The following is a 57,010-nucleotide window of genomic DNA, read 5'->3' on the forward strand; positions in this document are numbered from 1 at the left end:
TGAGACGCGTACAATGCCCGATGCCAGCAAAAGGGCTGCAACCACCATGAGGACATGTTTTTGTTTGCGTCCGGCTATCATCACTCCACCTCTGCCGTCTGGCGCGGCTGACGCACGAAAAACGGATCCAGCTGTGGTTCAGCTGCTGGTTCGGAGGGCATTGCATGAGATGTGTCAGGCAAGTCGTGCAACGATGCCATCAAAAGCTCCAACCTTTTGGCCGCGGCTTCGGCATTCTGCGACTGTGCAGCAAGACCGTTCGCCGACGCGGTAGATGCAGCTTCAGCCCGCTCAAGAGCCTTTGACAATTCATCCACCTGAACGGCCAGAATCGCGACCGCGCCGCCCACGCCTTTCTCGAGGTCTGTAAATTGCCGCAGCCTTTTGGAAAGCACGTAGCAATATAGGGTTGCTGCAAGTGCACCCGACATAAGTAGAATATCAGCGATCATCGCCATAGCTGTCCCTTTCTAGTTCAGCACAAATTCTTTGATCAAAACGTCCTTGATCCGTCCTTCACCCGCCACCACCTGAACCCGACGCAACATTTGTGCCCGCAATCGGATCAAGGCAGTCGGATCTTCGAGTTCGGACAGACGGACTGCGCGCAGGTACCCATTCAAAACATCGACAATCCTGGGCATGATGGCCTGGACATCCGCCCCATGGGCGGGATCCACCTCCAGTTCCGCTGTAAACAGAAGATGCTTTGCGTCAGAGCCGTCCGGAAGATTGATGACAAGCGTCTCCATTGGGATGAACGTCGGCGTATCCAACGGCTCAACCTCATCGACCTCAACCATCTCTTCAGTGTCCGAGCCGCCTGACAAGAGACCCGACTGCACGGCAAAAAACGCCCCACCGCCCCCTGCGAGGGCCAGAACAAAGCCCAGAATCAGCGGCAGTTTGGATCCTTTTTTCTCACCAGATCCGTCTGTTTCTTCAGCATTTATCGGGTCTTCAGCCATAACAGCCCCTTTCTTTGACAATCCTTACTTAACGCCAAAGGCACTAACCGATTGTTAAGGCTCCTCAGGATAATGAGGGGTCATCGGTAGAATCCGACAGATGAGGGAGAACCCGCGTGAGCAATTTGAATACCGTCTGGTCCAATTTGGACCTCGGCCGCAAAATCATGGTGATTGGCGCGACGATCGCGATGTTCGCGGCCGTCCTGTTCTTGGCGCGCAGCACGCCGCGGACGGATATGGCCCTGCTCTATGCGGGCCTAGACAGTGGTACAGCAGGCGATGTCGTAACCTCGCTGGATCAAAGTGGTGTTCCCTATGATATTCGAGGGGGGTCCATTTTTGTTCCCACCGCCGAACGGGATCGCTTGCGTATGACGCTCGCAAGCGAAGGCCTGCCTGCAAACAGCTCTCAGGGATATGAACTCCTCGACACGTTGTCCGGCTTTGGGACCACCTCTCAGATGTTCGATGCAGCCTACTGGCGCGCAAAGGAGGGGGAACTGGCCCGAACGATGTTGGCCAGCCCGCACATCCGGGCGGCGCGCGTACATATTTCCGCCAATTCCGCGCAACCTTTTCGGCGCGAACAAAAGCCAACTGCAGCCGTAAATGTCACGACGGTGAATGGCGGCTTGGATTTGGCACAAGCAGACGCGCTTAGATTCCTGGTGGCCTCAGCAGTACCGGGTCTGGCCCCAGGCGATGTTGCCGTGATTGACGGTGTCGCTGGCCTAATCTCGGGTGCAGACACGGGTGCCGGTTCCACCGATGCAACTGAGAGAACAAGTGAAATCCGGTCGCGAGTCGAGCGGCTCCTGGCCGCCCGCGTTGGACAGGGGAACGCGGTTGTCGAAGTCAGTGTCGAAACTGTCACGGAAACCGAGTCGATCATCGAAAGACGATTCGATCCGGAGACGCGCGTCGCCATCAGTACCGAAGTTCAAGAAAGCACTGCATCCGCGCAAGGAAGCGCGAACGGTGACGTAACCGTTGCATCAAATTTGCCCGACGGCGACGCCGCCGCCGGTGCCGGCACTCAAGCGAACGAAAACTCGGAAAGCCGTACAATCACAAATTTCGAAGTCTCTGAAGTACAAAGAGAAGTCATGCGGACCCCGGGTGCGATCAAGCGCGTCAGCGTCGCGGTTTTGGTAAATGACGTGCCGACAACAGCAGATGACGGGTCCATCACAATGGTGCCACGGTCTGATGCTGAATTGGAAGATCTTCGTGTTCTCGTCGCATCGGCGGTGGGTTTTGATGAGACCAGGGGGGACGAAATCACTATCCGTTCCATGGCATTTGAAGCGCTGCCCGAATTGGGAACTGAAGTTACAGACTCGACCCCTCCTTCGCAACCGTGGGACATGATGGCGCTCATTCAATCAGGCGTTCTCGCTTTGGTTGCGCTGATCCTTGGCCTCTTCGTGGTGCGCCCGATTTTGATGTCATCCAAACCGGCGCCTTTAATGCTCGACAGCAGCGGACAGGCGGTTACGCCGACACAAAACGGATTAGACGGTTCAATTATCGAAGGTGTCTCCCAACCAACTGAGGCGATTTCGACCAATGGACTTCAAAATGCTGTGCCAGGGGCGCCAGAGGATCCAGTCGGTCGCCTACGCGATCTGATCGACGGACGCCGAGATGAGGCAATCCAGGTCCTGCAAAGTTGGATTGATGATCCGAAGTCGGAGGGCGCGAAATGAACGCGCTCGTCCTAGAATGCTTCGACGGAAAAACCGCTGAGGCGGAAAAACCGAGCGCTGACTACCTTCGCGGATACGCGGATGCGCAGTCGTCTCTTCAAACGAAGCACGCTGAGCAGTCAGCTGAAGCCATCGAAAAAATCGCAGCCATCTTGGGCGATTTATCATTCGGCTACGAAGAAGCACGCCAGGCGATGCTCAACCGAATTTCACCAATCCTAAAGCAAGTGTCCGATTTGGCGCTGCCAGAGATTTTAAAGTTGACGTTCTCGGCTCATTTGCAGGAGTTCCTGGCCAAAAATCTATCTGACGCGCTGAGTGGACCGGTGTTCCTCCACGTGAACCCAACTGACCATGACGTCCTGAGATCAGCTTTGACTTTAAGTAGCCCCTTCGAGCTTCAGTCAGATGCTTCGCTGGAACAGGGCCAAGCCGTCCTGATCGCGGACGCGTCTACAACGATGTTCGACATCGTCGCGTTGTTGGACGGTATGCAAGATGCGCTTAGCGCGATCGAACCCAATCCACGGAGAGAAGACATTGGATGACTTTGCCCACACAAAAACGACCCACCCGCTTCAAAACATTCCAGTTGAGGTAACTGTATCAGTTGGACGTGCCCGGCCCCTCGTTAGGGAGCTATTAGAACTCGGAGAAAACGCTATCCTGCCATTGGACAAACGCATCGATGATCCGGTCGACTTGTTTGTTGGCGGCCGTCTGATTGCTCGAGGCCAGCTAGAGCAAATCGAAGGAAGCGAAGCCGGCCAACTGGCTGTTCGCTTAACCCATGTCGTGACACAAGAGACCGACGATGGGTAAAAAAATAAGGGTTTCGGGCCTGGTCCCAATAATTGCCTTAGTTGCTACGCCGACTTTTGCCCAAGACTTTTCTTTCGATTTTGGGGATGATGGCTCCCTTGCGACGCGGTCAGTACAGCTTTTCATCTTGGTCACTTTGCTTTCGATCGTGCCCGGCCTTGCAATCATGATCACATGCTTCCCGTTTATGGTGACGGTTCTATCCATTCTGCGCCAAGGCATCGGGCTGCAACAATCTCCGCCGAATATGCTCATAGTAAGTCTTGCACTGTTTTTGACTTATTTTGTCATGGAGCCGGTCTTTGTCGAGGCATGGGATAGAGGCGTAGCCCCTCTTCTAAACAACGGTATGCCTCTCGAAACAGCGTTTCAGCAGACTATGGGGCCTTTCAGGGTTTTTATGTCAGACCGTATCTCCGCTGACACTTTCGAAGAGCTCGCGCGCCTTCGGCCGGACCTTGCACCAAATCTAGCGGCTGCCGATTCACCTCTGTCAGTCCTTGTTCCGTCTTTTTTGCTAAGTGAAATTGAACGCGCTTTTCAAATTGGCTTCCTCATATTTCTCCCATTCCTCATCATTGACCTCGTTGTCGCTGCCATTCTTATGTCAATGGGTATGATGATGGTGCCTCCAGCGATTGTATCTTTGCCCTTCAAACTGGCTTTCTTTGTGGTCGCCGATGGATGGAGCCTTATCGCTGGAAGCCTTGTGCGGAGCTACTTCTAATTCCTATCTGACGACAAACTCCGCATGCAAAGCACCAGCTGCTTTGATGCTTTTCAAAATGTCGATCATATCTCGCGGCGAAACACCAAGCGCATTCAGACCTGCGACCACTTCCGAAAGTGATGTACCTTCGGGGATCTCCGCCAAACCAATCCCTGGCTCTTCTTCAATCGCGGCATTCGTGTTCGGAACCACAATCGTCTGACCACCGGCGAAAGGATTGGGTTGAACAACCAATGGGGCCTCTTCAACCCGCAGTGTTAGGTTTCCCTGGCTCACGGCAACACGCGAAATACGGACATCATCACCCATCACTATTGTGCCTGATCTTTGATCCACAACCACACGCGCGCGCCGCTCCGGTTCTACCAAAATGTTTTCAACCTGAACCAACGCATGCGCAGGGGAGATAGCGCGAGTGGCGGAAATATCTAACCGAACCGTTCCCGAGTCCAACATAACAGCAACCCCTCGGCCAAAGGCTCGATTGATCGCTGTCTCGATACGCGCCGCAGTTGTAAAATCAGGTGATCTGAGAGCAAGGCGAATTACCTCAAGCTCAGAAAATTCGAATGCAACTTCGCGTTCAACAGTCGCGCCAGCAGGAATGACCCCAGAGGTCGGAACCCCTTGAACGACCCCTCCACCATCTCCCTCAGCGGACGCACCACCGGCAATAATTGTACCTTGAGCAACCGCATAAATTTCGCCATCGGCTGCATTCAGTGGTGTCATAATCAATGTCCCACCGAGAAGACTACTTGCATCTCCTATCGCGGAAATTGTCACATCAATCGGGCTACCGGTTCTTGCAAATGGAGGCAGTTCTGCCGTTACCAAAACAGCCGCTACATTATTGGGCCTGAATTGTTCGCCTGTCACATTTACGCCGAGCCTTTCAAGAATGTTGCTCATGATTTCTTCAGTAAATGGGGAGTTTCGGAGTCCATCACCTGTACCGTTCAAGCCGACAACGAGACCATATCCGACAAGGTCATTTGTTCGAACTCCATCAAATTCAACCAGATCTTTGATCCTGATCGGAGCAGCGGAGGCTGTTGAGTGTAATAGAATTAGAATCAGTGCGAAGAAAGTTCTGATCAACGCAAATACTCCGTCAATGAAAGGCGCGAAAGTCGCGCGGTAAGGGTATAATGAGTTTCCAATTGAACTTGCAGCGCATCTAATCGCGTTGCGGTTTCAAATGGATCAGCTTGAACAAGATCGTTTCGAGCCATACCGAACGATGTTTGTTGTGCTGCAATTCTAACCGAAGCCTCTTCAACCTGACTTTCGATCTGTCCCAAACGCGCTTGAGTGTTCGCCAGGTCAGCAGAAACAGACACGAGATCAATCCCGGCGCGCTGTTGCAAATCTTGCTTTTCGGCTCGTGAAAGCGAAAGTGAAGTCTCATCCACGATGAGCCCCTTCGTCAGTGCTTTGAGAAGATCTCTCACCATTGAATCATCGGCTCTTAGTGAAATGGTAGCGTCTTCGTTCTCGTCAACGGGCTTGATCTGATTTTCAGTACCACCAAGATAGGCTATCGACTCAAAGCCACCTGCTGGATCATCAAACCATGCATCAATTCGGGCTTCGACTTCACCGACTGTCGACGCTCCCGCCACAGTAGCATTGATCGCTGCGAGGATCGTGCCTGGATCCCCTAAAGCGGGTGAGTTAACCGATGTGCCTGCAAATAACGTCTGCGCGCCGAGCCGAGTATTCAATCCCTCGATCGTCGCTTCGAAACTGAGCCGAGCGTTTTGGGCGGCTGTCGATACTTGCTGCGGAGTGCTTGAGACGTTGATCGGAAGCAGGGCGTTGCTTGCTGACAAACGTTGGTCCTCAAGAGTTGAAAGCACGCTTTGCATCGCCGTTAGGGTTTGCCCCGTTTGAGTATTCGATGCGGCAAATCGATCTAGAAGGTCCAGCTTTCTATCAAGGCCCGTGACCTGCGATTGCTGAACTCCTAAATGTTGGGTCAGGTCTTCTTTCTGACCACTTGTTAATTCTGACACCAAGGTATCCAATTGTGATTTAAGGCGAACGCTGGTCTGATTGATTTGAAAGGACTGGCGCATATCGCCCAATGTGGAAAAAGACATTTCTAAATCTCCATCAAGCGTTGCATCAGTGAATTGACAGTCTGGATGACTCGCGCATTAGCTGCATAGGCTTGTTCAATTCGGAGCAACATTTGCATTTCATAATCCGTATCAACCCCATCGGCTGCTTCTGCTTCTTTCAAACTGGACCAGCGTGCGGTTTGAAAGCCAAGCTCAGCTTCAAAGGTGAGGCGTTGGGAACCCAATCCAGCTTCAAACTCACCTGCTCTTTCGGCCGCCCCACGCGTCACTGGATCAAGGGTGCTTGCGCGAGGATCTGAGAGAGCATCAGACATTGCTCGAAGAAGGGTGCTATTGCCAGCCGGCCCAGGCGCGGTGGCGTTGACGCCGTCTCGAAGGTTCGTCACCGCGCCCCCGCGATTTGGGTCAACCGCAATGTTTAAGGAAATGCGTCCCGCCAGACCTGTTGTGTTCGCCGGCAAAAAGGCTGCGCCACGATCTGTCAAAACGCCCGCACCGCCAGGTGCAATTGTTCCATCAAGCCCGTTGTCTTGAAAACGTGAGATGAGGTCAGCTGCCAGATCATCCAACCCGGCCTGAGCAGAGACAAGTACATCATCTCGCGCCGCGAAGCTTGCGCCCAAAGAGCCGCCAGCCATTCGACCGATGCCGTCCGGTTCGAGTGCCGAACCATCCAAAGTCAGTCCCGATAGACCACCACTGGCGAGTGTCATGTCGGGCGTTATGACGACATTCTCAACAAAACCGAAGGATTTGGCCCGACCGTCAATTAACATCTGGCCTTCCGGCGTCATCAGAGCGACACGTCCGTTTTCACGTTGCAATTCCCGAACTGGGACGATTTCAGAGATCGTATCGATCACGTTTTGACGCGCGTCCAATAGCGGGGAGGGATCACCGCCCGTATTGATTGAGTAACTGATATCACCGTTTAGCTGTTCCAATTGCTCCAATGACGCATTCAAGGTTTCAACCTGAGACGCGATTGATGCATCGGCCCGTTCCCGCTCTCTTTGGATGTTTCCTGATGCTGTATTCAGACCATCTGTCAATTCAGACAGACGGTTCGCAAGGGCCGTCAAACGAACCTCGGACGAAGAATCGGAAGCCGCATCGACCAATGCGGCTTCGACAGACGTAATGCGGGACGAAATCGATCCCTCAACCCCGACCTGACCAACAATGTCTTGTAACGACGAGAGGGTTGAAACAAGCGTCGAGCTGGCCGCTAGATCTGCATCAGCCAACCTGCGATCGGCGATTATTCCCCGATCCACGTGCCGGGTGATGCCCCCGATTTCAACGCCGGCCCCGCGACCGCCAACAACAGCAGACGTGAGATCGACAGATCGCCGCCCGTACCCGTCTGTCAAAGCGTTGGCGACGTTTGACGAGACGACTTCTGCCATACGAGCCGATGCGGTCAAACCCGACAAGGCATTGGAGAGGGAATGTGTGATACTCATCTGCGGTGACCTTCGTTAACGTTTAATATTGGTGGTTTCCTGCAGCATCTCATCCACTGTCTGAATGACCTTGGCGTTGGACGAATACGCACGCTGTGTCTGGATCAGTTGGGTCAATTCGCCTGCGACGTCGGTGGCGGATTCCTCTCGGGCGAAGCTGACAATATCACCCGTCGGACCAGACCCGGCGTCCCAAAGGTAAAAATCGCCACTATCTGCAGTCACTGTGTAAGTTTGCCGATCACCAGTCTCCAAACCATTGATGTTTTGGACGTTCACCAACGGCACCTGATAGATGGTCCGCGAAAGACCGGTATCAAAGAAAGCGTGCACATACCCATTTGCATCGACTTCAATCGACGTCATGTTGCCTACGGCAGAACCGTCTTTGTTGATTGCCACGGGGGCAAACGAATCCGACAACTGGGTCAGACCGCCTGGCTCGCCGATCTGCCCAATTTCAATAGCAATATCGCCACTTCCAACAGTCACCCCGATGGTGCCTTCGGCCGGGTCATATGGTGCGCCCGTCGTATCCGTGACGTTGAGCAAACGCCCACCCAGACCGGGCGAATCGTCAAACTCCAACGTGTATTCACCAACCACGCCACCGCCTGATGCGCTGTCTTCAATCAACATCGTCCAAGTGTGGGTGGAGGCCGTAGCGGGTGGCGTTGGGACGGTGGGGGAGAAGCTGATCGACAGATCTTCTGACGTCCCCAGATTATCAAAATATTCAACAGACAAAACTTCCGGATCGCCGTTTGACCCAACAGCCGTTGCGGTCGCGGGCAGATTCACGGCCAATTCAATGCGTGTCGTCGGATCAGCAATAAACTGATTGGCATTCACCTGAATGGGTTCAAGACCCCCGATGCTTTCGCGTGGAAATGCAGGAATGCTGCCATCTGAATTTGCGGGCCAACCCAACAGCGCAAGGCCACTTTCAGTTGTCAGAAACCCATCCGCATCCGTTCTGAACGACCCTGTGGTGGTCATTTGGAATGGGAAATCCGTTCCATTGCCGATGTTCACGGCAGATGTCTGGGTCACCGGCAACATGCCCTGCCCTCGAACAGCCAAATCAGTGGGGTTGGATGTGGACACCAAGGGACCGCGTTCATCAATCAAACGGCTGGACGTGGCGCGCACGCCCCCGGCCACATACCGGCCCTGTCCACTGTCGATCACCATCGAATGAAAATCGGTGACGGCGCGTTTATATCCATATGTCGCCGAGTTGGCGATGTTGTCAGAGATCGTGGCGAGGCGGCTTGCATTGGATGCAAGACCGGCAACGCTGGCATTCAAGGAGGAAGAAATCGTCATAGGGCTTGGCCTTTCTGTCACAAGGAACGACGGTCGTTGCCCTTGCCTAATGCTGAAGCCCTTAATGGCGCCCTAATAGCTAAAATAATTTTTAGTTTTCGACCGCCTCGGTTTTCAGCAACGTGATTTCGATGCGATCGTTGCGCACGGACAAGGCATCGGCATGGGCCAGATCACGGTCGCCGTGCCCGGTCAGGCGGGCCAGACGGTCGGGGTTCAACCCATTTGTGGTCAGAAGGTCACGCACAGCAACCGAACGCCCAGTTGAGATGTCCCAAACAGGATAATTGGCAAAGACAATCGGTGCTGATCTTGTATGCCCTTCAATTGCCACGGGGTTTGTCACAAGGGCAAAAACCCGCGCAAAAACCTCCGACAACTCGATTAGCATGGGGGCAGGCGCGGTGCCGTTGTTCAGGAACAAGGGCGCACCTTCGCGGGCAAAAACCTCAATCACCAAGCCTTCATCCGTCAGCCGTGTGATCACATGACGCAAGGCTTCTTGTTGGATCAGGCTTTCACCGCCAATCCCCAGAAGCTGCGCCTCGACCTCTTCCAAAAGGGCCACCTCGGCCGCTTCGCGCAGGGCCGCGGTCGGGTCCCCTTCGAATGGCGTGCCCCCGTTCAACCCAGTGCCCTCTTGGACCTGGCTGTCGTCTTCCATGGTGTTGGTGCCACCGAACAGGCCATCCCCGCCACCCGAAATGCGGTTCACAGAAATCGTGGGGGAGAAGTAGTCCGCCAAACCCTTGCGTTGCTGTTCGGTCGTCGCATTCAACAGCCACATCAACAAAAAGAAGGCCATCATTGCCGTCACGAAGTCTGCATAGGCCACCTTCCATGCGCCGCCATGATGGCCCCCGCCTACAACCTTTTTCTTACGTTTGATAATGATCGGCGCATTTGATCGGTCGGCCATGGTCCACCCCTTCGGTTCTCGTCAGGGTGGTCAGATAGTCGGCTGAGTGCGCTGGCCTGTGATCGAAATGTGGTCAGCTTAGGGCGAACGCTTAAAATACATCTCATCTGGGCCGCAGAATTCGATCAGATCATACCCATTGTCATCCATGATCTTCTTGATCTCCGGCGTGCCAGTGTTGTTCTCAATCGCCCAGATCGCAATGTCATGATCGGCAAAGGGGAAGGTCTTCAGGCACGCCAACTCCCCCCCTTCGATATCAAGAGACAGAAAATCAGGGTTCACAATCCCAGCCTCATGCAAGATCCCGGACAAGGTTTTTGTCTGCACCTTGTGCGTCGTTTCCTTATGACGTTTGTCTTTGCGCACAGTCGTCAGCAGGTTTTTGTCATAGGTGGCGGCCAGACCTGACATCTGGGTATAGCCTTCTGTGATCTCGATAAAATCGGCCTCCCCTTCTTCGGCTGCGACGGCGACACCAAGGCTTGGCGCGCGGCGCATGACATCGGCTTTGGCCCGTTGGGACGGCACAGGTTCCACCAATGCGCCGGTCCATCCACGGTGGGTTTCCAGAAAAAACGTGTTGGAGCCCGTCACACCATCATAGGCGCCGACATCCACGAACGTGCCCTCGCGCTTGCCCTTCATGACACGGTCCACGACAAAATCCTGTCCGGCCTGTGATGTATAGGCATAGCCTGGCGCCAACATGGACCGCACCTCATGCATACGGCGCACAAGAGGCCCCCGCTTGCGCGATGTTTCTTTTTCCAGCTTGCCGCCCAGACGACGCGCCTCGGCCTGCAGGATCTTGCGGGCTTCTTTCAGTGAATCTTTCATGTTTCTATCCCATGGTCGCTGTAGGATTTTTCCTCAATCAGGGCGGAGCCCAACAGCAGGTTGATGTTCTTTTTCACCTCGGCCCGTTTGTCGTTGGTGACATAGACAGCCCGAGCGAGCCTTACGAAAGTCTGTCCGAAATCCTGGGCCTTCTCGCACTCCCGAATGTCATCTTCAATCACCCAAAGATCAGCGTTGATCCGGTACAGCTCATCCCAAAGCGCCTGCAGCTGCGGTGTATCGGGAATATGTTGGCGGGCGGTGTCCATCAGGGCCGCTTTCTCAACGCGCACGTTGGCCACCTTGTCTGCATCCGCGATCCGCTCTTCTTTCAGACGCAGGATCGTCAGCTTATCGATCAACTCTCCCGGCGAGGTCGGGACAAGGATATGGTCAGTCATGCTGTGAAACCTTTTCGGACAAAGCGGCGGTTGCGGCGGCGAATGCGGACGACCAGTCTTGTGGCCGGTCCTGACGAAACAGCCGCATCGATGGGTACCACGGTGTCGTCTCACCGGCATGTCGATACACCCAAAACGCGTCCCAATGCAGCATGACCCAGGTGGGCACGCCCAGCGATCCCGCAATATGGGCGGTGGCCGTGTCCGACGTGATGATCAGATCCATCTCGCGCATGGTTGCGGCGCAATCGGCAAAATCACGGTCTGTGCTGGCGGTGTCGATGATCAACGCTGCACTGCCGTCTTCCTGATACGCCTCAAGAAACGGGCCCTTATAGAGCGAAAACAGCTGCACGTTGGGCAGCAGGCCCAAGGGCAGAAATTCACGGTGGGTGAAGGACCGGAAGGTATTGCCCTTATAGGTCGCGGACCCTGACCACACGACGCCGACCTTGAACATGTCCTGATGTTGCGCGGTCAGCACCCGCGCCCGATCCGCGGAATCGGCAGGGATGTTCAGAACCGTCGGCGCAGGCACCTGCCCAGCCTCATCCGGGCCGAACACCAACTTGGGCAGATCCATCAGGCTGACCCACATATCAATCGGGTCCGACGGTTTGGCCGCTGTGCCGATCCATTCAACCCCTTGGATGCCGTCCAGCAACCGCAACAACGGTTTCTTCGCCACCATCCTGATCCGCGCGCCTTTCGCGGCGATCAGCGGAATAAACCGCGACATCAGAACCATATCCCCGAACCCCTGTTCGGGCAGGATCAAGAGCGTCTTGCCCTTGACCGATTGCCCCTCCGTCCACTTCGGGACAGGCACCTCAGGCGGGCGCAGTTCATCGCTGTTCCACCGCGCATCATAGGCGCGAAAGGCGGCACCATAGTGCCCCGCACCCAACTGGGCGAAGGCCAGCTGCAACTGAATCTCCGTCTCATCGGGAAACTGATCCACCTTGGGTGTCAGATACGAAATCGCATCCTCATACCGGCCCATCCCGCGATAACAGCGCCCGATCATGGCGTGATGCATCAGATGGGACGGGTCTTTGTCCAACGACCGAAGGCGCAATTCGATAGACTGTTGATACTCCCCCAAATCCGACAGGATGTTGGAATAATTGTTCAAAACACCGGTGTCATTGGGTGCCAACGCAAAGGCGCGCGACTGCGCGATGCGGGCCATCTCATGCTGGCCAGATTTACGATACAACGCCCCCAAATTGGTCCAGATGCCCGCGTCATTTGGATAACGCGCCAAAAACCGTGTGTATCCCTCAAGTGCAACCCGTGTCTGACCCGCCTGATGCGCGTTCACCGATTGCGCGCGGAGTGAGGCGCGTTGGTCCTTTGGCATCCCCTAGCCCTTGGACCGGTTTCGCGCCACCGGCTTCAGCAAGGTGGCAGGGCGACGTTCTTCAGCCGCCTCAAACAAGGAAAACGTCTGGTTTACGTAATTCACGGCACCTGAAATCATCTCCATGTAATCGGTCAGCTCAGGTGTCACCTCAGCCTCGGTGACGACAACGGGCCGATCCGGCGAAGACGTCTCAAAGCTCGCGTAGAACAGCGGCTCCCCCCGTTTAATCTTGATCGGCTTGTCCGGCTCATGCCACTCAAACGCCCACATCAGCGGACGTGGCCAGACGTTGATCGGGAACCGTCCGCCAAACAACGTCCCGGGCAGCTGTTCTTTGCGGTAATGCATGAACGGGCTCAGCTGGGTCATGTAGACCGGCTCATCCGAAATAAACACATAAGGCAACGACAACTGGATCGTCGGCACGCCCTTGGTGCGCCATTCGACCTCATTCGTCAGATGCAGCTTATCACCCAACTTGCTGGCACGGATCGACGATTGCGTCCCCGCCAGATTGCGCAGCACCCCTTTTCCATCCTTGTCACGGGCGAACCCGATATGGATGTCGAACGGGCACTTCACCATGAAATACCGGCTCTCCATGTTGATAACGGCAGGACAGCGCGACGCGGATTTCGCATGCTCGCGGTTTATCTCAACCGACCTGACACGTTCCGGCGCGTCATAAATCACGCTGGCCTTCTTTTCGTTAAGGAACCAACCCACCTGAACAGGCCCGCGCCCTTCGGGTGTCTCTGTGGTGTTTTCAAACGTCACTGACAGGCGCATTTGCGCTCTCCACTCTTACTGCTCTTTTTTGACAGGATAGAATCCCATTGGACGGCACAAGTCAAAACACCCAGGCTGAATAACCTGTCGCAGTGACATCAAAACAGCGCCCGTGGGGCAAAACCATGTCATGATCGATCACCTGTTTTCGACAAAGGATGTCGCAAAAGTTGCTAGACAGGCGATGCCCCCGCTGGTCTCGTGAGGGCCAAACTCAGCGGAAGGTTCAGCCATGAAAGACCAATATCGTGTCGTCGTGATCGGGGGCGGCGTCGTCGGCGCATCGGTTTTGTATCATTTGGCGAAATTCGGATGGACCGATGTCGCCCTTGTGGAACGCAACGTGCTGACCGCGGGGTCATCCTGGCACGCAGCCGGTGGCATCCATGCCCTTAATGCAGACCCGAACATGGCCGCATTGCAAGCCTACACCATCGATCTTCTGTCCGAGGTTGAGGCGGAATCCGGCATCGACATCGGCCTGCACATGACAGGCGGCATCACCGTGGCCTGTGATCCGAACCGGTGGGAATGGCTGCAAGGCGCGCACCGTACGTTCCAGACCATCGGCATCGACGATTGCCACCTGATGACCCCGGATGAGATCAAGGAAAAATGCCCGATCATGGACACCAAGGGCGTGATCGGCGGCCTTTGGGCGGACCGAGAGGGTTACGTGGACACCACCGGCACCGTCCACGCCTACGCCCGCGCGGCCAAGAAACGCGGCGCGGACATCATCGAGCACAACAAGGTCGAAGAACTGCATTGGAAGGGCGACCATTGGCAGGTCGTCACCGAGAAGGGCACGATCAAGGCCGAACACGTCGTCAATGCCGGTGGCCTATGGGCCAAGCAATGTGGCCGCATGGTGGGCCTCGATTTGCCTGTCTCCCCCCTGTCGCATCATTACTTTCTGACCGAGACGATCCCCGCCCTTGAACAGATCGATTTTGAGGTTCCGATGACGGTCGACCTCGAAGGGTTCACCTACATGCGGCAGGACAAGAAAGGCATCCTCGTCGGTATTTACGAGTTAAACCATCAGCACTGGATGATGGACGGCGCCCCGTGGAACTACGGGATCGAACTTCTGCAAGAAGACACCGACCGCATCGAAAACGAACTGATGATGGCGTTTGATCGCTATCCTGCCCTGAATGACGTCGGCATCAGCGATTGGGTCAACGGCGCCTTCACCTTCTCCCCCGATGGGAACCCGCTGGTTGGACCGGTCGAAAGCGTGCCGAATTACTGGCTGGCGTGCGGCGTCATGGCGGGGTTCCTGCAGGGCGGCGGCGTGGGCAAAACGCTTGCGGAATGGATGATCCATGGCGATACAGAGACGGATGCCTGGTCCATGGACATCGCCCGCTATGGCCCGCATCAATCCAACCGCGAATATATCAAACAAACCACCGGCCAATTCTATTCCCGCCGGTTCGTGATGACCTACCCCAACGAACAACTGCCTGCGGGTCGGCCCCTGCGCATGGCCCCCGCCCATGACGCCATGACAGAGGCTGGCGCACGCTGGGGCTGTTCTTGGGGCCTCGAAACCCCGCTGTATTTCGCGCCCAAGGACTTCGTCGAAACACCGTCCCTCAACCGCTCGGACGCGGCCCCGTTCGTGGAGGCAGAATGCAAGGCGGTGCGTGAGGCCGCTGGCCTGCTGGACATCACAGGTTTCAGCCGGTTCGAAGTCTACGGTCCAGGCGCCGAGGCATGGCTCGATAAGATCTTTGCGACCAAACTGCCCAAAGCAGGCCGATCCCGTTTGGCCGTGATGCTGTCCCCCGAAGGTAAACTCAAAGGCGATCTGACGCTCTTTAATTGGGGCGATGGAACGTGGTGGATCATGGGGTCCTACTACCTGCGGCAATGGCACAAACGCTGGTTTGCGGACCACGAAGGCCCAAACATGATCCTGCGCGATATATCGGATGATGTTTGCGGGTTCTCCGTCGCCGGGCCCAACGCCAAGGCCATCCTGCAGGCCATCCAGCCTGACCTGACCCTGCCCTTCATGGGCTGCGGCACGTTTGACCTTGGCCTTTTGCGGTGCAAGGTCGGGCGGCTGTCCGTGACCGGTGAACACGGCTACGAAATCCACTGCCGTGCCAACGAACACATCGCCCTGCGGCGCATGCTGCTTGAGGCGGGCGCGGACCACGGCCTGAAAGAGGTCGGCTTCAACGCGCTGCTGTCCCTACGGATTGAGAAATCCTACGGCATTTGGTCTGCAGAATTCACCCAAGACCGTACCGCCGCGATGACGGGCATGGATCGTTGGGTCGACTGGCAAAAGCCAGACTTCATCGGGCGCGACGCCGCCATGAAGGACCGCGATGCAGGGCCGTCGCAGGTGCTTGTCACGCTAGGCCTCGAAAGCCCCGATGCCGATTGCGCAGGGTATGAACCTGTTTGGTCGGAAGGGGAGCGTATCGGCTTCACCACGTCGGGCGCCTATGGCTATACCGTCGGCCAATCCATCGCGATGGCGATGGTCGATCCGAAATATGCCGAACCCGGCACGGACCTCACCGTGCACGTGGTCGGCAAAGAACGCCAAGCCAAAGTTCTCGCGCCGTCCCCCTACGACCCAGACGGGGCGGCCATGCGCGGCTAAACACGACGCCGGATCGCCTGAACGACGGTCCGGCCCTTCGTTTTCTCGGTGTCGATTGGGCCGTTGGTTCTCGCCTCGGTGAAGCCATTGTAACGAAACTGGAAATCGGAAACCGACGCCCCATATTCAGGCATGAACAGCCAAAGGGGATCACCATGACCAAATATGAGAAAAACCCCGACGTCGTCGCGACCCTGACGCCGGAACAGTATCACGTCACGCAAGAAAGCGGCACGGAACGTCCTTGGACGGGGCCGTACCTCGACAACAAAGAACCGGGTATCTACGTGGATATCGTCTCGGGGGAGCCTTTGTTCGCTTCATCCGACAAGTACGAATCCGGCTGCGGCTGGCCCAGCTTCACCAAACCCATTGAACCCGCCAACATGAACGAGTTGACAGATACGTCTCTCGGGATGATCCGCACCGAAGTGCGTTCAACCCACGGCGACAGCCATCTGGGTCACGTTTTTCCCGATGGTCCGCAAGATCGCGGTGGGCTGCGGTACTGCATCAACGGCGCGTCCTTGCGGTTCATTCACCGTGACGACATGGCCGACGAAGGCTATGGCGATTACATTGATCAAGTGGAGGACGTGTAAATGACTGAACGCGCAGTGCTGGCCGGTGGCTGTTTTTGGGGCATGCAGGACCTGATCCGCAAGATGCCTGGCGTGGTGTCCACCCGTGTGGGCTACACGGGGGGCGATGTCGCGCATGCCACCTACCGCAATCACGGCACCCACGCGGAAGGGATCGAAATCATCTTCGATCCCGCCCAAATGACATACCGTCGGCTGTTGGAATTCTTCTTTCAAATCCACGATCCGACTACCCTCAACCGCCAGGGCAATGACCGCGGCATGTCGTATCGCTCCGCGATCTACTACGTGGATGACGCACAAAAAGACGTCGCGTTGGATACGATCAAAGATGTGGACGCTTCTGGCCTGTGGCCCGGCAAAGTCGTGACCGAGGTCGAACCAGTCGGTGACTTCTGGGAGGCCGAGCCCGAACATCAGGATTATCTGGAACGGATCCCCAACGGATACACCTGCCACTTTATCCGTCCCGATTGGGTTCTGCCGCGACGCGACGCGGCGGAATAATCACTTGGCGATGCGTGGACGGCCCCGTGCCGTGATGCGCATCGTCGCTTCGATGAACATCGTCTGGGCCTCGATCGCCGCTTCGCGCAGGTCGAGGCCTTCGTTTATGCGGATATCTTCGACCCCTGCGGAACGTGCCTTGCCCTCGGCCTGTTCGGTCAAAGCATTACGCAAGGCTGTCAGCGCCGCGTCCTTGTCGGCAAATTGAACCGGTCCTTCTGGCAAATGGGCCAGAAACGCGCCCTCACCCCCGCTGGTCACGGTGCCCTCCGCATGGATGGCCACCTGCCCCACCACCGCACCAACCGCATTGGCCACACCGCCTTCTGCCGGCAGAACTGTGCGGCAGCCCAGCACCTCCCCCACCGCGCCGTAGTAGCTGCGCGCGGAGGCCCCGAGCCCGATCACAGGCATCGCCAGCCCCGCATCCAAACGCACGACATCGCTATGTTGACGCAAGCCTGCTTTCATCAACGCATGACGTGCCAGATCAGCAGGCACGTCCCAACCCTCTTCTGCAAATGCAGTCTCTAACACAGCCTCAGACGTCTGTTTTGTCAGCTGGTCAATGATCTGCTGCGCCAGACGTTCTGCACCCTCTGCAACGCGGTCCCCGCTGCCCATCCGTCGTTTTGCAAACAACGTCAGGGCCTTCCTCGCGGCCTCCCCATCCCACTCGGACAGCCGCCCCAAAACATGGCTCGCGTCTGATGGGGTCACCCCACACATCATGGCAAGGCCACGCCCGATCAGGCGTGCTAGTGCGGGAATCTCAACACGGGACTGAACCGCCGCCGCCCATGGCAATGGCCCCTCCGCCAAGCGCGCCATGACGGCGGCCTCTCGTTTATCCAATCCATCGGGCAGATCGGCTGACGTTGTGATCACAAACCGCGTCGCCTCCTCCGGCGGGGTTTCAAGCGCCATGAATTTATCGAGCGTTTGGTGCACCCTATCCCCGTAATCCTGCGCCAACAGCGACACGGGCATCACGCGGCGCGGGCCAAGGGACAGGCCGCCCGCCAGCCCGTCCAACACTGTGACGTCACTGTCGCCGCCCAGACCAAACGTGCGCATCGCCACGGCCTCAACCATGGTGCGATACGGCCCCACCTTGGCCCCCATCGGATCAATCTGGGGCAGGCCATCGCGCAACAGGCAGACGTCCGTGGTGGTCCCGCCAATATCGCTGACCAGGGCGTTCTGTTCGCCCGTCAACCACTGTGCGCCTGCAATGCTGGCCGCTGGCCCGCTCAAGATCGTCTCGATCGGTCGTTCCCGCGCCAAATCGGCAGAGATCAATGCCCCATCCCCGCGCACCACCATCAGCCGTGCGGTAATGTCCCGTGTCCGCAGATGCGTCTCTGTTGCGGCAATCAAACGGTCTATCAACCCGATCAGACGCGCGTTCAAAACGGCGGTCAGCGCCCGTTTCGGCCCGCCCAACGCCTGGCTCAGTTCATGGGAGCACGTCACGGGAACCCCAAGCCTGTCCCGCACCAGATCACGGGCACGAACCTCGTGATCCGGGTTGCGCGTTGCAAACCGACCGGCAATCGCCACACCGCTGACGCCCTGAAACGTCTCTAACACGGCGGAAAATGTTGTTTCGTCAAACGCAGCGACCTCAGCCCCGGAATGCCCATGTCCGCCCGCGACAAAAGCGACAGGATCATCGCCCAGCGCATCCCGCAGACCTGCCTTATCCAGTTCGCTGTCGTCAAACCCGATCAAGACCAAAGCAACCTTGCCGCCCTGCCCCTCAACCAACGCATTGGTGGCCAAGGTCGTAGACAAGGACACCATCGCAATGTCATCCGCCGCCACATCGCTGGCCTTCAACACGCGATCAATTGCGGCACCGATCCCAATCGACAGGTCAGGCCGCGTCGTCAGCGCCTTGGTGCTGGCCACAATCGCATCGCGCTCATCATCCAGAACGACCGCGTCGGTGTAGGTGCCACCGGTGTCTATGCCAAGCAAAAGCGCCATGTCTTGATCCCCTTTCGTTGGCCCGACGCTATCCCGTCAAACACCACAGTCTTGCCCGCAAACGACGCCTCGGCGTCGGGGAAAGGCGCTAGGTCGAAAGGGCCTCCAACTTCACCAATGCACCCCCTGCGGCGGCTGCATCCTCGGCGTCATGGGTGACCATCAAAACCGGCAATTGCTGCGATTTTGCGGTTCTGAACACCAGATCACGCACCTGCGCGCGCAGTTCAGCGTCCAGCCGCGAAAAGGCCTCATCCAGCAAAAGCGCCCGCGGCTGAGACAGCAACATCCGCGCCAAAGCCACGCGCGCCTTTTGGCCGCCCGACAACGTCGCGGGGTCCCTGTCAGCATAGCCGTCCAGATCAACGTCTTTCAGCGCATCCTCTATGGCCACACGCCGCGCGGCCCGCCCCCCGCCAGACGGCATCCCAAAGGCCAAATTGGCCCCCACCGACATATGCGGAAACAACAGATCGTCCTGAAACAGGATCCCAATTTGTCTGCGATGCGGCGGCAAACCGGTGATGTCCTCCCCATCCAGAACCACCTGCCCCATACCCTTAAACACGGACGGCAAGGTGCCCGTGATGAAGGCCAGCAATGTCGATTTGCCCACTCCAGACGGGCCCATCACTGTTAAAACATCGCCTGGCGCGATGTGGTGATCGACCTCAATCAAGGGATTGCCCGCGCGCAAAATGCACACATTGCGCAGTGTTAGACCCTTATTCATGCAATCCCCTCCGATTACGCCACAGCAATGTCGGCACGACGAGGGCCATCGTAAACGGCACCAGCGCGGCAAGTGTCTGCAACAACCCGTACACCCCAATGGCGCGCCTATCACCGCCAGACGCCAAGGCAACCGCCTCTGTGGTGAGCGTTTCCACACGGCCCCCGCCAATCAAGAGCGTGGCCAGATATTGCCCCACGGACACAGCGACCCCTACGGCCATGACCGTCAAAAGAGGTCGTGTCAGCATCGGCACCCGCACGGACCAGAACACCCGCCACGGGCTTGCACCCAGCGCCGCGGCCACCGTCGCATGCCGCGCGTCCCATGATCGCCAAGGATCCCCCAACGACAAAAAGACGTAAGGCAAAACAAAGACCAGATGTGCAAAAATCACGGGCACGCGGCCCATGTCGGCCCCCACGGTCAGCAGCATCGTCTGCAACCCGGGAAGGAACGCGGTTTGCGGCACCAGCAATGGCAAATACAGCAACAACAGTCCCTTTTGTCCGAACTGCCGATCGCCGCGATGTTCGGCCTCCAGGCAGCCCAAAACCAGCACCAGCGCGATGCCCACAGCGCAGCCCGCGATCAAAAACGTCTCACCCATGGTGGCGAAGGCCGAGGCCCCGTGCCGGTCCCATGACCGCATCGTAAACCCGTCTGGCAAAACATTTGGAAACGACCAGCGCGCGGCGAACGACCAGATCGCAAGGCTCGCCAATCCCAACAGGATCGACGCCGCAGACAAAACACCAAACGCAAGGCCAACGATCCGCCCCGGCGCATCCATCTGCCCGCGACGGCCCGACCAAATCCATCGGCGCCCGAGGGCTGCAACCACACGTTCCCCCAACCACCACGCCAACAGCACGCCCGCCACCAATGCAAATTGCAACAACGCGGCGGCGGCACCTGTCAGGCGCATGGCAAGGTCAGGGTCACTCATCCATTTGACGATTTGCACAGACAAGGTCGGCGGTGTGCTGGGGCCAAGGATCACGGCCACATCCACCACACTCATGGAATAGCCGATGACCACATAAACCGGCAGACGGATTTGCGCATAAACGCGGGGAAAGACGGTTTTCAACCACCCCGTCACCCGCCCGTAGCCCAGCGCCTGCGCGACAAGGATCGACCGGCGCGGTTGCGCCTGTCCCATCGCCGCAATCATCATCAACAGCAGAAACGGGACCTCTTTCACGACCAAACCCGCCACCATCGCAAAGCCCAAAGGGTCTTGCACGATCAGCAGATCAGGGGGGCGGTCCCACCCTGTCAGCCAAGGCGACGTCGCCCGCGCGATCCAGCCTGACGGCACAATCAGAAAGGCCAAGCCGAACGCCGCCGCCGCGTGGGGCACGGACAACAGCGGCGACAACAGGCGTTCCAAAACGCGAAACGACCGCGTCCCGGACCAGCCCGCCACGATGAACGACACAATCAGCAGCGACAGCCCCGTCGCCACGACGCCCGTCGTCACCGACAAGCGGACAGCCGCCCCCAAACCGCCCCAGTCAAACAGGTCGCGGAATGGATCAAGGCTGGGCCCGGTCAAACCAGCGGCAGGCAAATGCCCAAACGCTGGAAGCACCGTACCATAGAGGCCCGCAATCACGGGCCCCAGCATGGCAATCAAGGTTATGGCTGGCAGAAAGCGCAGCACGTGGCGTCAGTCGTTACTGACCGGTGCCGTAACGTTCGACCCAATCGTCGGTGACGCGGGTCATCCAGCTTGGGTGCGGCTCAGCTTGAACGGTGCCCAGTTCAGCAGGGGACAGGGTTGCGATGCCCAGTTCCAGCGCGTCAAAGGCGGCGCGGTCATCCTCGGACAGCGCATCCATATTCAACACAGTGCCATAGCCAAGGATGTTGGGATCCTGCGCGCGGGCCTGTGCCTCAGGCGACATCAAGAAGTTCGCCACCACCATGGACCCAGCAGCCGAGCCGGAATTGTAAGGGATCGCCACAAAGGACGCATTCCCGATCGTTCCTTTGTCCAAGACGAACGTGCGCACGGTCTCTGGCAGCTCAAAGTTCGCAATCGCGGTAGAGGCCGCCCCGGGGCTGAACGAAATAGACAAGTCCAGCTCACCGTCGTTGATCAGCGGGAACATCGCCGTGCCGGTCGCAGGGTACGCCTGACCCGACCGCCACAGATTCGGCGTCAACGCGTCAAGATAGGCCCAAAGCGGGGCAACCACTTCATCATAGGTCTCGTCTGTCGCAGGCGCCTGCAAAACAGACGGATCGTCCAGAATGTCGACCAACACCTGCTTGAGGAACGTGGAGCCTAAGAAATCCGGCGGCTGGGGGTAGCTGAACCGGCCAGGGTTGGCCTGCGCCCAGTCCAACAGCTCCTCCATGGATCCAAGCGCATCGGGCATGGTTTCAGTGTTGTGCACAAACACGACCTGCGCCATGGCCCACGGGCTTTCCATACCGTCCGTCGGCACCGTGAAATCCGTCTGAACTGTCTTGCCGTCCACATCGACAAACTGCCAATTCGGCAATTGTTCCGCATAGGGGCCAAACAACAAATCGGCGTCTTTCATGGCCGCGAAGTTCGCGCCGTTGATCCAGATCATGTCGATGGCACCATCGTCATTCTCACCGGCCTGCTTTTCGGACAGCACGCGGGTGACAGCATCCGCCGTATCCGTCAGCTTTACGTGTTCCAACGTCACGCCGTATTCTTCGGCCACGCGCTCACCCACCCAAGCGATGAAATCGTTGGTTGTCGTTGATCCGCCCCATGCGTTCCAGAACACCGTTTGTCCTTCGGCTTCGGCCAGAACGCTGTCCCAATCGCTGGGGTCCGGATTGGCCAACGCAGCGGTCGGAGCGGCCAGTGCGGCCATCAATGCAAGATACTTCATTAGTCTTCCTTCGTAGTGAACACGCGCCTTGCGGCGATAAGTCGAAGGGTCGCCGTGGCAAAACACAGCGTCCCGAATATCCAGGCCAACGTCGCAAACGACGCAGGAAACAGGCACAACAGCACAAAGAACACGATGGTCTCTGTGCCCTCCAACAGCCCGTTGGAATAGTACAACGATTTCACCCCTTGGGCGGAGGTCTCAATGCCCCGCTTTTCCGCCAGAATGGCGTAGCCCAGAAAGCTCGTCCCGTTGAAATAGAAACTTGTCAAAAGATACGCACCCGCGACGGCATTTGTTTCAGGGTCCATCACGACAAAGGCAAAGGGGATCGCACCGTAGAACAAAAAATCGCACGCAATATCCAGGTAACCGCCGAAGTCCGTTTTGCGTGTCGCACGGGCCACGGCGCCGTCCAATCCGTCCGCAATGCGCGAGGCCAGCAGCAAGACCAGTGCAGCCCACGTCCAGCCCACCATGATCAGCACAGCTGCCATCAGGCCCATGCCCAAACCGATCAACGTCACGCCATCCGCCGTCATGCCGCGCGCCGCCAAAGAGGCGCCGATGGCATTCAAAGGTGGATCAATCAGCTTACGTGCTGCGGAATCCAGCATGGAACCTCCCCGTTCGTCTGTGGCTGTTTGACCGATCAAACGCCGTGGCGCAACGGCGCTGACACGAATGTGAGGGAAGGCAGCCGTTTAACGCAACAAAAAAGGGGCCGCGCAACGCGCGACCCCTTAACATCTTGGTCCAGCAGATCAGTTGGACTCTGCTTCGCCTTCGGCCTCTTCGGCACCGAACGTCGCGAGGTAGGCATAGATGTTAATCGCTTCCTCTTCCTGACGGACGCGATACGCCATCTTGCCGCGCGCACGGTTGTTGTCGAGGGTTTCGCGCAGCCAGCCTGTTGGGTCCTGAACATAGCCGACGAAGTTTTCTTCGGTCCAGACGGTGCCCATCTCGCCCAGCTCAACGATGCTGTCGCCATAGCGGAAATCTTCGACAGACCCGAGGGTCCGGCCAGCAAGCGCATAAAGGTTCGGGCCGGTGCGCGCGTTGCGGCCTGCCAGGACATTCCCGTCGGCGTCAGCCACAATGTGGCACGCCACGCACTGGCGGTTGAATTGCTCTTCACCGGCCGCCGCATCACCGGATGCTGCATGGCCGTCTGCAAATGCGGGGCCTGCCAAAAGTGCCGCCGCGGCTGCATAAATAAACTTGGTCATCGTAGTCTCCCTAACGTCAAGTTTGGCGCGGCAGGATGCCGCATCGGATAGAAGGGTAGTCTGGCACTTCGCGCCGTCCAGCAGAAATAAAGATTCAATCACTGTTATGCGATATCACGCCACCTGATGGGCGATAGCGCATTGTTTCCAAAGGACAGTTAGTGCGGACACCAAATAGGCAATATCTTCGTCAGTATGCAGCGGGGAGGGCGTAAACCGCAGCCGTTCGGTGCCTTTGGGCACAGTCGGATAGTTGATCGGCTGCACATAGATGTTCCACTCATCCATCAGATAATCGGCCAGCATCTTGGTTTTGACCGGATCGCCGATCATCACCGGCACGATGTGGCTGTCGTTGGGCATATGCGGGATGCCTTGCGCATCCAGCATCGCCCGCAGCTTGGCAACCTGACGGCGTTGCCCCGCCCGTTCAAACTGGCTTTCCTTTAGATGCGCAATGGACACCCGCGCCGCCGCCGCAACAGCGGGCGGCAAGGCCGTGGTAAAGATAAACCCGCTGGCGAAACTGCGGATGAAATCGCACAGCGCCGCGGATCCGGTGATGTAGCCCCCAACGCAGCCAAACGCTTTGCCAAGCGTGCCTTCGATCAACGTGATCCGATGCGCCAGACCCAACTCTTCCGACACGCCGCCGCCGCGTTTGCCGTACATGCCGACTGCATGAACCTCATCGATGTAGGTCATGGCGCCATACTTTTCGGCAACGTCCAGAATGGCCTCGATCGGGGCGATGTCACCGTCCATGGAATAGACCGATTCAAACGCGACGATCTTGGGATGATCTGCCGGGATCGCCGCCAACTTTTCTTCCAAGTCCGCAACATCATTGTGCCGCCAGATCACTTTTTTCGCCTTCGAATGACGGATGCCTTCGATCATCGACGCATGGTTGCCCGCATCCGACAGGATAACGCAATTCTCCAACCGGCTGCCCAATGTCGACAAAGACGCCCAGTTCGACACATAGCCCGAGGTAAAGATCAACGCCGCCTCTTTGCCGTGCAGGTCTGCCAACTCTGCCTCCAGCAACAGGTGATCATGGTTCGTGCCGGAAATGTTGCGCGTGCCGCCCGCACCCGTGCCCGTGCGCTCCACCGCTTCTTTCATGGCGTCGATCACTTTGGGGTGTTGGCCCATGCCCAGGTAATCGTTGGAACACCACACGGTCACATCCCGCACGCCATCGTCGGCGTGGTTCGCGGCCTTCGGAAACTTGCCGCATTTACGCTCTAACTCAGCGAAATAGCGGTAATTTCCGTCCGATTTCAGCGCATCAAGCTGTTCATTGAAAAGGGCGTCAAAATCCATGTCAGTCTTCCTTGGCAGTCATTCGTGTTTGGGCAGGGGTGATGTCGGGCAACATCCACCGCCAGAGTTTCGCATCCGGCAGCGGGATCACCATGAACCAGTGTTCCAGCAGCGCCAGCGCGCAAAGAGAGGTCAAAAGGGCGTAGCCCGCCGCATCGACAGGTGTGACAGACGACATCAACAGATGGGCAAAGCAGCCCACAGCAAACGTCAAAACAGTCACTGATATTGGGAAAAACGCGGTAATCGGGCCTTGCCGCAGATGGCTGCGCAGATGCTGCAGCGGGACAGGCAGAAATTCGAAATTGATCCGTGGCACACCGAAAAACAGGTTCAGCTTCGCACTGATGCGGGCAAAGAACAGGATCGCATAGGTCCACAACGCGATCTGGTTGGCGGCATCACTGGTTGCGACAACGACAAAGGCCATGCCCGCCAAAAGCAGGATTTCATGGTGCGCCAAGGCGTCCCACGCCCGCCAAAAGCGCGCCGCACCCATCGCACCCTTAGGGCAGGTGGTGCGTTCAGGGCCTGTAATCACGCCGGACAGGAACGACAATTCGACCCAGCCCCAAATGCACAGTGCACCGAAAAAGCCCTTATAGACACCGGACATTCCGGTGTCCGGCGTTGAGACAATTACCGCCGCAACACCCAGCGCCAACACCGGCACCGACATGAACACCGCCACGTTGTAGGCATTGCCGCCTGTCCGGTCCGCCCGACGGATGACATAGAGGATCGCCCCAGTGGCAAACCACCAGGTAAAGAGCGCGATGAGAGATGCGCCCCAAACCCCCATCAGTACGCAGGCCTCAGGACGGTGCTGTCTGGCACGTCATGTTTGATCGCAGGGATCGTATACAGCGACACGAAAGCCGCCCCCGCCCGTGCGGATCCGATCATGCGTTTGACGAACCCGCCAAACCCACCGGCTTTCTTCCCTTGGGCAATCTGCACATTGGCCCGCTGCATCCGTTCCAGATTGCGCTGCCACCGTGGGTTTTCGATATCCAACATCAACGGGAAAATCTGCCCCGTCAGAACGGACGTCTTGGTAAACACCTCATGGGCATACCAATCAGGGTCCACGCCAAGTGCGGCATGGAACGCAGGCCGCTGGTGATCGCGCACATACATGGTGGAATAGACCGCCGTCAGGAAAAACTTGATCCACAGCTTGTTGGCGAAACTTTCCGTCAACTTCGGATCCGTCTTCATCAACAGGGCGAAGGCCTCACCATGGCTGAACTCATCGTTGCACCATTCCTCAAACCACTTGAAAATCGGGTGGAAACGGTGCTCCGGGTTCGCCTCAAGATGGCGGAAGATCGTGATGTAGCGGGCGTAGCCGATCTTTTCGCTGAGATAAGTAGCATAGTAGATGAACTTCGGCCGGAAGTAGGTGTATTTCTTCGACTGCGTCAGGAACCCAAGGTTCACGCGCAGACCGGCCTCACGCAGGGCATCGTTGATAAAGCCCGCATGCCGCGCCTCATCCCGTGCCATCAGCTGAAACAGCTGTGTGATGTCCTTGTTGGACCCGCGACGTTTCATCTCTTTGTACAGCACACAGCCTGAAAATTCCGCCGTGCAACTGGAAATCAGGAAGTCGATAAACTCCGCCTTCAGCTGCGGCTCCATCCCGTCCCAATCGACGTGATCCCAGTCTTCGTTTTTCTTGAAATGGCCCTTGTTCGGGTCGCTTTCCATCTGGGCGATCAACGCGTCCCAGTCCTTGCGAACAGAGGTCACGTCAATGGCGTCAAGCTCATCAAAGTCCGTGGTGTAGAACCGCGGCGTCAGCAGGGTGTTCGACATCGCCGTTTCCGTGGCGAAATCATCGTCAAACTTCGCCTGTTCTTCCTGAATGGCGAGGCCTTCTTCGACGGTCGTCGCATCAGCCGAATGCTTTGCATGCATATTCATACCGTCACCTCCTCGCTGAACGAAAACTCGCACAGCTCCATGAATTCGAAATCTCCCGTGGCCCGCGTCCACAGCCGCTCAATCCCACTGGCCCGCGTGATCGTCGCCATGCGCTCGTCCTCAACCACCTCGCCGTAGGGCGCCATGATCTCCGCGCCGTGGACCTTAACGGTGTCGCCTGGTCCCACGACGGATCCGTCGGTGAACTTGACGTGCGCCGACAGCTCCTCAAAGCGGTGCGAAATGGTGACCACGCAGGGCACCTCTTCTTTGGTTCGTGTCAAAAGGCCCATGGGGGTTCCCTCCTTTGATAGGTTTCAGTCCAGCAGCCGGGCAAAGGCCGCAACGTTGTCAGCGCCATAGCCAATCAGTTCCACCGACCAGCCGGTCACGGGATCCTCAATCGCATAGGTGCCATTGGTGCGTTCCATCAGGATGACCGGTGCCGTGTTGGGCACATCCGCCACCAGACGTTCGCGTTTCAGCGCAATGCCCATAACGCCGACAAACCCCATCAGGTCATCGGCAGAATGGGCGATCTGTTCGCCGTCTTCATTGTAAACCGTCGATACGCCCTGTCGGGACGTCTCAAACTGCAGCGTCATCTGCCGCTCAACAGGGGCCAGTTCGATCACGCCCGTGTTGGGCACACCCGCCCATTGCGCATAGGCCACCAAACCCAAAGACGCCGCCATCAGGCTGAACATGGCCACCACCAACACGCGGGGCACCATGTCTTTGTCGCGGTGCTTCATCTGTTCTGAAAGGGACATGATCACTTACTCCGCTGCGACGGCGCTGGGCGCCTGTTGTTGGACTTGCGGCACAGACACGCGGGCCTCAGCGGCGGCAGCAAAAATATCCGCCACCTTTTCGGCCTCCGCGATGGACCGGAACGCCGGTTGGGTCTTGGCAAAAACCCAGGGCCGCGCGTGGGGCCATGTCATCAGATAGGAAAACCGCACATCGCCAATCAGCTCAAACGCGAGGGTCCCGTGACCCGACCGTTTCAGATCAAGGCCCGCATTGCCGATCTGCGTGTAAGGCAGGTTCAGCGTCATCGTCAGGGCGGCACCAATCCTCATCGCCACCCGCTTGTTCGTCAGCGTGTAAACAGCCGACCGCGCTTGCATCGTCGCAAGCCCCAAAATCAGCAGGCAACACAGCGCCCCGATCACCACGAACGGGACGCCATGCGCCAAAGCCTGATCCATCGGCACAAAGGTGGAGGACACACCAACGCGCCAGACCGTCAAAAGAACGAAATAGGCAATCACCCAATTCAATTTCATCGCATCCCGCGCCAGTCGCAGCACCGAAGGACTGCCCTGCCACAAAATGTGTTCCCCTTCGGGGAGCGCCTCAGGCAACCCCCGTACAGGTTCGAATTTGAAATCGTCATGGGACATCTTTTCGTCCTTTCGTTGTCTTACAGCTGCGGTTCCAACCGCTTTTCTGAGGCATAGAGAGTCCCACCGGCGTAATACGCCATGATCTTCTCTTCCTCCAAAAGCGTGACTTCATCGCCGGATTTAGTGGTCGGGATGCCCGCAAAATTGTGGGCGTACAGGGACCGCACCACGATCCGGTCGGATTTGATGCGACACATATTGATCGGGATCAGACGCATCTGGCCCGTGCCTTCGGGGTTCATGTCCATCTGCAGGAAACGCACCAGCTGTTCCGGCACATCGACCCACATATCAGTGATGCGGCCCATGACTTCGCCGTCGCCAGACACAACAGCCTTACCGCGCGGATCACGTCCGGCGGAATGTGCAAAGTCGGGCAGGCTTGCCATGGGGCGGATCTTCACATGACCATGCCCATCCAATTCAGGCGCATCGCGGCGCGGCGCCCAAGATGCAGGGCCAACACCGTCAACCATCGGATCACCGGTGGGCACGTAAGGAGAGCCCGCAGATTGCGCCGTGCGCGCCAAGGCCAGATCACCGCGCCGATGGGCGGTCTCGTTCTCGATGCTCGGCACAGTGACGCTGCCACGCCCGTGGGGCAGATCAAACGTCTTGGGCTTTGGCACGGGAAACGGGCCTTGGTTCGGCGCGATGTTTCCGTCGTCATCCTCCAGCGGATAACCTTCGCGCATGTTCTCTGTTTGCAGGTAATAGATCAGCCCCGCAAAGAAGATGTAGAACAGCCAGATCGCTGCACTCGCCAGATCGAAATTTCCAAAAAAGTCTACGCCAACCATGGGTATGTCCTCCGTCTTAGGTTGGGAAATCCGCAAGGCCGAACTTGGCCTTGTCGGTTCCGGTCATCGCCCGAACCCGCACCAGCGGACCCAAAGCAATGAGGGTGATAAACAGCAGGCCAATCTCCGTGTGATACACGACAGAATAGCCCGTGGACGGCGTGGCGAGCGCCTCTCCAAAGGTTCCCTGAGTAGCAAGGCCACCGACAACGTCCCGCAGGCCGCCCCCGATCACCGTAGAAAGCCCGGCCGCAGTGGCCTGAGCGGCCCCCCACGCACCAAGCGCAAGACCGCGTCCCGCCAACCCGCCCGCAGGCATGGTCATGGCAGCGGTCAACGTGGCGACCGAAAACAGGCCGCCCCCTAGGCCGATGGCAAATGCACCGGCAAAGAACAAAGCACCGCTGTTCAGCGGGGCCGCAAAAATCACAGACGAAAAGGCAAAGAGACCCACAAGGATCCCCCGCGCCGCAATCCGGTACGGATCGGTCGATTTGGCCAGCCAACGTGCGGCAGCCGCAAACCCCAGCAGCGCCCCAATGGCCCAAGCCGCGGTCAGCAGCGTCGTGGCAGACACGCTCAGCCCCAGGATCTCCCCGCCATAGGGCTCCAACAACACATCCTGCATGTTGAACGCCATGGTGCCCAGGAACACGACCGCCAACAAACGGCCCGCACGGCCACCCGCCATCAAATCGGCCCAGGCATCGCCAAAGGTCGGCTTCGCCGCCGCGCGTTCCTCACGCGACATCGGTTTGACCTTTTCCTGCTTCCACAACGCGATCAGGTTCAGCACGATCGTCACAACAGCCGCGCCTTGCACAACCTGCACCAACTTCAGCTCACTGAAATCGCGCAACAACGTCCCGATGATCACCGCCGACGCCAGCATCCCCAGCAGGAACATCACATAAAGCAGTGCCACAACCCGTGGCCGCGTCTCATCATCCGCACGGTCGGCGGCCAAGGCCAGCCCCGCGGTCTGCGTCATGTGCATCCCGATGCCCGTCAGCAAAAACGCCAAACCGGCTGCAAACTGCCGCGCGCCTTCGGGGATATCCACCGCCGTATTTCCAGACAGCACCAGCAACGCCATGGGCATGATCGCCAAGCCACCAAACTGCCACAGCGTGCCAAACCACAAATACGGGATCCGCTTCCAGCCAATGGCAGACCGATAGGTATCCGACTTGAACCCCAACAACGCGCGGAAGGGTGCCACCAACACGGGGATCGCAATCATCAACGCCACGATCAACGCAGGCACGCCCAACTCAACAATCATCACGCGGTTCAACGTGCCCAGCAACATGACCCCGGCCATGCCCACAGACACCTGAAACAGCGCCAACCGCAACAACTGCCCCAACGGCAGCCCCTCAGACGCTGCATCCGAGAACGGCAACATCTTCAACGTCACTTTTTGCAGGTCGGCCGCGCGGAAAATCATGGCCGCCCCCCGAACCGCAAACACTGCGAAATATAGAAGCCGGATGTGACCCGCTCGACTTCAGCCAAGCGCGTCTGAACACCCGCGATCCGCAGCGCATTGCTCAGCGATGCCGTGTTCTGCGGCACCATCACGGGCGACCGGTCAGCGCGTGGAAACAGCTTTCCAACGCGGAACATCGCCATCAACAACGGGGTGCGCGGCGCCAACGTAAAGACAAACCGTCCCTTGATCCGCTTTTCCTGGGCGCGCAGCAGATCCACCAACGTCGCCTCGTCATAATAGATCATCGAATCCATCGCGACCGCATGATCAAACGTGCCAAGCCCCGGGTCCATCATATCGCCCGCATAAAACGTCACGCGCTTGCGCAAATGATCAGGACAGCGGGCTTGGGCAATCTTGATGATCTCCGGCGCGATATCCACGGCCACCACCTCGGCCCCGCGTTCGGCCAATTCAAACGTCTTGGCCCCCGTGCCACAGCCCGCATCCAGCACCCGCACCCCGGTCAAATCCGTCGGCAACTGCCCCAGCATCACCGCCCGCATCCGGTCGCGCCCCGCACGCACCGTCGCACGAATGCCCGACACCGGCGCATCCGATGTCAGCCGCTCCCATGTCTTGGTCGCGGTCCGGTCGAAATAATCTTCGACGCGGGATCTGGTTACTTCATAGGTCAATCAATCGAACCCCAACAATTCAAAGATGTCGCGGTCTTCCAACGGCGCAGGCGTCGTCGTTTCCGTGGAATTGTACAGCGCCTCTGCCATCCGGATGTAGCCCGCCTGACACGCCGCAATCTCGTCATCGAGCGGCATCTCAAACAGCGTCTTCTTCTTCAGACGCGACCGCCGAATGGCATCCACATCGGGCATATGTGCGATCCGGTTGAACCCGACGGTCCGGCAGTACCGGTCTACCTCATCCGTGTCGCGGCTGCGGTTCGCCACACAGCCCGCCAGCCGCACCTTGTAGTTCTTCGACTTGGCCTGGACGGCGGCAATAATCCGGTTCATCGCATAGATGCTGTCAAAATCATTGGCCGTCACGATCAACGCCTTGTCTGCATGCTGCAACGGGGCCGCAAAACCACCACACACCACGTCGCCCAAGACATCGAAAATCACCACATCCGTGTCTTCCAGCAAATGGTGCTGCTTCAACAGCTTCACCGTCTGCCCGACGACATAGCCACCACAGCCCGTGCCCGCAGGCGGCCCACCGGCCTCCACACATTTCACGCCACCATAGCCTTCGGTCACGAAATCCTCGGGCCGCAGCTCCTCGGGGTGAAAATCCACCTCTTTCAAAATGTCGATCACCGTGGGCTGCAACTGCCCCGTCAAGGTAAACGTGCTGTCATGCTTGGGGTCACACCCGATCTGCAACACCCGCTTGCCCATCTTGGCAAAGGCCGCCGACATATTCGAAGACGTGGTTGATTTCCCAATCCCGCCCTTACCGTAAATCGAAAACACCTTCGCGCCCTCAATCTTTAGCTGATCGTCCTGATGCACCTGAACGGAGCCCTCTCCGTCCTCGCCGCGCAACACCGGTATCTCGTCTCTGGGGCTCATAGCACCCTCCTCAAGGGCAGATCGCCCCGTTTCGCTGTTTCAAAAATATGCCCGCCGGAGGCGCAAAAATTCTGCGAATTTTTGCTCTCTGCCGTCCGCAGGACCTGATCGCAGATCATCATCATTCCGCCGCAATCCCTTCCAGCCGGTCTTCCAACGCGTCCGCCGCATCTTGCAAACCCGCCAATGTCTCGTCGTCCGGCGCCCAGTACTCTCTGTCGGATGCCTCCAGCAGACGCGACGCCATCCGCACGCTCGCTTGCGGGTTCAACGCCGCCAAACGGTCGCGCATCTCTTCGTCCAGCACGAAGGTTTCGCTCAGTTTCTGATAGATCCAAGGCTCCACCTGCCCCGTGGTGGCAGACCACCCCAGCGTGTTGGTGATATGCGCCTCGATCTGGCGCACCCCCTCATGGCCATGCTCCAACAGCGCCTCGAAAAACCGAGGGTTCAGCGCACGGCTTCGTGTCTCAAGGGCCACCTGATCCTTCAGCGTCCGCACCTTCGCGGCCCCCCGCGTCTGGTCGCCGATATAAACGGCGGCATCCTCACCCTTGGCCCGCTTCACAGCACGCGCAATGCCGCCCAGCGTATCGAAATAATGATCAACCGTGGTCACGCCCAACTCGACGCTTTCCAGGTTCTGATAGGCCACATCCACATCCTTCAACGCGGCCTGCAACAGGGTCGCGTTCTTCGTGGGCTTGCCATCCATCCCGTAAGCAAAGGATTTGCGCGCCTCATAGGCATCCGCCAATTCGTCCTCCCCCTCAAAGGCAGAACTGTCGACCAGTGAATTCACATTGGACCCATAGGCCCCTTCGGCATTGGAAAAGACCCGAAGCGCGGCCTCTTCCATGTCGCATCCCATTTCATTGGCATAGGCCAGCGCATGGGCGCGGATAAAGTTTTGATCCAAAGGCTCGTCCGCCATGGCCGCCTTGAAAGCAGCCTCTGCCAACATGCGCGTCTGCAGCGGCAACAAGTCTCTGAATATGCCCGAAAGCGTCATAATGACATCAACGCGGGGCCGGCCCAACTCCTCCAGCGGGATCAAATCCGCCCCGGACAGCCGCCCATAATAATCGAACCGTGGCCGCGCCCCAATCAGGCCCAGCGCCTGTGCAATCGGCACCCCGTCCGACTTGATGTTGTCCGATCCCCACAACACCAACGCGACCGTGCGCGGCAGGCTGTCGTGGGTCTTGAGCAACAATTCCGCCTGCGCCAGACCGTCCTGCATGGCAAAGGCCGTGGGCATCCGGAACGGATCAAAGGCGTGAATATTGCGCCCCGTTGGCAAGATCTCAGGGCTGCGGATCACATCCCCCCCCGGCACCGGCACCACGTATTCGCCCGCAAGTGCCGACATCAGCCCGTCCAACTCCGCATCAGACTGCATCTTTGCCTTGGCCGCCGTCCGATCCGCAGTGGTCTCAAACGTCATCAAGTCCAACAAAGCGTCTGCATCAGCGTCAGGCATCGCGCGGCCCACCACATGCAGCCCGTCCGTGATCAACGCATCCTCTGTTTCCAACAGCTTCAGCCAAAGGGTGTCCGGCGCGACCCCGTCCATATCCACGGCGGCCGCTTGGTCGGCAATCAAGGCCTCAAGCACAGCGCGATCCGCATCCTCACCGCTCATCCCGCGCCACCGCGCCAGGCTGTCTTTCAACTCAGCCAGACCTTTATACAGCCCAGCCGACTGCAACGGCGGCGTCAAATGTGTCACTGTTACGGCACCTGACCGCCGTTTGGCCAATGTGGCCTCAGACGGGTTGTTGGCGGCATAAAGATACACATTCGGCATCTCGCCCATCAGGCGGTCCGGCCAATCCCGTGCGCCAAGGCCCGCCTGCTTGCCGGGCATAAATTCCAACGCCCCATGCATTCCAAAATGCAAGACCGCGTCGGCCTCATAGGTATTGCGCAGCCACAGATAAAATTGCGTGAACGCATGCGTGGGCGCAAAGCCTTCCTCAAACAGCAACCGCATCGGGTCGCCCTCGTAGCCAAAGGTGGGCTGCACACCGACAAACACCTTGCCGAAATGCGCCCCCAAAACGAACACACCCCGCCCGTCCGATTGGACCTTACCGGGGGCAGGCCCCCAAACAGACTCTATTTCAGCCAAAGGCGGCGTATTCGCCACGATATCATCGGCACTCACATGATCCGCGACATTCGCCTCTTGCCCGAACTGCGCCGCATTGCCTTGCAACACCGCGGCCCGCAGATCATCCACCGTTTCGGGCAATTCCACGTCATATCCATCCGCCTTCATCCGGCGCAACGTGTTGTGCAGGCTCTCAAACACAGACAAATACGCCGCCGTCCCAACAGCGCCCGCATTGGGCGGAAAACCAAACAGGACAATACCGATCTTGGCCTCAGCCACGTCCCGCCGCCGCAGCTGCGCCAAACGGTCGACCTTCTCGGCCAGGCTCTCAATCCGTTCATGACACGGGGCCATCGCCTTTTCAGCCGCCACACATTTATGGGCGCAACCGGCACAGCCCTCCGGCCCATGCCGCCCCGCAAACACCGTCGGCGCGATCGCCCCGTCAATCTCAGGCAAAGCGACCAACATGGTCGTCTCCACCGGCCCAAGCCCTTGCTTGCCCGCGGCCCACTGACCCAACGTCTGAAATTCCAACGGCTGTGCGTTCACATAAGGCACGTTCAGGCGTGCCAAGGCCTCGATAGCTGCCGCGTTGTCATTATACGCAGGCCCCCCGACAAGGCTGAACCCCGTCAAGGACACCACAACATCAACACCGTCGAAATAGGCATCCATCGCAGGCCGCCCATCAAGCCCCCCGGCAAAAGCCGGCACAGGGCAAAGCCCCTTCGTCTCAAACGCGCGAATAACCGCGTCGTAATGGGCCGTATCACCGGCCAAAATATACGACCGCAACATCAAAACGCCGACTTTCGGCCCGTCCCGCAGGGGCAGGTCTGCCAAATCGGTTACAATCCCCTCAGCGGGCAAATCAGGATGATACAGACCCGTTTCAGGGTAGTCTTTCGGCGCCTCAACCGAGATGCCGCCCCATTCACGACGCGACGCATACCGGCTCAGCAGCATCCGCAACATCTGTTCGATGTTCTCGTCTGATCCGCCCAACCAGTACTGCATGCACAAAAACCAGGCCCGCAAATCCTGCGCCTTGCCGGGGATCAATCGCAGGATCTTTGGCAGCCGCCGCAGCATCTTCATCTTTTTGGCGCCCGACGCGCTGTCATGGCTTTTCGCACCACGCAGCTTTTTCAACAACGCCATCGGCCCTGAGGCGGGCTTCGTCATATCCAGATCGCCCATCTTCGTCAGGCTGACGATGGACGGGTCCGCAATGACCCCCACAAAGGCATCCAGCTCCGCGCGCCGCGCCTTCATCACAGGCACAATGGCGTTCAACTGATCCTCAAGAAACACCAGATTGCCAACGACGATATTCGCCGCACCCACCGCCTCAATCGCCGCATCCTTCGCCGCCGGGTTCGCCTCCCACTCGGCGCTGGCAAACACCTCAACCGACAGCCCCGGAAATTCGGCCGACATCTTGGGCGCAAGCCGCGCAATCGGACCAGCAGTGTGCTGGTCCAACGTCACGATCACGACGCGATAGGGGATATGATCAACACTATCGCGCAAAATGGGCCTTCGCTTCGTACAGCGTATCAATGGAGATCTCGGCCAACCCGCGCTCAGTCGCAAAACTCTCGGTATTGCGCCGCGCCTTGCCGCGCACGAAAAACGGGATCTTCCTCAACTCACGTTCCGCATCATCCAGCCAGATGACATTGTCGCCCGCCTTCATCTGACCAGAAAACTCCGGGGGAGACGCGACAGCGTCGGGGGCAGCGCCCCCCTCTACCAAACGCGGCTTGGCCTGATGCCCATGATGGCTCGCCCCCGCATCATCGTGGAATTCGAAATCCTCACGGAACATGTGCAGCAGATGTTCTTCCAGACCCATGACCAGCGGATGCACCCACGTGTCAAAAATCACATTCGCGCCCTCAAACCCCATCTGGGGGGAGTAGCGCGCGGGAAAGTCCTGAACGTGCACCGGCGCAGAAATGACAGCACAGGGAATGCCCAGCCGTTTGCCAATGTGACGTTCCATCTGCGTGCCAAGGATCATCTCAGGCTGCAGACGCTCAATCGCCTCCTCAACCTCAAGGTAATCGTCCGTGATCAACGCCTCGACGCCGTACTCTTTCGCCACTTTGCGAATATCACGCGCCATTTCACGGTTGAAACAGCCGATCCCGGCCACCTCAAACCCCATTTCATCCCGCGCGATCCGTGCTGCCGCCTTCACATGGGTCCCGTCGCCAAAGATGAACACCCGTTTTCCGGTCAGATAGGTGCTGTCGACCGACGCCGCATACCAAGGCTGACGCAACCGGCTGTCGTCTGCGTGACACGGCAGGCCGGTGATCTCAGCCACTTCAGCGATGAAATCACGTGTGGCGCCCGCGCCAATCGGCACGACCTTGGTATAAGGCTGGCCCAATTCCCGTTCCATCCAACGGGCGGCACTTTCCGCCGTTTCGGGATACATCAAAACGTTGAAATGCGCGGCCCCCATGCGGGCGATGTCGGCGGGCGTGGCCCCCATGGGCGCACAGACGTTCACGTCAATCCCGAGGTCCGACAACAGGCCTGTCAATTCCTCGATGTCATCGCGGTGCCGAAACCCAAGGCCCGTGGGCCCGATCAGGTTACACGTCACCCGCGCCGTCCGCTCCATCGGACGGGCCAGATGGCGCACAATCTGAAAGAACGTCTCATCCGCGCCAAAGTTTTCCTTGCGCTGATAGCTGGGCAATTCCAGCGGAATGACCGGAATGTCAAATCCCATCGTCTCCGCCAGACCCGCCGGATCATCCTGGATCAATTCCGCCGTACAGGACGCACCGACGATAATCGCCTCTGGCTTGAACCGGTCCACCGCATCCTGACAAGCATCCTTGAACAAATGCGCCGTATCCGCGCCCAGATCACGGGCCTGAAAGGTCGTATAGCTGACCGGCGGGCGATGGTTGCGCCGCTCGATCATCGTAAACAGCAGGTCCGCATAGGTATCGCCTTGCGGCGCGTGCAACACGTAATGCAGCCCCTTCATCCCCGTGGCAACGCGCATCGCGCCCACATGGGGCGGGCCTTCATATGTCCACACCGAAAGCTTCATTCTGCCGCCTCCAACCCAAGGATGTTGCGGCGCCGCACGGGCCTCGAAAACAGCCCCGCCAGATCACCGGCCTGTTCGTAGAAATGCACCGGCGTGAACACCAACTCGATCGCCCATTTCGTCGTCAGCCCTTCGGCCTCCAACGGGTTCGCCAACCCCAATCCACACACCGTCAGATCAGGCCGCGCGGCGCGGGCACGGTCCAGCTGTTTGTCCACGTCTTGCCCTTCGGAAATCTGCGGGCCCGCTGGCAGCAAATCCAGATCCGGCCCATGCAGCGCGTCGTGGATATAGGGCTGGCCCACCTCAATCGGCTGCATCCCGCATTCCCGCGCCAAAAACCGCGCCAGCGGAATTTCCATCTGACTGTCCGGCATGAAAAACACCGACTTGCCGCGCAGCGCCTCAGACGCCTGACTTACTGCTGCCCGCGCCCGTGCGCGCGGCGCATCTGTGACCGCCGCAAACGTCTCGGCGTCTACGCCAAACTCTGCCGCGATGGCGGCCAACCAGGCGGTCGTGCCCTCCTCACCATAAGGGAATGGCGCTGGCAGATGGCGGGCGTGGCGCCGCTCCAACGCGGCATGGGTTTCCCCCAGAAACGGCTGGGTCAGGGCAAAGACCGTGTTCGGCCCGACCGACAGCTCATCCGCCGCCGTGCGCGTGGGCAAACAGCGCACCGTGTCGATGCCCAAACCGCTCAGCAGCCCCAGCATCTGATCCTCGACCACATCGGGCAAGGCGCCCACGACAACCAACTGCCGCGCGTCCGTCTCAGGCAGCACCGGCACCATCGACGCAAGGCAAGCATCTTCGCCCTCGGTAAACGTCGTTTCGATTCCCGAACCGCTGAAATTCAGCACCCGAACCGACGGTCCATGCGCCAAAGTGAGTCGTTCCGCCGCCTTGGCAAGATCCAGCTTGATCACCTCAGACGGGCAGGATCCGACCAGAAACAGCTGCTTGATGTCCGGCCGGCGGGCCAACAATCTGTCAACTTGGGCGTCCAATTCGTCTTGGGCGTCTTTCAGACCGGCCAAATCGCCTTCTTCCAGAATCGCCGTCGCGAATCGCGGCTCGGCAAAAATCATCACACCGGCCGCCGATTGCAGCAAATGGGCGCAGGTCCGCGATCCGACCACCAGAAAAAATGCATCCTGCATTTTTCGGTGCAGCCAGATGATGCCCGTCAATCCGCAGAAAACCTCGCGCTGTCCGCGCTCCTTCAGCACGGGTGCCGTGCGGCATCCGCCGTCGGTTGGGGGTGTTGGTGCATAGGTCATCTGACAGCCTCCGCATCCAGCCGCGCACGGCGCAACTTCCACACGAATTGACCCGCGTTGATGACGTAGGCCACATAGGCCGCCACCGCGATCCACATCAGCGTTTCACCTGTCCACGAGGTCGCAAAAAGACCAACGATATAAAGGGTATGCAGGGCAATGACGCCAAAGCTGAACACGTCCTCCCAAAAGAAGGCAGGGGCAAAAAGATACTGCCCGAAGACGACCTTTTCCCAGATCGCTCCGGTGACCATGATCAGGTACAAAATGCCCGTCTTCACGACCACCGAAACGGTCGCCGCATCGTAGCCCGCGCCAGTGGACAAATAGCGCAAAACCAGCCCCACAGAGACGAGGAAAACCACAAACTGCAACGGCGCCAAAACACCCTGAACCAAGGTCCATTTCGTGGCGTCCCGTCGGGCGCGTTCGTCAGCCGTATACAGCTGAACCGGAGGAGTTTGAGAGGCGGCTTGCCCTCGCATGGCGGGTGTTCCCTGAATGATCTTCAGGTCCAAACTTACGCCTCGAAGGGGTAAAGTGTCAATTTAGATTTACATCAACTAGGTTTACATCGACTGCAGGTCGTCTGCCGTGTTAAGTTGACAGAAACGCCAATAAAATCTGGCGTTTCTCCCCTCTAATAGCGCCGACAGCCTATGATCTGTCAATTACCTTTGACAATATTGTGGGGTTCGCAGACAATGCACCCGTCAGGGCAGCTGATGTCGGAGCAACCTTCACAGCCCGTCAGCACCCCGGCAGGAGTTGAACGATGTCCGAACAACCAAAGCCAGGCAAGAAGGCCGCCGAGAGAATGGGGGCGAACGCATCAGTCGATGCGCTGGCATCGCGCGCCTTGTCTGTCGTTGCCAGTCGCAGCTCAAAACCTGGCTTGCCGATGTCTGTTGCGCGCCTCCAAAAGCTCCATGATGCGGCTGCAAACGGCCGCACCAATACCGTCCCCGACGTCGTCAAGGAGATGCTCGAAGACGGCATCTCGGCCGAAGTGATCGCCGTCAACTACATCCCCGAAGTGGCCCGACAGATGGGCGAGGAATGGTGCGAAGATGAGCTGAGCTTCGGCCACGTCACCATCGGCACCGCACGGTTGCAATCCGCTCTTCGGGTTCTTGGAAAAGACTGGTGGCTGGACGGCCGAAACGGCGATGGCGCGAACGACAAAGGCGTCGTCGTGGTTGTGGCGCAAGACGCCTATCACACCCTTGGTGCCTCCATCCTGTGCGGTCAATTGCGTCAGTTCGGGCTCTCCGTAAGGCTCGCCATGGGGACCTCGCCAGAGGACCTCAAAAGGTCTCTGCACGGGTCGACTTTCGACGCCATTCTCCTTTCGGCGAGTTCGGCAGAGAGCCTTGATTTCTTGCGAGAATACGTAGAAACTATAAGGGCTACCGTTTCTGGCCAGCCCCCGATCGTCGTCGGTGGCGGCATTTTGGATCAGGAGGCGGACGTGAAGACGGCCATAGGGGTCGATTTTGCGACAAAAGATCCTTTTGAGGCATTAGAATTTTGCGGTCTGACAAAGAACAATCGCAACAGGACTTCCAAAACCGGTCAGCGGGGCTGAGTGGTGGAGAGCGGGCAACATCCCAAGGCCCTGCCGTGACCTCGCGCGGAACAAAATATTGGGACACCGGAACCATTCCGTTGATCGCCCCCGAAATGCTTGGTGACATCATTGCGGCCTTGGCAGACGTGGCCTTGGTCATCAGTGATGACGGCCAGATCAAATCTGTCATCGCAAACCCGACACACGAAGCTCTCGATGATCTGTCTCATTGGGAAAGCAAACATGTCAGTGATACGCTGACACGTGAAAGCCGCCCAAAGTTTGACCGCGCCTTGCAGCAATTCCTGGACAATGATCCCAACGTCCGTCCCGTACAGCTCAATCATTCGGACGATGGCCGCGATATTGGCCTGCCGGTCAATTACTCCTTCCACCACGTGGGCCCCGATGGCTCATTGTTGATGCTCGGGCGTGATCTGCGTCCGATCTCGGAAATGCAGCAACAGCTGGTCAAGGCGCAGATTGCGCTGGAACAGGATTACGAACAGCAACGCGAATACGACACACGCTTCCGCGTGCTTATGGAATCCAGCCGTGACGCTGTGGTTTTTGTCGCCCTCAACACTGGGCGCATCATTGACGTCAATTCCATTGCCGCGCGCCTTTTGGGGCGCGACCGCGATGACCTGATCGGCAGTCCCTTTGCGCAGGAATTTGACGGCCGCCGCAAGGGTGAGCTGATGGACGCCCTGTCTTCCTCCGCCCTCGCCGAAGGGCCCAGCAGCCTGTCGGTTAACACACGTCAGGGCCGCAAAGCCATCCGTGTCCACCCCACCATGTTCCGCGCCACCGGTGAGCGTGTGATGCTGTGCCGCCTCGACCTGTCTGAAGGTGGCGCACCCGTGACGGACGATCTGCCGGAACGTCTGTCCGGTCTCTTCGATCAGGGCGCGGATGCGATTGCCTTCACCGATCAGGACGGAAATCTAACCTCCGTCAATGAGGCCTTCCTTGAACTGACCAATGTAGCCCATGCGCTGAATGTCAAAGGCCGGTCATTGGCGGATTACCTGCACCGTGGCAACGTCGACCTGCGGGTCTTGTTGGAAAACGCCGCCCGCGTTGGCCACATTCGCCTGTATTCGACCCGCATGGCCGGAGAGTTTGGCGAACCCCGCACCGTAGAAATTTCAGCGACGTACCTCAGCGATCTGGAAAACCCAAGCTACGCCTTCATCATGCGCGACGCCTCGCGGGCCGACGCGGTTCGCGTTGCACCCGCGCCCGTCGGCCAAGAAAACGTCAAATCGGTCATGGAACTCGTGGGCAGCGCGACATTGAAAGAAATCGTGGCCGAAACCACCGATGTGGTCGAACGCATGTGTATTGAGACCGCGTTGGAACTGACGTCAAACAACCGGGTGGCGGCCGCAGAGATGCTCGGCCTGTCACGGCAGTCTCTCTATGTGAAGCTGCGTAAATACGTGTTGCTGAACAAAAACGACTGATCCTTTCAGATGTGACCTGACGTGCTGGCATTGCTCCGCTTTGCCGCACCTGTCTAAGTGACATTACACTTGCTGAATCACTTACTGTAAGTTTATGTTTACAGATATGAGTGTTAGCCCCACCCTCCCCCTTCGCCGGTATCCAGACCCCGCCGCCGCCCTGCGTTTGATCAAACCGATCACGTGGTTCCCGCCGATGTGGGCGTATCTGTGTGGCACTGTCTCCTCAGGCGTGTCCCCGCTCTCAAACATCACTTTGGTTATCGCCGGCATCATCCTGGCCGGTCCCATCGTCTGCGGCATGTCGCAGGCCGCGAACGATTGGTGCGACCGCCATGTTGACGCCATCAATGAACCCAACCGCCCCATACCGTCTGGCCAGATTCCTGGCCGGTGGGGGTTGTGGATTGCGCTGATCATGTCCGCCCTGTCACTGGCCGTCGGCAGCCTTTTGGGCCCGTGGGGATTTGCCGCGACGGTTCTGGGTGTTCTGGCCGCATGGGCCTATTCCGCCGAACCTGTCCGCCTGAAACGGTCGGGCTGGTGGGGGCCTGGTCTTGTCGGGCTGTCCTACGAAACATTGCCTTGGATCACTGGCGCTGTCGTCTTGTCGGCCGGCGCGCCCGATGGGCGCATCGTGATCATTGCCGTTCTTTATGGTCTGGGCGCCCACGGCATCATGACCCTGAACGACTTCAAAGCGCTTGAGGGCGACCGCCAAACCGGCGTCGCCTCCCTTCCCGTCACCTTGGGGCCTGACCGCGCCGCCCGCCTGGCCTGCGCAATCATGGCGGTGCCGCAGCTGGTGGTCATTGCGCTATTATTCACGTGGGATAAGCCATTTTTCGCCGGAACAGTCTCTGTTTTGCTGGCCGCCCAAGTCTGGGCCATGACTGTGATGCTGCGCGATCCGAAGGGCAAAGCGCCCTGGTACAACGGCACAGGGGTGCTGTTCTACATCACCGGCATGATGGTCACCGCCTTCGCCCTGAAAGGGATCGTCGCATGAAACTCTCGTGGCTTCAGATCATCCGTCTTGGGCTGGTGCAGATGTGCCTTGGTGCCATCGTCGTGCTGACAACATCGACCCTAAACCGCCTGATGGTGGTGGAATTGGCCCTGCCCGCCGTGCTCCCCGGCCTTCTTGTGGCGCTTCACTACGGCATCCAACTCAGCCGTCCCAGTTGGGGCCATAAATCCGACGCGGGCGGCAAACGCACCCGTTGGATCATCGGCGGCATGGCGATCTTGGCCCTCGGTGGCTTCCTCGCCGCCACGGGCGTTCCCCTTCTTGCGGTAAACTATCCCGCGGGCCTTGCGGTCTCCATCCTCGCCTATGCGTTGATCGGCCTTGGCGTGGGCGCCTCCGGCACATCCCTTCTGGCGCTGCTGGCCACGGCAACCGCCCCGCATCGCCGCGCGGCTGCCGCGACAATCACGTGGCTGATGATGATCTTCGGCATCGCGGTCACCGCCACGATTGTCGGCAACCTGCTGACCCCCTATTCACCAACGCTCCTGCTCCAACTCGTCGGCGCAACCTGCCTGATCGCCCTCGCGCTCACCGCCCTCGCCGTTTGGGGGGTCGAGGCCCGCGTCCAAGCAGAACGCACCCCCGACACCACCCCCTTCCGCGCAGCACTGGCCGAAGTCTGGTCCGACACCCGCGCCCGCCATTTCACCATCTTCGTCTTCCTGTCCATGACCGCGTACTTCATGCAGGAACTGATCCTTGAACCCTACGCAGGCCTCGTCTTCGGCCTCACCCCCGGTGAATCCACCACGCTGTCTGGCGCACAAAATGGGGGCGTGTTCATGGGCATGCTGTTGGTCGGCATCGCGGCGACGGGCCTGAAATTCGGCAGCCTGCGCACTTGGGTCATTGCCGGGTGCCTTGGCTCAGCCCTGTCCCTCGCGGCACTCACAGCAATTGGCCCCTCGGCCATGGCACCGCTGCTGCAACCGGCCACCATCGCGCTGGGGTTCTTTAACGGCATGTTCGCCGTCGCCGCCATCGGGTCCATGATGACACTGGCGGGCGAAGGCAAAACCAAACGCGAAGGCACCCGCATGGGCGTCTGGGGCGCAGCGCAAGCGATTGCGGCGGGCTTCGGCGGCCTCACCGGGGCCGCCCTCGTGGACATCGCCCGCACCCTGACACCCGACGCCACCGCCTTCGGTGCCGTCTTCCTGCTAGAGGCCGCGATCTTCGTCATCGCCGCCGGTCTTGCCACCAAAGTTATGGACGCGACCCCAAGTCGTGAAGCGTCCCTCGTTCCAGGAGAATGACCATGTATGATGTTGTCGTCGTCGGCGGTGGGCCGTCCGGTGCCACCGCCGCAGAAGATCTCGCCCGTGCGGGAAAAACCGTCGCCATGATCGACCGTGACGGACGGATCAAACCTTGCGGTGGTGCCATTCCCCCGCGGCTGATCACGGATTTCGACATTCCCGATGCGCAGATCGTGGCCCGCGTGAACACCGCGCGGATGATCTCCCCCACCCAGCGCAAAGTCGACATTCCCATTGAAAACGGCTTTGTCGGCATGGTGGATCGCGAACACTTTGACGAATTCCTCCGCGGCCGTGCCAAAGCCTCCGGCGCGCACCGCTACACCGGCACCTTCCTGCGGATTGACCGCGACGCCGACGGGACGCACGTCATCTACCGCGACAAGATCAGCGGAAATGAACAACGTCTCAGCACAAAATTGGTCATCGGCGCGGACGGCGCCCGCTCCAAGGTGGGCGCAGCCGAGGTTCCAGGCGGCGACACCATCCCCTACGTCATCGCCTACCATGAGATCATCGAGGCCCCCGCCGCCAACGAAAACTACGACCCCCTGCGCTGCGATGTGGTCTATGACGGCGCCATCAGCCCCGATTTCTACGGTTGGGTGTTCCCCCACGGGGCGCAATGCAGCGTCGGCATGGGCACCGAGGTCAGCGATGTGGACCTGAAGGATGCAACCGCCAAACTGCGCGCGGCCTCCGGCCTCGCCGATTGCAAAACCATCCGCAAAGAAGGCGCGCCGATCCCACTGAAACCCTTGGACCGCTGGGACAATGGCAAAGACGTGATCCTTGCAGGGGACGCCGCTGGCGTTGTGGCCCCCTCGTCTGGCGAAGGCATCTACTACGCCATGGTCGGTGGTCGTGTCGCGGCAGAGGCCTGCCTCGCCTGCCTTGCTTCCAACAATGTGCGTGATCTTCAACTGGCCCGCAAAGCCTTCATGAAAGAACATAAGATGGTGTTTAAGGTCCTGCGTTCCATGCAGGATGCCTATTACAAATCCGACGAACGCCGCGAACGATTTGTGTCCCTGTGTCATGATGTCGACGTGCAACGCCTCACGTTTGAGGCGTATATGAACAAGAAACTCGTAAAGGCACGCCCCATGGCCCACCTGAAAATCGGCATCAAGAACCTGGCGCATCTGACACGCCTCGTGCGCCCGCATCACGTCTGATGACCATGATCCCGACCTGGGTGAACGGCAAACTTCAGCCCTTCGATAAGCTTGAGGCGCACGTGCAAGGCCTGCGCCATAAGGCGGTTTCGGTGTTCGTGATGGATGGCAAGAACGTGCTGATCCAACAGCGCGCCCTGTCCAAATATCACACGCCCGGTCTTTGGGCGAACACCTGTTGCACCCATCCCCACTGGGAAGAAGACGCAGGCCTGTGCGCCGTGCGCCGGCTTGAGGACGAACTGGGCATCACAGGGCTTTACCCCGTATATCGCGACCAACTCGAATACCGCGCCGATGTCGGCGGCGGGTTGATCGAACACGAAGTGGTCGATCTGTTCGTCGCCCCCGCCTCGCAAAAATCCCTAAAGATGGATCTCAACCCCGATGAGGTGATGGCCACACGTTGGGTCGATATCTACGATCTCGCGGCTGAGGTCGCGCGCTGGCCGGATCGCTTCACACCATGGCTGCGCATCTATCTGCGCGACCATCTTGATCTGGTGATCGCAGATCATTCCAACATGGCCCAAGCGGGCGAATAGACTCTATTGCGCCTGAATTGGGGTCTTTGTGGCCTCAAGCCCTGCGGCCTCCATCGCGGTCGCGGCGATATCAACGGCAGACAATCCAGCATCCGCATACATCGCATCGGGGGCCGCCTGATCAATGAACCGGTCAGGCAATGTCATCGTCCGCAGCTGCGCTTCCATCAACATCCCCTCCTGCGCCAGGGCCTGCAACACCATCGCGCCAAACCCACCAACAGACCCCTGTTCGACTGTGATCACAGCGTCATGGGATTTCATCAACTGACGGATCATCACCATGTCCAACGGTTTGGCAAACCGCGCATCCGCAATCGTCACACTGACATCCTGCGCCTCGAGCATCCGGGCCGCTTTGCGCACCTCACCCAAATGCGCGCCAAACGACAACAACGCCACATCTGTGCCACTTTGCACGATACGGCCTTTGCCGATCTCCAGAACTTCGCCGCGTTCGGGCATCTCCATGCCTTCCCCCTCGCCACGTGGATAGCGAAAGGCAATCGGCCCATCGTCGTAGGCCGCCGCCGTGGCGACCATATGCATCAGCTCAACCTCATCAGCAGCAGCCATAACCACCATGTTCGGCAGCGCGGCCAAATACCCGATATCAAACGCGCCCGCATGGGTCGGCCCGTCCGCGCCCACCAAACCGGCCCGATCTACCGCGAACCGCACAGGCAGGTTCTGCAACGCCACATCATGGACAATCTGGTCATACCCGCGCTGCAGGAATGATGAATAAATCGCGCAAAACGGCTTCATGCACGTTGCGGCCAGTCCGGCCGCAAACGTCACAGCATGTTGTTCCGCAATACCCACATCGAACATCTGTTTCGGGTAGGCTTTGCCGAAAATATCCATGCCGGTGCCCGATGGCATTGCTGCGGTGATCCCAACGATTCTAGGGTCTAACGCGGCCTCTTTCACCAAACTTTCGCCAAACACCTTCGTGTAGCTCGGCGCATTGGGGCGGCTTTTCTTCTGCGTGCCCGTCGACACGTCAAACTTGGCGACCCCGTGGTATTTGTCATCCGATCCTTCCGCAGGCGCATAGCCCTTACCCTTGACCGTGCAGGCGTGGATCAGCACCGGCCCCGTCGCGCGCACCTTGGCCGTGCGCAGCACGCTCAGCAACTGGTCCATGTCATGTCCATCGATAGGCCCGATGTACTGGAACCCCAGCTCTTCAAACAACGTACCAGCGCCGCCAGACAGCCCCGTCACCAGCTGACGTGCACGCCGCGCGTGATCACGCAAAGGCCCGGGCAAGGCAGACTCAAAACCTTCAGCCATGGTCGCCGCTGGGCTGGAATAGAGACTGCTTAGATACTTCGACATCGCCCCCACCGGCGGCGCAATCGACATTTCATTGTCGTTGAGGATGACAAACAAACGTCGCCCCTCGGCGCCCGCGTTGTTCATCGCCTCATAGGCCATTCCGGCCGAAATCGACCCGTCACCGATCACCGCAATCGCATCGCCCGTTGGCTGACCCAAATCGCGCGCGGTCGCAAAACCCAAGGCCGCAGAAATCGACGTGGACGAATGCGCGGCGCCAAACGGGTCATAGTCACTCTCGGCGCGCTTGGTGAACCCGGACAGGCCCCCCTCTTGGCGCAGGGTGCGGATGCGGTCGCGCCGCCCTGTCAAAACCTTATGCGGATAACACTGATGGCCCACGTCCCAGACGATCTTGTCGTGCGGCGTGTTGAACACCGCATGCAACGCCACGGTCAGTTCAACCACACCCAAGGATGACCCCAAATGGCCGCCCGTCTCGGACACCGCCGAAACAACCTCCTGGCGCAGCTCATCCGCCAGAGTCGCCAGCTGTCGGTCATCCAATGCCTTCAGGTCGGACGGAACCGTCACACGGTCCAAGGTGGGGGTGTTTGGACGGTCAGTCATGGCGATATCTCCCTTAGATGTTCCCATGCGGATACCGTGGCGCGGCCCCGCGTGTCCCCCTGAACGATGTCCCAGTGTGGTGCCGTAAGGGGCAAACCCCTCACGGCACCGGTTTCCTGTAGCCAACAGGAAGGGAACCAAGATGGACCGCGAGGGTCCGACCTTGATGTCCGGCCCCAGGGAACAGGGGGCGGACCTCGGATGGAGAGGGGCACATCAGCTGCGCCCGCCCCCAAATCACATCACACGTCAGGCCAGAACGGTGATCTCAGTCGCATCAATCTGCATGGACATCGGCGTTGGATCGGGGGCGAACTTGCTGTCTTCCGGCAGCAGGTTCGAAATTCCGATCAGCACCGCATAGGCCAAGCCGATCACCAGACAGAACAGCGCGGCATATCCCGCCCCCTTCAACATCAAGGCTGTGACGTCAGCCGTCAGGCGGAAATTGCCGCCTTCGGTGCGCAGATAATCGTGGTCATTGTCACTCATGAATCTGTCCTTTCTTACCGTGCGAAGCCGTGGTCTTGGGCCCAGCCGAACCAGTTGTCGACGACTGTGCCGGTCAGCAAAATTCCGATACCGCCGGTCAGCGTTGTCAGAACTGCGAACCACCACGCCCAGCGGTGAATGCCTTCCATTGTGGCGTTAAAGCCCATGGTCCAGCGCCAGAACAGGCCGGCGCGCTCAGACGCTGTGCCGCGGTCGACGATCTGTTCAATCTCTCGTTCGCCGCCAAAGCGGCTGACAGCCAGGATCGTGGCGCCGTGCATGGCGAACAGCAGGGCTGACCCATACAGGAACACAATCGAAAGCGCGTGGAACGGGTTGTAGAACAGGTTGCCGTAGGTGATCGAGAACAGGTTCGTCCAGTCAAGGTGGCTGAAGATCCCGTAAGGCACCATTTCAGACCAGGATCCCATCAGGATCGGACGGAACAGACCCAACACAAGGAACAACCAGATCGCCGAGGCGAACGCCCAAGCCACATGTTTGCCCATGCCCAGTGCCTCGGCCCGCAGGTAGGTCCGCACCCACCAAGTGATCACCGACACCAGCAGGAAGAGCGACGCGATCATGAAATAACCGCCTTCATTCATGGGTGGCATCGACAGGCCATATTCGGGGCTTGGCGGATCAAGCGAGAACCAGAACAGGTCGCGCATGAACACCGCAGGGTTGTATCCCGCCTGATCCCAGAAGCTCAGGCCCACCATGACAAACCAGATCAAACCGGTCGCCATGGAAATCAGGCCAAACGCGCCCAGATAGATCGGGCCCAATTGGGCGTTGCCGATCCAGCCCGCAAGGGTGGAGAAGGACGCGCCCTTGGTGCGCTCGCCGGCAATTTTGCCGTCGCCTTCCATGCCCATCTCAGGCGGTCCAGCGACCTGCACCTGAGTAAAGATGTTTTGATACTCAGCCATTTACGCCTCCTTCAATGTCTACCCAAATCGGCAGGTCAACCCAGCCGTACCACCACACGATCCATTCATCGAACCAGATGGTGCCGGAAATCACGATGCACACGGCGGACCAGAAACCAGCCATCAGCGCCAGGAAAAGACCCAGACGGTGGATGCCCAGTGGCCCGATCGAATACCCGATCAGATCGCGGAAATAGGTGTCTTCGTGGTCGGGGGATTTGACCTCGGTGCCCTTCGTCGGGTTCACCGCAGACAAAACCAACGACCCATGCAGCGCCAGTGCCAAACAGTTCGTAAAGAAGAACGTAATGGCGATCATATGCGCGGGGTTGTAATGGAAATTGCCGTAGGCGTAGCCCACGTTGTTCACCCAATCGAGGTGGGACCAAATCCCATATGGGAACCCATGGCCCCATGCGCCCATCAAAACGGGGCGAATGATCACCAGCGTGACATAGGCCAAGATGGCCACGCCAAACGCGAACGGCACATGGTATCCCATGCCCAACTTGCGGCAAATCTCGACCTCTCGCATCATCCAGCTGACAAAGGCCAGCGTGGCGCAGATGGTGATGATCTGCCAAAGCCCGCCTTCGGCCAATGGCGCCATGCCAAGACCAACTTCAAGGCTGGGGGGATTGATCGAAATCAACCAGGGGTTCCACGTATCGCCAAGGGCGGCACCGTAGAAAATCAGAATTGTGCCAAGGGCGGCAAAGAAAAATGTCGTGACCCCAAAGAAGCCCACATAAAATGGGCCTACCCAGAAGTCGAACAGATCACCGCCGACCAGCGTCCCGCCTCGGACGCGGTATTTTCTTTCGAAGCTGAGCTGAGCCATCTTCAAACTCCTTTTAATGCGGCATGGACGCGGACGTACTCATGTCGCCGGTTCTGTCGGTTTGTTTGCCACGGGCGAGCGGACCCGCCCGTGACTGTGTTCAGTCGGTCAGTGGATCACTCACCGGCCCCGCCAAAGGCGAGGGAGAACCAGTTGGTCGCATCGTTGCTAAGCAGGACGAGGTGAATCATCGCAGCCAGCAGGAAGAGGAAAACGCCCTGAGCCACGAAAACGCGACGGGGGTCGAATACCAACCAGATCTTGTAAAACTGTGCCATTCGTTAGGACTCCTTTACCAAGCAAACCAAGGCAGCTTGATGTACGTGAGGATGTGGGCGACCACGGCAACAACCGTGAACAGCGCAAAACCGCTCATGTACACCGCGTGCAGCTCTTGGGCCTGCTCGTCGGTGAGACCTGTGAAAGACAGATCAGATTTATCAGCCATGTAAAATTACTCCTTACAGAACTGACGCCGCGCATTCCCCGCGACAGGGCTACGACGGAGGCTCATCCTCCGCCCTCTTTCACCACCCCGTGGGCTGGTAAACGTGTGATCACACCCAAACGTCATGGGTGGAAAATCATTGGTGTAATGATGCCCGCCTGGGACCACGCGGTTTGCACCGGGTCTTTCTCAGGCAGACGGAAATTGCGCAGTGCGAACAACACATAGGTGAACAGTGCCAGCGGCAGGCAGGCAAAGAAGATCACCACGAAATAGGCGCCGTACTCGCGTTTCTCTGCATTGGTATTTCGGCTCTGTTTCGCCTCAATCGGCGTGTCGGTTGTCAAATCAGTCATCGCGTGGACCTCCTGTAGCAGGTTGCAACTTTCGAACCGTCTCAAGGACGACTCGCTCCGCTCCGGTCTCAAGGGCCGCCTTTTCGGCGGCATCCCTCAGCGTTTTTGCGGCAGAAATTCTTGTAAGGATGGGATGGGTCGCCACGATCTCATCAAGCGCGCGCGCTGCGTCGTCATCCCAAGGGAAATCACGACGCAGGTTCGTCGGCGTTGCGTCGGCGGCGTCCATGTCAGTACCAAGAGGCAAGATGTGGAACAGCGCGTCAAACAATCCATTGCAGACCTCTTGGACAACATATGTCGCCCCAGCATAGCCCATGAATGGTGTTCCTGTCGCCCGCCGTATGGCCGCACCCGGAAAACTGGCGGGAATGAACGCCGGTGAGGGCCCATGCCCCGCCTTCAATTCCGCCAAATACATCTTTTCGTTGATCGACCCAAAGACCACCAACGGGCGTTTCTGCCCCATCAAGGCACGCACTTCGTCATTGTTCGTTTTGGCCCCTGCGGTCCGTGCCACCGCAAACCCGCACGGCAGCCCCAGATCATCCTCAAGGAATTTGCGCAGGCCTCGCGCGTAGGTTTCGTTCGCGACAACGGCGAAACTGGCCGTGGCAAAGAAATCCTGCGTCACGCTGCGCCACAAGTCCCAAACCGGCTTGATGGTGGAATGCTTTTCGCGCTCGATAAACGGCTCAGGGTCCAGCCCCAACAAATCACCCAACTTACGCAGGAACTTGGTTGTGCTGTCCAACCCGATGGGGGCCTGCAGATAGGGCTTGTTCAAAACCTCACACAGACCGCGCCCAAATTCGCGGTACATGCAGACATTCACATCCGCATTCACCAGATTGCGCATCTCCGCGACATGGCTGCCCAGTGGCATGACCATATTCACCTCGGCGCCAATCCCTTCGACCAAGCGGCGGATCTCGGCCAGATCGGACGGCATGTTGAACGTGCCATACATTGGCCCAAGGATATTCACGCGCGGCTTCGCACCCTCTTCGCGCTTCGCCTCTTTCGGCATCCGGCCTTTGGTCATCCCGAATTCGGTAAAGACCCAGGTCATGGCACGATCGGCGGCTTCCCATTGGTCCTCATCAATCGTCCGAGGGAGGAACCGCTGAATATTAGTACCCATGGGCGTTACACCGCCGCCGATCATCTCTGCAATGGATCCGGTCACCACCACCGCCGGAAGCGCGGGGTCCAACGTGCCCCAGGCGCGCTTCATCGCGCCCTCGGTCCCGTCTCGGCCCAGCTCTTCTTCGCCCAGTCCGGTCACCACAATCGGCAACTCGTGGGGCGGAAGCGCATCGGTGTAATGCAACACGGACGTCACGGGCAGGTTCTCACAGCCGACCGGCCCGTCGATCACGCACTGCAGGCCCTTCACGGCGCAGAACGCATAAACCGCACCCCAGTAGCCACCGGCCCGATCATGATCCTGGATCAGCATGTGACACCGCCAATCTGGCGCGCCTGCCATACGCCAGCCATACGCCAGCCATACGCAAACCATACCGGCATTTTGGGATCAAAATATGCCACTAGATCATCTCCGCCGCTTTGGCGGCCTTGGCGGCCCGTTCCAGTTTTTTAGCGTTGAGAGCGCGGAATTCGGGCCGCAGATTGGGCGCCCCTTCCCAGACACCGGCGGTGTCCTGATGGCCGACACCCTCAAAGAATTCACGCATGGAATGCATCCGGTCGCGGTTGCCCATCGCGGCGTTCACGACCTCTTGCAAAGACCCTGCCCCCGCTGGCCCCATCAAGGGTCGCGCAGAAATCAGGTTGGTGAAGTAAAGGCTTGGAATGCCAAGCTCTTTGCCCTTTTGCACGACGGGTGTGGTGCCGATCGCAAGGTCGGGTTTGACCCCTTCCATCGCGGCGCAATCGTCTTCCAGAGAGGCCCGGAATTTCACCGTCACACCGCGCGCTTTCAACCACGCCTCATCCGCCGCATTCCACGGCGTCTTTGGACACGCCGTGCCCACATAAGGCACATCCGCGCCGCTTTCGATCAGCAGCCGCGCCACCAACAGCTCGCTGCCTTCATAACCACTTAACGTGATGGTGCCATTAATACGGGATCCCGCCAGAGCGCCCTCAATCGCCGGCAGAAACGCATTTTGCGACGCCGCAATCTGATCGGCGCTCACACCATGGGCCTCCCCGATGGCGCGCAGCCACTCGGCAGTTCCGTCGCGCCCAACGGGGGCAGACCCCACCACAGGCCGACCGGCGGCCTGAAATTCGCGGACGCTTGCCGTGTAGAACGGATGGATCGCGGCCACGACCGAACTGTCCAGCGCGGCGTAAAGCTCTCGCCATTCACGGCAAGGCACAACAGGACCGGCGGCCAAACCCATCGGGGCCAGCATGGCGCCGATCATCATCGGATCGGCGGGGAACATTTCCCCCAACATGGCAACGGTCGGGCGGTCCGATTTACCAGAGGCAGGCGCCTGAACTGGCCCGGCCTCAACCTCGGCCCGTGCGTAATTCAGCATCGCGCCGGCCAACACGTCCTTGGCCTCAGCATGGGTCGGAATGCCAAATCCTGGCACATCAATGCCCACAATCCGCACGCCGTTGATCTCGCTTGGCAACAGGCGAAGTGGCACACCGGAGGCCGTCGGCACACACAGATTCGTCACCACAATCGCGTCGTAAAGATCAGGGTCGGCAAGGTCATGCACGCTTTCGCGGATGTCCTCAAACAGCTTACCCGTCACGAGCGTTTCGGAGTTGAACGGCACATACCCAACAGACCGTCGCGCCCCGTAAAAATGCGACACAAACGTCAGCCCATACACGCAACAGGCGGACCCAGACAGCACCGTCGCCGTGCGTCGCATGCGCAGGCCAACTCGTAAGCTGCCAAAAGCGGGACACATGGATTGCGGTTTGTCATGGGGCCCTTGCGGGTAATCTTTGGCGTATTGTTCCAAGATCTCCGAAGACCCGGCCAGCTTGGCCGCCTCTTCCATCTCCGATCCGGAATGACAGCCCAGCGTTTCGGGTGCATCTGCGGGACGATCCGCGGGCAAAGCCTCGGCCTGAATGACCTGAACATCACCGGCATCGTCATATTCGACGCGATATGTGTCTTTGTCGCTCATTGGGTGGGCTGTGTTTCTGGGGCGACCACCCGTGTCGACGCAAGGGCCGCACGCGCCACGGAAAGAACACGGTATGCCTCTCCCATCATCTCGAGAGATTGCGCACGCCTTAACGCCGAAGCCCGCAAGGCATGTTCGGAATACACCAATGATGATATTGAAATCATAACCAGAGGATCACGCATCGTCATAGATCACCTCCAAGCTTTCTTTTGGCTTGGCATTCTTGCCGCGCATGTCGGCATCTGTGGCAGGTTGCAGCACCACACCTGCGCCAGTGTCGGACCCGTCAAACAACTCCAACAATTCATCCTGGCTCAGCGCGGTGGGCCGCATCGGCGGCGCTTCGGCCACGTTTTCACCAAGGGCTGCAAACAGGGCGCCCCACTGGCTTTCAGACGTGCCGACGATCTGATAGTTCGCAGACTTTTTGCGCAGGTCATCGTCCTGCGGGATCGACGCCAGAACGGGAATATCCACGGCTTTGGCAAAGGCCTGTGCCTCACCCGATCCGTCGTCCTTGTTGATCACAAGGCCAGCCACGCCGACATTCCCGCCCAGCTTGCGGAAGTATTCGACAGCAGAACACACGTTGTTGGCCACATAGAGCGATTGCAGGTCATTGGACCCAACCAAGATCACCTTTTGCGCCATGTCGCGCGCGATGGGCAGGCCAAACCCGCCACAGACCACGTCGCCCAGAAAATCGAGAAGGACATAATCAAAGTCCCAATCGTGGAACCCCAACTTTTCCAACAGTTCGAACCCATGGATAATTCCGCGGCCACCACAACCGCGGCCGACCTCTGGCCCGCCAAGCTCCATCGCGAAAACACCACCGCGCTTGAAGCAGACGTCGCCAATGGCAACCTCTTCTCCGGCAAGCTTCTTCTTCGTCGATGTTTCAATGATCGTCGGGCACGCCTTGCCGCCAAACAGCAAGGACGTCGTGTCGGATTTCGGATCACAGCCGATCAGCAAAACGCGTTTGCCCTGTTCGGCCATCATATGGCTGAGGTTGGCAAGGGTGAAGGATTTGCCAATCCCACCTTTGCCATAAATCGCAATGATCTGGGTTTTCTTGGTGGCCTCTGTCGGGATGACATCGGCCAGATCCTCGTTCGCCTCATCGCGCAAACGCTGATCAAAATCTTTGAGGTTCGGGACTTCGTCCTTCATGCCGTGGCACTCCAATCCAGGATCATTTTCAGGCAGGCGGAGGTGTCGAACGCCTGTTCGTAGGCCGCAGCGGCGTCTGCCGCGGGCCGCGTGTGTGTAATCAAACCATCAAGTGACAACGCACCGGATTCGACCAACTGGCGCGTTGCCAAAAGATCGTCGGGCGCCCATTCCGCCGCGATGCGGAATCGCGCCTCTTTCATAAAGGCAGGCGGGAAGGCGAATTGCAGCGGCTTGGTGTAGAAACCGGCCAAAACGACCTCACCGCCCTTGGCGATGCGGCCAACCAGATCATTCAGCAAATCGGCACTGCCAGACGCGTCGTAGATGCACTGATAGTCACGGCGCGGATCATCTTCGGGCGCGATCACGTCGTAGCCTTCTGCACCTGTTTGGCGCGTGGGATCGACCTCCCAAACCGTTGGGGCAGGCGCACCGGCGGCCACCGTCAGGCGCGCAAGCAAACGACCCAAAACACCGTGGCCCACAATCAGATCAGGCACTGTTTTGTTCGGCCCCGCCATGGCATGGCGCGCTGTCGCCGCCAGCGCCAAAAGCGCAGATTGGGGCCCAAGGCCTGCATCAATGCGCGTCACACGGTCCGGCGCGGACACCACGCGGGACGCGGCACCCCCAAACAAACCAAATGCGCCATCATAACAATTCGCACCTGGCACAAAGACGTGGTCGCCCACCTTGAACCCTGATGCTGCGGGGGCCTCGACCACCGTGCCTGCGGCCTCATATCCGGGCACCAAGGGATAGCCCATGCCAGGGAAGGGGGGCATTTCACCAGACCAGAACAGCTTTTCTGTGCCGGTAGAGATGCCGGAATATGCAACCTCGATGACAAGGTCATCTGCCGAAGGATCGACCAAAGGCACACAGTCAAGCGTCAGCGTGCGCGGGCCTTTCAGTAATACTGCGGTCGTTTCCATTATGCGGCCTTCGTCTGCCCACCCGAAGAATCAGGTGTCAATTTGTCAGTTGTCGTCATGTGTAAGTTTAACCTGACAGTCTTATCTGTCAATCAAGTTAGACAATCTATTTGTCATTTCGGCTTAATGGCCGAAACCACACCGGTCACATAGCTGCGCAACGGGCGTTTCATCGCGACCTGATCAAAGCCCGCCTCAACCAGCAACGCAGAGATTTCCTGAGCAGATCGTGTGCGCCCAGTTCGCATCGCCATCGTATACAGGGCAAAATAGGCATCTGTGGCCCGATCAGGCACATCGCCCCCGCTCATGGGTTCCGAAATGATGATACGCCCGCCTTTCGGAAGCGCGGCAAAGGCCTTCGCCAAAAGATCGCGCACCGTCGTATCGGAGTGATCATACAGCACGCGAACAAGACTGATGCCATTCGCACCAGTTGGCAGATCCTGGTCTCGGAAAGACCCTGTGACGATCTCAGACCGGTGTGTCATCCCTGCAGCCTCAAACCGGTCGCGCGCAGCGGGGGCCACCGTGGGCAGATCAAACAACCGCAATGACAGGTCGGGATAGGACGTGCCAACGGCCTCCAAGAACGCACCGGTGCCACCGCCCACATCCATCAAGGTGTGCACATCATCGAACCGGACCATACGCAACGTATCTTGCGCCACCAGCCGCTGACTTTGCGCCATAAGATCGGAATAAGCGGCGGCCGTTGTCGCATCTATGGCGGTG

The 57,010-nt window shown here is 58.7% G+C and carries 57 protein-coding genes (2 of these 57 only partly in view); 13 read left to right on the forward strand and 44 right to left on the reverse strand.

The window, feature by feature from the left end:
• The 3 genes in view from PSJ8397_RS07330 to PSJ8397_RS07340 are tightly spaced (at most 12 nt apart) and all read right to left on the reverse strand, a layout consistent with a single transcriptional unit that may run on beyond the window.
• A protein-coding gene (locus PSJ8397_RS07330) for a MotE family protein (protein ID WP_085863932.1) crosses the window boundary here: on the reverse strand, nt 1–81 show its start. The gene continues 480 nt to the left of window position 1, outside the view; only the first 81 of its 561 coding nucleotides appear in the window; the start codon lies at nt 79–81; its stop codon lies off the left edge, out of view.
• Nucleotides 81–458 (reverse strand): hypothetical protein, encoded by a 378-nt coding sequence (locus PSJ8397_RS07335; RefSeq protein ID WP_085863933.1) that lies wholly within the window; start codon nt 456–458, stop codon nt 81–83. Before PSJ8397_RS07335 ends, PSJ8397_RS07330 begins: the two co-directional genes overlap by 1 nt.
• Nucleotides 459–470: 12 nt before the next feature.
• Nucleotides 471–968, reverse strand: coding sequence for a flagellar basal body-associated FliL family protein (locus PSJ8397_RS07340; protein WP_085863934.1), 498 nt, complete (start codon nt 966–968; stop codon nt 471–473).
• Nucleotides 969–1,084: 116 nt separating this feature from the next.
• Here PSJ8397_RS07340 and fliF point away from each other — a divergent pair, with 116 nt between their 5' ends.
• Genes fliF through fliP form a run of 4 tightly spaced genes read left to right on the forward strand, consistent with a single transcriptional unit; the run spans nt 1,085 to nt 4,229 of the window.
• Nucleotides 1,085–2,680, forward strand: a complete 1,596-nt coding sequence (gene fliF, locus PSJ8397_RS07345) for a flagellar basal-body MS-ring/collar protein FliF (protein WP_085863935.1) — start codon at nt 1,085–1,087, stop codon at nt 2,678–2,680.
• Nucleotides 2,677–3,228 carry a FliH/SctL family protein gene (locus tag PSJ8397_RS07350; RefSeq protein ID WP_085863936.1) on the forward strand — a complete coding sequence of 184 codons (552 nt, stop codon included), beginning with the start codon at nt 2,677–2,679 and terminating at the stop codon, nt 3,226–3,228. Before fliF ends, PSJ8397_RS07350 begins: the two co-directional genes overlap by 4 nt.
• The gene (locus PSJ8397_RS07355; protein ID WP_235000618.1) at nt 3,221–3,502 is read left to right on the forward strand and encodes a FliM/FliN family flagellar motor switch protein; all 282 of its coding nucleotides are present in this window, start codon (nt 3,221–3,223) and stop codon (nt 3,500–3,502) included. Before PSJ8397_RS07350 ends, PSJ8397_RS07355 begins: the two co-directional genes overlap by 8 nt.
• A complete protein-coding gene (fliP, locus tag PSJ8397_RS07360) occupies nt 3,495–4,229 on the forward strand; it encodes a flagellar type III secretion system pore protein FliP (protein ID WP_085863938.1) in 735 nt (244 codons plus the stop codon). Before PSJ8397_RS07355 ends, fliP begins: the two co-directional genes overlap by 8 nt.
• A gap of 3 nt (nt 4,230–4,232) precedes the next feature.
• Here fliP and PSJ8397_RS07365 read toward each other — a convergent pair whose 3' ends face one another.
• The 9 genes from PSJ8397_RS07365 to PSJ8397_RS07405 form a co-directional block, all read right to left on the reverse strand.
• Nucleotides 4,233–5,330 (reverse strand): flagellar basal body P-ring protein FlgI, encoded by a 1,098-nt coding sequence (locus tag PSJ8397_RS07365; protein ID WP_143515412.1) that lies wholly within the window; start codon nt 5,328–5,330, stop codon nt 4,233–4,235.
• Nucleotides 5,330–6,337, reverse strand: coding sequence for a flagellin (locus PSJ8397_RS07370; protein WP_085863940.1), 1,008 nt, complete (start codon nt 6,335–6,337; stop codon nt 5,330–5,332). The genes PSJ8397_RS07365 and PSJ8397_RS07370 overlap by 1 nt, the downstream gene beginning before the upstream one ends.
• A gap of 2 nt (nt 6,338–6,339) precedes the next feature.
• Nucleotides 6,340–7,785 carry a flagellar hook-associated protein FlgK gene (gene flgK, locus PSJ8397_RS07375; protein ID WP_085863941.1) on the reverse strand — a complete coding sequence of 482 codons (1,446 nt, stop codon included), beginning with the start codon at nt 7,783–7,785 and terminating at the stop codon, nt 6,340–6,342.
• Between the two features lie 15 nt (nt 7,786–7,800).
• The gene (locus tag PSJ8397_RS07380; RefSeq protein WP_085863942.1) at nt 7,801–9,114 is read right to left on the reverse strand and encodes a flagellar hook protein FlgE; all 1,314 of its coding nucleotides are present in this window, start codon (nt 9,112–9,114) and stop codon (nt 7,801–7,803) included.
• A 91-nt stretch (nt 9,115–9,205) separates the two neighbouring features.
• Nucleotides 9,206–10,033: a flagellar motor protein MotB gene (locus tag PSJ8397_RS07385; protein ID WP_085863943.1), complete on the reverse strand. Its 828-nt coding sequence runs from the start codon at nt 10,031–10,033 to the stop codon at nt 9,206–9,208.
• Between the two features lie 78 nt (nt 10,034–10,111).
• A complete protein-coding gene (locus PSJ8397_RS07390) occupies nt 10,112–10,873 on the reverse strand; it encodes an FkbM family methyltransferase (RefSeq protein WP_085863944.1) in 762 nt (253 codons plus the stop codon).
• Nucleotides 10,870–11,274, reverse strand: coding sequence for a DUF6165 family protein (locus PSJ8397_RS07395; RefSeq protein ID WP_085863945.1), 405 nt, complete (start codon nt 11,272–11,274; stop codon nt 10,870–10,872). Before PSJ8397_RS07395 ends, PSJ8397_RS07390 begins: the two co-directional genes overlap by 4 nt.
• A complete protein-coding gene (locus tag PSJ8397_RS07400) occupies nt 11,267–12,637 on the reverse strand; it encodes a tetratricopeptide repeat protein (RefSeq protein WP_085863946.1) in 1,371 nt (456 codons plus the stop codon). The genes PSJ8397_RS07395 and PSJ8397_RS07400 overlap by 8 nt, the downstream gene beginning before the upstream one ends.
• Nucleotides 12,638–12,640: 3 nt before the next feature.
• Nucleotides 12,641–13,429: a hypothetical protein gene (locus PSJ8397_RS07405; RefSeq protein WP_085863947.1), complete on the reverse strand. Its 789-nt coding sequence runs from the start codon at nt 13,427–13,429 to the stop codon at nt 12,641–12,643.
• Nucleotides 13,430–13,661: 232 nt separating this feature from the next.
• On the opposite strand from PSJ8397_RS07405, the gene PSJ8397_RS07410 reads away from it, so the two are divergent.
• The 3 genes from PSJ8397_RS07410 to msrA all read left to right on the forward strand — a co-directional run bounded on the left by PSJ8397_RS07410 (nt 13,662) and on the right by msrA (nt 17,167).
• The gene (locus PSJ8397_RS07410) at nt 13,662–16,058 is read left to right on the forward strand and encodes a GcvT family protein (RefSeq protein ID WP_085863948.1); all 2,397 of its coding nucleotides are present in this window, start codon (nt 13,662–13,664) and stop codon (nt 16,056–16,058) included.
• A gap of 155 nt (nt 16,059–16,213) precedes the next feature.
• Nucleotides 16,214–16,660 carry a peptide-methionine (R)-S-oxide reductase MsrB gene (gene msrB, locus PSJ8397_RS07415; RefSeq protein WP_085863949.1) on the forward strand — a complete coding sequence of 149 codons (447 nt, stop codon included), beginning with the start codon at nt 16,214–16,216 and terminating at the stop codon, nt 16,658–16,660.
• Nucleotides 16,661–17,167, forward strand: a complete 507-nt coding sequence (gene msrA, locus PSJ8397_RS07420; protein WP_085863950.1) for a peptide-methionine (S)-S-oxide reductase MsrA — start codon at nt 16,661–16,663, stop codon at nt 17,165–17,167.
• Here the strand turns inward: msrA and PSJ8397_RS07425 are convergent, their stop codons facing one another.
• The 20 genes from PSJ8397_RS07425 to bchF form a co-directional block, all read right to left on the reverse strand.
• The gene (locus PSJ8397_RS07425; RefSeq protein WP_085863951.1) at nt 17,168–19,159 is read right to left on the reverse strand and encodes a hydantoinase/oxoprolinase N-terminal domain-containing protein; all 1,992 of its coding nucleotides are present in this window, start codon (nt 19,157–19,159) and stop codon (nt 17,168–17,170) included.
• Nucleotides 19,160–19,247: 88 nt separating this feature from the next.
• Nucleotides 19,248–19,892: an ATP-binding cassette domain-containing protein gene (locus PSJ8397_RS07430; protein ID WP_085863952.1), complete on the reverse strand. Its 645-nt coding sequence runs from the start codon at nt 19,890–19,892 to the stop codon at nt 19,248–19,250.
• Nucleotides 19,885–21,525, reverse strand: a complete 1,641-nt coding sequence (locus PSJ8397_RS07435; protein WP_200811302.1) for an ABC transporter permease — start codon at nt 21,523–21,525, stop codon at nt 19,885–19,887. Before PSJ8397_RS07435 ends, PSJ8397_RS07430 begins: the two co-directional genes overlap by 8 nt.
• 49 nt (nt 21,526–21,574) lie before the next feature.
• Nucleotides 21,575–22,774 (reverse strand): ABC transporter substrate-binding protein, encoded by a 1,200-nt coding sequence (locus PSJ8397_RS07440; protein ID WP_085863954.1) that lies wholly within the window; start codon nt 22,772–22,774, stop codon nt 21,575–21,577.
• Nucleotides 22,774–23,391, reverse strand: coding sequence for a CDP-alcohol phosphatidyltransferase family protein (locus PSJ8397_RS07445; RefSeq protein ID WP_085863955.1), 618 nt, complete (start codon nt 23,389–23,391; stop codon nt 22,774–22,776). Before PSJ8397_RS07445 ends, PSJ8397_RS07440 begins: the two co-directional genes overlap by 1 nt.
• A 147-nt stretch (nt 23,392–23,538) precedes the next feature.
• The gene (locus PSJ8397_RS07450) at nt 23,539–24,006 is read right to left on the reverse strand and encodes a c-type cytochrome (RefSeq protein ID WP_085863956.1); all 468 of its coding nucleotides are present in this window, start codon (nt 24,004–24,006) and stop codon (nt 23,539–23,541) included.
• 114 nt (nt 24,007–24,120) lie between these two features.
• Nucleotides 24,121–25,335 (reverse strand): 5-aminolevulinate synthase, encoded by a 1,215-nt coding sequence (gene hemA, locus PSJ8397_RS07455; protein ID WP_085863957.1) that lies wholly within the window; start codon nt 25,333–25,335, stop codon nt 24,121–24,123.
• A 1-nt stretch (nt 25,336) separates the two neighbouring features.
• Nucleotides 25,337–26,137 carry a putative photosynthetic complex assembly protein PuhE gene (gene puhE, locus PSJ8397_RS07460; RefSeq protein WP_085863958.1) on the reverse strand — a complete coding sequence of 267 codons (801 nt, stop codon included), beginning with the start codon at nt 26,135–26,137 and terminating at the stop codon, nt 25,337–25,339.
• Nucleotides 26,137–27,264, reverse strand: coding sequence for a magnesium-protoporphyrin IX monomethyl ester (oxidative) cyclase (gene acsF, locus PSJ8397_RS07465; RefSeq protein WP_085863959.1), 1,128 nt, complete (start codon nt 27,262–27,264; stop codon nt 26,137–26,139). Before acsF ends, puhE begins: the two co-directional genes overlap by 1 nt.
• Entirely contained in the window at nt 27,261–27,557 is a 297-nt protein-coding gene (locus PSJ8397_RS07470; protein ID WP_085863960.1) for a hypothetical protein, read from the reverse strand. The genes acsF and PSJ8397_RS07470 overlap by 4 nt, the downstream gene beginning before the upstream one ends.
• Before the next feature lie 24 nt (nt 27,558–27,581).
• Nucleotides 27,582–28,037: a photosynthetic complex assembly protein PuhC gene (puhC, locus tag PSJ8397_RS07475; RefSeq protein ID WP_085864286.1), complete on the reverse strand. Its 456-nt coding sequence runs from the start codon at nt 28,035–28,037 to the stop codon at nt 27,582–27,584.
• A gap of 6 nt (nt 28,038–28,043) precedes the next feature.
• Nucleotides 28,044–28,673 (reverse strand): photosynthetic complex putative assembly protein PuhB, encoded by a 630-nt coding sequence (gene puhB / locus PSJ8397_RS07480; RefSeq protein ID WP_085863961.1) that lies wholly within the window; start codon nt 28,671–28,673, stop codon nt 28,044–28,046.
• A 20-nt stretch (nt 28,674–28,693) separates the two neighbouring features.
• A complete protein-coding gene (puhA, locus tag PSJ8397_RS07485; protein WP_085863962.1) occupies nt 28,694–29,476 on the reverse strand; it encodes a photosynthetic reaction center subunit H in 783 nt (260 codons plus the stop codon).
• 16 nt (nt 29,477–29,492) lie between these two features.
• The gene (locus PSJ8397_RS07490) at nt 29,493–30,926 is read right to left on the reverse strand and encodes an MFS transporter (protein WP_085863963.1); all 1,434 of its coding nucleotides are present in this window, start codon (nt 30,924–30,926) and stop codon (nt 29,493–29,495) included.
• Complete coding sequence (gene bchM / locus PSJ8397_RS07495; protein ID WP_085863964.1) at nt 30,923–31,609, reverse strand: magnesium protoporphyrin IX methyltransferase; 687 nt, start codon at nt 31,607–31,609, stop codon at nt 30,923–30,925. The genes PSJ8397_RS07490 and bchM overlap by 4 nt, the downstream gene beginning before the upstream one ends.
• A complete protein-coding gene (bchL, locus tag PSJ8397_RS07500) occupies nt 31,610–32,506 on the reverse strand; it encodes a ferredoxin:protochlorophyllide reductase (ATP-dependent) iron-sulfur ATP-binding protein (RefSeq protein ID WP_085863965.1) in 897 nt (298 codons plus the stop codon).
• 121 nt (nt 32,507–32,627) lie between these two features.
• Nucleotides 32,628–36,161: a cobaltochelatase subunit CobN gene (locus PSJ8397_RS07505; RefSeq protein WP_085863966.1), complete on the reverse strand. Its 3,534-nt coding sequence runs from the start codon at nt 36,159–36,161 to the stop codon at nt 32,628–32,630.
• Nucleotides 36,151–37,707, reverse strand: coding sequence for a ferredoxin:protochlorophyllide reductase (ATP-dependent) subunit B (gene bchB / locus PSJ8397_RS07510; RefSeq protein ID WP_085863967.1), 1,557 nt, complete (start codon nt 37,705–37,707; stop codon nt 36,151–36,153). The genes PSJ8397_RS07505 and bchB overlap by 11 nt, the downstream gene beginning before the upstream one ends.
• Complete coding sequence (locus PSJ8397_RS07515) at nt 37,704–38,990, reverse strand: ferredoxin:protochlorophyllide reductase (ATP-dependent) subunit N (protein ID WP_085863968.1); 1,287 nt, start codon at nt 38,988–38,990, stop codon at nt 37,704–37,706. Before PSJ8397_RS07515 ends, bchB begins: the two co-directional genes overlap by 4 nt.
• Nucleotides 38,987–39,475: a 2-vinyl bacteriochlorophyllide hydratase gene (bchF, locus tag PSJ8397_RS07520; RefSeq protein WP_085863969.1), complete on the reverse strand. Its 489-nt coding sequence runs from the start codon at nt 39,473–39,475 to the stop codon at nt 38,987–38,989. The genes PSJ8397_RS07515 and bchF overlap by 4 nt, the downstream gene beginning before the upstream one ends.
• Before the next feature lie 290 nt (nt 39,476–39,765).
• Here bchF and PSJ8397_RS07525 point away from each other — a divergent pair, with 290 nt between their 5' ends.
• From PSJ8397_RS07525 to idi, 6 genes are all read left to right on the forward strand, one after another.
• Complete coding sequence (locus tag PSJ8397_RS07525) at nt 39,766–40,578, forward strand: cobalamin B12-binding domain-containing protein (protein WP_085863970.1); 813 nt, start codon at nt 39,766–39,768, stop codon at nt 40,576–40,578.
• A gap of 35 nt (nt 40,579–40,613) precedes the next feature.
• Nucleotides 40,614–42,029, forward strand: coding sequence for a transcriptional regulator PpsR (gene ppsR, locus PSJ8397_RS07530; RefSeq protein ID WP_085863971.1), 1,416 nt, complete (start codon nt 40,614–40,616; stop codon nt 42,027–42,029).
• A gap of 106 nt (nt 42,030–42,135) precedes the next feature.
• Nucleotides 42,136–43,038, forward strand: coding sequence for a chlorophyll synthase ChlG (gene chlG / locus PSJ8397_RS07535; RefSeq protein WP_085863972.1), 903 nt, complete (start codon nt 42,136–42,138; stop codon nt 43,036–43,038).
• A complete protein-coding gene (locus tag PSJ8397_RS07540; protein ID WP_085863973.1) occupies nt 43,035–44,318 on the forward strand; it encodes a BCD family MFS transporter in 1,284 nt (427 codons plus the stop codon). The genes chlG and PSJ8397_RS07540 overlap by 4 nt, the downstream gene beginning before the upstream one ends.
• 2 nt (nt 44,319–44,320) lie before the next feature.
• Nucleotides 44,321–45,499 carry a geranylgeranyl diphosphate reductase gene (locus tag PSJ8397_RS07545; protein ID WP_407691739.1) on the forward strand — a complete coding sequence of 393 codons (1,179 nt, stop codon included), beginning with the start codon at nt 44,321–44,323 and terminating at the stop codon, nt 45,497–45,499.
• On the forward strand, nt 45,496–46,044 hold the full coding sequence (gene idi, locus PSJ8397_RS07550; RefSeq protein WP_143515395.1) for an isopentenyl-diphosphate delta-isomerase: 549 nt from the start codon (nt 45,496–45,498) through the stop codon (nt 46,042–46,044). The genes PSJ8397_RS07545 and idi overlap by 4 nt, the downstream gene beginning before the upstream one ends.
• 3 nt (nt 46,045–46,047) lie before the next feature.
• Here the strand turns inward: idi and dxs are convergent, their stop codons facing one another.
• The 12 genes from dxs to PSJ8397_RS07610 all read right to left on the reverse strand — a co-directional run.
• The gene (dxs, locus tag PSJ8397_RS07555; protein WP_085863975.1) at nt 46,048–47,958 is read right to left on the reverse strand and encodes a 1-deoxy-D-xylulose-5-phosphate synthase; all 1,911 of its coding nucleotides are present in this window, start codon (nt 47,956–47,958) and stop codon (nt 46,048–46,050) included.
• 249 nt (nt 47,959–48,207) lie between these two features.
• Nucleotides 48,208–48,450 carry an RC-LH1 core complex protein PufX gene (gene pufX / locus PSJ8397_RS07560; RefSeq protein ID WP_085863976.1) on the reverse strand — a complete coding sequence of 81 codons (243 nt, stop codon included), beginning with the start codon at nt 48,448–48,450 and terminating at the stop codon, nt 48,208–48,210.
• A 14-nt stretch (nt 48,451–48,464) separates the two neighbouring features.
• Nucleotides 48,465–49,385, reverse strand: coding sequence for a photosynthetic reaction center subunit M (gene pufM / locus PSJ8397_RS07565; protein WP_085863977.1), 921 nt, complete (start codon nt 49,383–49,385; stop codon nt 48,465–48,467).
• A complete protein-coding gene (pufL, locus tag PSJ8397_RS07570) occupies nt 49,378–50,226 on the reverse strand; it encodes a photosynthetic reaction center subunit L (protein WP_085863978.1) in 849 nt (282 codons plus the stop codon). The genes pufM and pufL overlap by 8 nt, the downstream gene beginning before the upstream one ends.
• A 116-nt stretch (nt 50,227–50,342) precedes the next feature.
• Nucleotides 50,343–50,504 (reverse strand): light-harvesting antenna LH1, alpha subunit, encoded by a 162-nt coding sequence (pufA, locus tag PSJ8397_RS07575; RefSeq protein WP_085863979.1) that lies wholly within the window; start codon nt 50,502–50,504, stop codon nt 50,343–50,345.
• A 14-nt stretch (nt 50,505–50,518) separates the two neighbouring features.
• Nucleotides 50,519–50,674 (reverse strand): light-harvesting antenna LH1, beta subunit, encoded by a 156-nt coding sequence (gene pufB / locus PSJ8397_RS07580; RefSeq protein WP_085863980.1) that lies wholly within the window; start codon nt 50,672–50,674, stop codon nt 50,519–50,521.
• Between the two features lie 122 nt (nt 50,675–50,796).
• On the reverse strand, nt 50,797–51,030 hold the full coding sequence (pufQ, locus tag PSJ8397_RS07585; RefSeq protein WP_085863981.1) for a cytochrome PufQ: 234 nt from the start codon (nt 51,028–51,030) through the stop codon (nt 50,797–50,799).
• On the reverse strand, nt 51,023–52,492 hold the full coding sequence (gene bchZ, locus PSJ8397_RS07590; protein WP_085864288.1) for a chlorophyllide a reductase subunit Z: 1,470 nt from the start codon (nt 52,490–52,492) through the stop codon (nt 51,023–51,025). Before bchZ ends, pufQ begins: the two co-directional genes overlap by 8 nt.
• Before the next feature lie 91 nt (nt 52,493–52,583).
• On the reverse strand, nt 52,584–54,158 hold the full coding sequence (gene bchY, locus PSJ8397_RS07595; protein ID WP_085863982.1) for a chlorophyllide a reductase subunit Y: 1,575 nt from the start codon (nt 54,156–54,158) through the stop codon (nt 52,584–52,586).
• A gap of 177 nt (nt 54,159–54,335) precedes the next feature.
• A complete protein-coding gene (locus PSJ8397_RS07600) occupies nt 54,336–55,337 on the reverse strand; it encodes a chlorophyllide a reductase iron protein subunit X (protein WP_085863983.1) in 1,002 nt (333 codons plus the stop codon).
• Complete coding sequence (gene bchC, locus PSJ8397_RS07605) at nt 55,334–56,275, reverse strand: chlorophyll synthesis pathway protein BchC (protein WP_085863984.1); 942 nt, start codon at nt 56,273–56,275, stop codon at nt 55,334–55,336. Before bchC ends, PSJ8397_RS07600 begins: the two co-directional genes overlap by 4 nt.
• Nucleotides 56,276–56,388: 113 nt before the next feature.
• Nucleotides 56,389–57,010: the 3' portion of a methyltransferase gene (locus tag PSJ8397_RS07610; RefSeq protein ID WP_085863985.1), read on the reverse strand. It continues 512 nt past the right edge of the window; 622 of the gene's 1,134 nt are visible here — the last part of the coding sequence; the start codon falls outside the window, past its right edge; it ends in the stop codon at nt 56,389–56,391.

It is taken from the genome of Pseudooctadecabacter jejudonensis (genome assembly GCF_900172275.1).
GTDB classification, from domain to species: domain Bacteria; phylum Pseudomonadota; class Alphaproteobacteria; order Rhodobacterales; family Rhodobacteraceae; genus Octadecabacter; species Octadecabacter jejudonensis.

What these genes read in the sequence shown, in the direction of transcription:
- PSJ8397_RS07350 (WP_085863936.1), top strand. Translation starts at nt 2,677, where the DNA reads ATGAACGCGCTCGTCCTAGAATGCTTCGACGGAAAAACCGCTGAGGCG.
- PSJ8397_RS07385 (WP_085863943.1), bottom strand. Translation starts at nt 10,033, where the DNA reads ATGGCCGACCGATCAAATGCGCCGATCATTATCAAACGTAAGAAAAAG.
- PSJ8397_RS07435 (WP_200811302.1), bottom strand. Translation starts at nt 21,525, where the DNA reads ATGCTGGGGCCCGTGATTGCGGGCCTCTATGGTACGGTGCTTCCAGCG.
- PSJ8397_RS07370 (WP_085863940.1), bottom strand. Translation starts at nt 6,337, where the DNA reads ATGTCTTTTTCCACATTGGGCGATATGCGCCAGTCCTTTCAAATCAAT.
- puhC (WP_085864286.1), bottom strand. Translation starts at nt 28,037, where the DNA reads ATGTCCCTTTCAGAACAGATGAAGCACCGCGACAAAGACATGGTGCCC.
- bchB (WP_085863967.1), bottom strand. Translation starts at nt 37,707, where the DNA reads ATGAAGCTTTCGGTGTGGACATATGAAGGCCCGCCCCATGTGGGCGCG.
- PSJ8397_RS07390 (WP_085863944.1), bottom strand. Translation starts at nt 10,873, where the DNA reads ATGAAAGATTCACTGAAAGAAGCCCGCAAGATCCTGCAGGCCGAGGCG.
- pufM (WP_085863977.1), bottom strand. Translation starts at nt 49,385, where the DNA reads ATGGCTGAGTATCAAAACATCTTTACTCAGGTGCAGGTCGCTGGACCG.
- puhE (WP_085863958.1), bottom strand. Translation starts at nt 26,137, where the DNA reads ATGGGGGTTTGGGGCGCATCTCTCATCGCGCTCTTTACCTGGTGGTTT.
- PSJ8397_RS07545 (WP_407691739.1), top strand. Translation starts at nt 44,321, where the DNA reads ATGTATGATGTTGTCGTCGTCGGCGGTGGGCCGTCCGGTGCCACCGCC.
- PSJ8397_RS07600 (WP_085863983.1), bottom strand. Translation starts at nt 55,337, where the DNA reads ATGAAGGACGAAGTCCCGAACCTCAAAGATTTTGATCAGCGTTTGCGC.
- PSJ8397_RS07525 (WP_085863970.1), top strand. Translation starts at nt 39,766, where the DNA reads ATGTCCGAACAACCAAAGCCAGGCAAGAAGGCCGCCGAGAGAATGGGG.
- PSJ8397_RS07540 (WP_085863973.1), top strand. Translation starts at nt 43,035, where the DNA reads ATGAAACTCTCGTGGCTTCAGATCATCCGTCTTGGGCTGGTGCAGATG.
- PSJ8397_RS07425 (WP_085863951.1), bottom strand. Translation starts at nt 19,159, where the DNA reads ATGGCGCTTTTGCTTGGCATAGACACCGGTGGCACCTACACCGACGCG.
- PSJ8397_RS07470 (WP_085863960.1), bottom strand. Translation starts at nt 27,557, where the DNA reads ATGGGCCTTTTGACACGAACCAAAGAAGAGGTGCCCTGCGTGGTCACC.
- PSJ8397_RS07490 (WP_085863963.1), bottom strand. Translation starts at nt 30,926, where the DNA reads ATGATTTTCCGCGCGGCCGACCTGCAAAAAGTGACGTTGAAGATGTTG.
- bchC (WP_085863984.1), bottom strand. Translation starts at nt 56,275, where the DNA reads ATGGAAACGACCGCAGTATTACTGAAAGGCCCGCGCACGCTGACGCTT.
- bchF (WP_085863969.1), bottom strand. Translation starts at nt 39,475, where the DNA reads ATGCGAGGGCAAGCCGCCTCTCAAACTCCTCCGGTTCAGCTGTATACG.
- dxs (WP_085863975.1), bottom strand. Translation starts at nt 47,958, where the DNA reads ATGACTGACCGTCCAAACACCCCCACCTTGGACCGTGTGACGGTTCCG.
- msrB (WP_085863949.1), top strand. Translation starts at nt 16,214, where the DNA reads ATGACCAAATATGAGAAAAACCCCGACGTCGTCGCGACCCTGACGCCG.
- PSJ8397_RS07440 (WP_085863954.1), bottom strand. Translation starts at nt 22,774, where the DNA reads ATGAAGTATCTTGCATTGATGGCCGCACTGGCCGCTCCGACCGCTGCG.
- PSJ8397_RS07340 (WP_085863934.1), bottom strand. Translation starts at nt 968, where the DNA reads ATGGCTGAAGACCCGATAAATGCTGAAGAAACAGACGGATCTGGTGAG.
- bchY (WP_085863982.1), bottom strand. Translation starts at nt 54,158, where the DNA reads ATGAGCGACAAAGACACATATCGCGTCGAATATGACGATGCCGGTGAT.
- PSJ8397_RS07380 (WP_085863942.1), bottom strand. Translation starts at nt 9,114, where the DNA reads ATGACGATTTCTTCCTCCTTGAATGCCAGCGTTGCCGGTCTTGCATCC.
- PSJ8397_RS07395 (WP_085863945.1), bottom strand. Translation starts at nt 11,274, where the DNA reads ATGACTGACCATATCCTTGTCCCGACCTCGCCGGGAGAGTTGATCGAT.
- PSJ8397_RS07405 (WP_085863947.1), bottom strand. Translation starts at nt 13,429, where the DNA reads ATGCGCCTGTCAGTGACGTTTGAAAACACCACAGAGACACCCGAAGGG.
- bchL (WP_085863965.1), bottom strand. Translation starts at nt 32,506, where the DNA reads ATGAGCCCCAGAGACGAGATACCGGTGTTGCGCGGCGAGGACGGAGAG.
- pufA (WP_085863979.1), bottom strand. Translation starts at nt 50,504, where the DNA reads ATGGCACAGTTTTACAAGATCTGGTTGGTATTCGACCCCCGTCGCGTT.
- hemA (WP_085863957.1), bottom strand. Translation starts at nt 25,335, where the DNA reads ATGGATTTTGACGCCCTTTTCAATGAACAGCTTGATGCGCTGAAATCG.
- puhA (WP_085863962.1), bottom strand. Translation starts at nt 29,476, where the DNA reads ATGGTTGGCGTAGACTTTTTTGGAAATTTCGATCTGGCGAGTGCAGCG.
- pufQ (WP_085863981.1), bottom strand. Translation starts at nt 51,030, where the DNA reads ATGACTGATTTGACAACCGACACGCCGATTGAGGCGAAACAGAGCCGA.
- msrA (WP_085863950.1), top strand. Translation starts at nt 16,661, where the DNA reads ATGACTGAACGCGCAGTGCTGGCCGGTGGCTGTTTTTGGGGCATGCAG.
- fliP (WP_085863938.1), top strand. Translation starts at nt 3,495, where the DNA reads ATGGGTAAAAAAATAAGGGTTTCGGGCCTGGTCCCAATAATTGCCTTA.
- PSJ8397_RS07335 (WP_085863933.1), bottom strand. Translation starts at nt 458, where the DNA reads ATGGCGATGATCGCTGATATTCTACTTATGTCGGGTGCACTTGCAGCA.
- PSJ8397_RS07430 (WP_085863952.1), bottom strand. Translation starts at nt 19,892, where the DNA reads ATGAATAAGGGTCTAACACTGCGCAATGTGTGCATTTTGCGCGCGGGC.
- PSJ8397_RS07445 (WP_085863955.1), bottom strand. Translation starts at nt 23,391, where the DNA reads ATGCTGGATTCCGCAGCACGTAAGCTGATTGATCCACCTTTGAATGCC.
- pufL (WP_085863978.1), bottom strand. Translation starts at nt 50,226, where the DNA reads ATGGCTCAGCTCAGCTTCGAAAGAAAATACCGCGTCCGAGGCGGGACG.
- PSJ8397_RS07400 (WP_085863946.1), bottom strand. Translation starts at nt 12,637, where the DNA reads ATGCCAAAGGACCAACGCGCCTCACTCCGCGCGCAATCGGTGAACGCG.
- acsF (WP_085863959.1), bottom strand. Translation starts at nt 27,264, where the DNA reads ATGAATATGCATGCAAAGCATTCGGCTGATGCGACGACCGTCGAAGAA.
- pufB (WP_085863980.1), bottom strand. Translation starts at nt 50,674, where the DNA reads ATGGCTGATAAATCTGATCTGTCTTTCACAGGTCTCACCGACGAGCAG.
- pufX (WP_085863976.1), bottom strand. Translation starts at nt 48,450, where the DNA reads ATGAGTGACAATGACCACGATTATCTGCGCACCGAAGGCGGCAATTTC.
- puhB (WP_085863961.1), bottom strand. Translation starts at nt 28,673, where the DNA reads ATGTCCCATGACGATTTCAAATTCGAACCTGTACGGGGGTTGCCTGAG.
- bchZ (WP_085864288.1), bottom strand. Translation starts at nt 52,492, where the DNA reads ATGCTGATCCAGGATCATGATCGGGCCGGTGGCTACTGGGGTGCGGTT.
- flgK (WP_085863941.1), bottom strand. Translation starts at nt 7,785, where the DNA reads ATGAGTATCACACATTCCCTCTCCAATGCCTTGTCGGGTTTGACCGCA.
- chlG (WP_085863972.1), top strand. Translation starts at nt 42,136, where the DNA reads ATGAGTGTTAGCCCCACCCTCCCCCTTCGCCGGTATCCAGACCCCGCC.
- PSJ8397_RS07450 (WP_085863956.1), bottom strand. Translation starts at nt 24,006, where the DNA reads ATGACCAAGTTTATTTATGCAGCCGCGGCGGCACTTTTGGCAGGCCCC.
- PSJ8397_RS07410 (WP_085863948.1), top strand. Translation starts at nt 13,662, where the DNA reads ATGAAAGACCAATATCGTGTCGTCGTGATCGGGGGCGGCGTCGTCGGC.
- PSJ8397_RS07515 (WP_085863968.1), bottom strand. Translation starts at nt 38,990, where the DNA reads ATGACCTATGCACCAACACCCCCAACCGACGGCGGATGCCGCACGGCA.